Origin of the sequence: Clostridium sp. N3C (genome assembly GCF_900095445.1) — a bacterium.
Lineage (GTDB): Bacteria > Bacillota > Clostridia > Clostridiales > Clostridiaceae > Clostridium_AU.
In genome coordinates, this window is sequence record NZ_FMJL01000016.1 from 1 (window position 1) to 57,671 (window position 57,671).

The following is a 57,671-nucleotide window of genomic DNA, read 5'->3' on the forward strand; positions in this document are numbered from 1 at the left end:
AAACAGTTTCGTAAATTATAACATAATTTATCAGGTAAAGAAATACAGAACATAATCTTTATTAATAAGGGTCCACTTTTATGGGTTTTTATTCCTGTAATACCCCATAATTTTTTGTAGAAAACTTAATCAATCAGTATAATATAGTTAAGAATAAATAAAAAGGTGTGAAATAATGAAGGATGAAATAAAGGAGGAGGATTTATACCCTCCAGTGAAAGAATATTTCCAAGCTTTAGGCTACAAGGTTAATGGAGAGGTAAGAGGCTGTGATATTACAGCGCTAAAGGAAGAAGAACTTATTATTATAGAGTTAAAGAAAAACCTCACAGTAAATCTATTAACTCAGGCAGTTATTAGACAGCGTACTGCGGATCTTGTTTATATAGCTATACCAAAGCCTAAAAGATTTAAGATTAATGCTAAGTGGAAGGATACATTACATTTATTAAGGCGATTGGAACTAGGTTTAATTTTAGTGCATATAAAAGATGGATTAAGTACTGTAGAAGTGGTCCAGGAGCCTGTACCTTTTGATAGAAATAAGAGCATACAGCTAAATAAGAAGAAAAGAAAACTCTTAATAAAGGAGATAGAAGGAAGAAATATAGATTTAAATAAAGGAGGAAGCAGGGGTAAAAAATTGGTGACTGCTTATAGAGAAGCTGCTATATTAATAGCTTCCTGTTTAGACCTATATGGACCTTTATCTACAAAGGAGCTTAGGTCCCTTGGCAGTGATAATAAAAAGACAACTTCTATTTTAAATCAAAATTATTATGGTTGGTTTGAAAGGCTAGAAAAGGGGGTATATAAGCTTACTGAAGAAGGTAAGAAGGATTTGTAGCAATATCCCGAATTAGTAAAATACTATAAGGATAAAATAAAAAATAAAGTTATGGAAGCTGACAAGATAGCTAACCGTTAAATTTCATCTCAAAATAATAAATGTATAATTAACTTAAAATTTGAAACAATATAAATATAAATAACAAAGTAACCGCCTGCTATAATAATGTGAGGTGATAACAAATGAAGAAGTGGAAAACTATAATACTATTAACCCTATCTGTGCATATTATGCCCTTATTAGGATTGAATATGCTTGAAAATGGAATGGACATAAAAGATACCTTTAGAATATATGTGACAAAACCATTGAAATTATAAAAATCGAGCTTTTAATTTGCTCGATTTTCTAAAATTAAAATTCTATAATTGATACCTTTTTTTCTGTTGCATTTAATTCAATAGTAGCTCCTATTGGTAAGGTGAACATTGGATGGGTATGGCAGCAATCGAAGTCTGCGATAAAAGGTAGTTTTTTATCTCCTAATACTTCTAACAATACTTCATAGGGCTTTCTACCAGTATTTAAATCATCAAACAACTCATGTTTTCCTAGAATTATTCCAGAAACCTTATCAAAGACTCCGTTTAATTTTAAAAGCGAAAAACTTCTTTCTATAGTGGCAATATTTTTTAAAGAATCTTCAATAAAAAGTATGTCTCCCTCTTTTATTTCCGGCATATACTTGCTGCCCCATATTCCCGCCATTGTATTTAAGTTTCCTCCTATAATTCTGCCTCTAGCAACACCATCATAAACGGTTATCCAAGAATTTTCATGTTTTTCCTTACTTCTATCCTGTGTCTCCCAGTTAATATATTCATCTGTCCAATATTTAGGCATATCAAGGACATGGGGAGTTTTTGTATCATCCATAGTAATTTCCTTAAAATATTTGTATGTATAGTCCACAAAGGGCGGCAGTTCTCCAAAAGATGCAACTAATGCAGGTCCATAATAGGTACTTATTCCAGTTTGTGCATATATAGCTAATAAAATTGCAGTAACATCAGAGTAACCTATGATTATTTTAGGATCTTTTTTGAAGGACTCATAATCTATATAGGGAAGTATAGAATTTGAATTCATACCACCAATGGTAGACATAATACATCTAACCTTTGGATTTCTAATTAACTCATTTAATTCTTCTGCCCTTTCTTGAATGTTTCCAGATCTATAAAAATCATGTTTTCCTGTAAGGTTACCTTCTATAATTTTAAAACCCTTATCCTGAAGGTATTTTTTTGCTCTTTCAAACCTTTTAGGGCAGGAGCAGGTTATAGGAGATGATGGTGAAAAAATACCAATATTGTCTCCAATCTTTAATTTTGGCACATAGCTCATAGCAAAATCTCCTTTAGCTTAAGATCTTTTTCGCATAAAACTAACTTATTTTGACATTTATTCTTCTTTAGCTTAGGAGAATTATAACACAATATAAAAAAAATGTCTCTTATTCTATAAAAGTAATAAAATAAATGTAGACAAGCAATATACCCTATGTTATAATGTGGTTAAGTTAAAAGTAAATAGAAATGTAAGCTGTAGCAGAGCAGGTATTACGCGTTAAGTGTTAGAGGATGGGAGTATAGCCTCTAAACGAAAAACCTAAATTTAGGTTTGCGATGTAATATTTCATCCACTGTTACGTTAAAAGGTCTTTCTTTCTTTTTAATGTAACAAGATAAAAGGAAGGAAAGACCTTTTATCTTGTTACTAAGTAAACTTAACATAGGAAAGGTCCATAAAACATGTTTTGCCACAGCAGAGTTTCTAGTTCTTATAACTTGGTCTTTTTATCAAAAATCAAAATTGAACTAAGATATTAAGGGGGTTTTTTTATGGACAAAAACAAACAAAAAGATTACATTAGAAAGGTTGTATTTACTGGAGTTATCATAGCTATGGCTCTAGCAGTAAGAACCTTTAGCCAGATGGTATACATAGGTGGGGTACCAGCTATGAGAATTGGTATATCTGGTATATTTTCTAAAATTCCAGCTTTGCTTTTTGGACCATTGTTTGGGGGAATAACTGGTGCCATAGTTGATGTTATAGGATTTCTTATGAAGCCTACAGGTGCCTACTTACCTTGGTACACTCTCACCGCTATTATGTCTGGTGTACTAATAGCTATACTATGGAAGAACATAAAGCGGTTTAATGCGGAAAGCTTTCAAAAGATATTTATAATCATATTTATCCTCATAGGAGTTATTGGACTAGTTAATCATATATGCTTTTTATTCTACCAAGACTCCAATTGGGCTCAGTTTATTGGTTCCTTGAAAAATAAATATTTTGCTATATATGGCCTTGAAATTTTGTCAGTGGTAGGGATATTACTCTTCTTTATTGATTGGGCCATAAGAAAAAAGTTCAAAGTAGAATTTGTACATAAATATTCTCTAAAGCTACTAATTGCAGTAGGTATACCTGGTCTTATAGAGACTACTATTAATACCTTTATAATACTTGCTACTTGGGTAGGAGTTAATAAGCCAGGCTTTATAGTGTTCTGGATACCTAGATTTATTGAGCAGATAGGTCAGACCATACTACAGGCCTACACTATTCCATTTATCCTGTATGCTTATGAGAAATTTGCTGTAAAGAAAGATTAATAGTAAATGCCGGTTTGTAGCCTTTCCATGCAAACCGGCAATTTTTATATCTTTTGGACTTGGAATTTGTCTGCTGCCTTTTCCTCGCTTTTTTAGCTTTTAAAGGTAGGATAGCACTTTTTCAAATATATTGCTTTGATTTAAAAAATGTTGATAAATAAGCGAAAGAATAGGACAAGCAATAGGGAGCATTTTTTATGTAAAAAAAGACTGTTGCATAACTAGCAAACTAGTTATTGTGCAACAGCTCTCATTCTAACATGTATTTGTGGTAGATAATATTATATGGCTACGAACTGATTGCTTTCCTTATTATAAGTATATCCTACGGTCTTTAATTTATCTTCAATAACAGAAGGGTTTACATCCCAATCATCACATAGGCTATCTAAGGAAGAATAAAAATCTCTAAGCTTCATATTAACCATACTTAGAAGCATATAAGGATCCATTGCTAAAATTCTTTCTAAATCCATTCTATAAATACTCCTTTCAACTATTTTGAGGGAAGGTTAATTTTTTGGTTAGTCTATCTGAACCTATAACTGTATTACTAAAGATGCTGGAGGCATTTTCAATGTAGTCCTCTGGGTTAGATAGAGAAGGACTAAAGTGAGTGAGCCATAGTTCTTTTACATTTGCATCCCTAGCTATAGTAGCAGCTTCGCTAAAGAGCATATGCTTATTTTTTATAGCCTTATCAATTTCATTATCCTCAGCATACATACCTTCTGCAATAAGCAGGTCGCTATCCTTTACAAACTCTATCAGACCATCAAAGGGTCTTGTATCGGTAAAGTAGCTTAGCTTTAAACCTTGACGACTTTCACCTAAAACCATATCTGGATGGTAGGTTATCCCGTCCTGTTCCACAGTTTCGCCCTTTTGAAGCTTACTCCATAGGGTTACAGGAATATTGTTTGCTCTAGCCTTGTTAGGATCAAATTTTCTTGCTCTTGCTACGTATATACTGTAACCAACACAGCTTACAGTATGATCTAGAGCTAGGCTATGTATAGATAAATCATCTATACTTAAATTTATTCCGCCCTCTAAATTAGCTTCTATAAAGTTTATATCATAAGGAAGCTGAGGACACAAAACCCTAAGACCATTAAGAATCTTAAGAAAGCCCGGTGGTCCAATTATAGTTAAAGGCTCTTCTCGCTCTGAATTTGCTATGGTTAGCAGTAAACCAGGTAAACCTACCACATGATCTGCATGGGCATGAGTAAAACAAATCACATCTATGGTTTTAAAGCCCCAGCCTAGAATTTTCATAGACACCTGGGTACCTTCGCCACAATCTATTAATATTTTTCTTCCATTATAGGATAGGAGTAGGGATGTAAGTCCCCGCTGAGGAACGGGTAAACTGCCTCCACAACCTAATAAGCAAAGATCTAACATGTATATCAGTCCTTTTGTTTATTAACACTTGTAAATATTCTGAGAGTAGGAGGAATAATATTTTCATTCCGTTATATTATATCTAAAGTTAACCATAATTAAAATTAACTTTAAGCCAATATCTTATATTTTACAGTATATATTCTATCAAAATATATAAGGTTTAAGTCACTAATCCTCTACATATTCAAAAAGATCTCCAGGCTGACATTTTAAAACCTTACATATGGCATTCATTGTTTCAAATCTTATACCCTTCATTTTTCCGTTTTTTAAATTAGATAAGTTCACATTGGTCATATTAACCTTCTCTGATAACTGGTTTAAGGATATTTTTCTGTCAGCCATTATTCTGTCCAATCTGACTACTATAGCCATATTATGACCTCCTATGCAATCTGTTCAATTTCTTCTTGAAGGTAATTACCATATTTAAATACTTCCGATATAATGCCTAATAATACTGCCATCATAAATGCGAAAAAGTCCATTTGAGAGAATACTATAGTTGTATTGCCGAAAGTTACAGCTTTTATAACATCTTCAACCAATGCTGGTACGCATGATAAAAGTAGTGTTAAAAGTGACATTATTCTTAAAGTTCTTATATTATTTTTGCAGAAAGGCTTAAATATATTTTTTAATATAAGATAAGCAAAATAGAAGATTACAGCCATAAAAGGTCTTCTAATAAGAACAGCTATGCCAGCTGCTATATGGCATATTTTAACGTTAATATTTCCATTTGAATCTACATATGCCAGGTATTCATTATAATCCACAGGACCTTGATTTTCACCATCCATAAATAAGCAGTAATTTCCTTTATCTTTTCCATCATTAAGTATTTTAACCTCAAAGGCCTGAGAATTCTTGTTAGAAAGCTTTATAATATCTACTAATGAGGCCACAGAACTAGCTAACATTATTAATACTATTATTAATGTAATAATACCATCAGTTTTAACACCTTTCTTTAATTTATTAATTCTTTCTTCCATCTCAATTGTCCTTCCTCTATACTGATAATTTCAAAGTTATATTAGCATGAAGAATTTACCTATGTCAATATAAATTTAAAGTAATACTTTAAATATTTATAGTTAAGATTATAATTTTTAAAATATAGATTTAAGATTCAAAAGTCATTAGACTTTTATTAAAAACTATTGGACATGAAAGTCAGCGGGAGAAATGTAAATCGTTTTGCAATGTTCAATAATGAGGGAGTTAACATTTTTCTGATGAATGTATATAAGGAATAGATTGGAGACCTAGTAGGATATCAATTTAAGAAGATTCTTTTAGAAATTCATCAGGTGATTATTATTTAAGAAGAACATTGAATACATTGAAAGATTAATGTTAAAATCCTTCCCTGTGCTCAATGTCCTCCCAGAACTCATTACATTTATTAAAAGTTATTTAAAATCTTTTGCGAAGAATAGATTGACTTATTTCCGTTGAAAACGTAAGCTATGGATGAAACTACAAAGAAATGGGGTAGGTAATCAAATCCAAATATTTCTCCACCAATAAAAATAGGAGCAAGAATTGTATTGGTACCACTACCAAATAGAGCAACATAGCCAAGAGCTGCTACAAATTCAATTGGCAAGCCGAAAATTGGTGCTATAATAGCGCCCAGACTTGCACCTATAGAAAATAGGGGTGTTACCTCACCGCCCTGAAAACCAACGCTGAGGGTTAAAATTGTAAGTATAAATTTAAGTATCCAGTCATATCCATAGACCTTACCATTAGAAAAAGCCGCTGTTATCAAATTTGATCCTAAACCAGAATATCTACCTTTATGTAAAAGCAGAAATAAAACACTTAATATACAACCCATAATAAAAATCCTTAAAATAGGATTACTAATACTTTTACTGAAGAACTTTTTAGAAAAATTCAAAGCATAAGCAAATAGACCTCCAATAATACCAAAAAGAATACCTAAAAGGACAATTTTTAGAATTAAATATACATTTAGTTCTAATGAGCAATTTAAATTTACAACAGACTTTTCAAGACCTAAGGCCAGTGATGTATAGTTGGCTACAAAAGCTGCTATTATACAAGGAAACAAAGCAGAATATTCAACTACACCAGCAGTAAGAAGCTCCATGGCGAAGAAGATGGCAGCTAGAGGGGTATGGAACAGTCCAGCAAAGCCTGCAGCCATACCAGTTATAAGTAGGATTTTAGATTTATTATCCTTAAGACCTAATTTTCTTCCTACAGCGTGTCCAACAGTCCCTCCTATCTGAACAGCTACACCTTCACGGCCAGCACTACCCCCAAATAGATGGGTTATCCATGTACTAACCATAGCTAAAGGCACTAATCTCTTTGGTATAGTTTCTTTCTCATCAAATCCAGCTGAAAAAATTAGGGACATTCCTTTTATGCTATTTTTGCCTATTTTAGAATAAGTAAAGGCTATAAGTATACCAGCTACTGGAAGAAAGGGGGTCAATAGAAAGACATGATTACTTCTTATATTGGTTACTTCTAATAAAACTTTACCAAAAACAGTTTCAATTGTGCCAACTATAAGTCCTATAATGATAGCAATAAGGCCTAATAAAAATACATCCTTATAATTGATTAAGATCTTTTTCAAGGTTAACATTTTTGTTACTCCCTTCTTTTTCAAAAATAAAAAGCTAATAACCCTGTAAGAAAACAGAAGTCATTAGCGTTAAATGCGGTTTAGGTATAAACCAAGGGAGAACTTCATTCCCCTTGATGATTGTAGCAAATAATGAAATTCAATTCAACGATGGATATGCTTGAATACTTGTCCTATGAACTTATATTATATGATTAATGCAATCTTTTATGGACATTTCTTATTATTGATACAGATTATTTACTTCATTGTTATCAGATATTATACTTATGAAAATTAGAAATCATCTTATATTCTATTATTCTATGGTATCAAGATCATTATTAATAAACATTAAGTTTATTCGTATTAAAGTATCAAAATGTAGCATAAGTACTAAAAGAAGTGCCACGTTACTCATATTCTTTATAAATCCTCTCATTTCAACCTTTTTAAGAAAAGTGTCCATATTCAGTGCTTATGCATAAGAATTAATAGATGCTTACTACAATATTAGCCTTCTTCGCCAAAGCTTTCTTATAGAAATTAAGCAAGTTAGTATATTCCTGAATCAATTCATCACATAAGCTATCTTTTTCATTATCATCCCATATAGCAGGATAAATTTCTGACTCTCTTAATTTTGAAGTGTCAAAGTTACTTCTTAATTCAATAACATCTACCTTCTCTAATGCCTTAACAATATGGTTCAAATCTTCTGTTTCAATGTAAGTAATAAAGTCTGCATCCTCATCATTAAACAAGGTTACTCCAACAATTGCTTCGCTGAGTCTGTGCCCTTCAATAGGTTGACAAGCTGACTTGCCTGTCAGTATGAAGTGTAATCCATCCCATAGTTTGTCTATGTCGTAAACCTCATTTTCCTCACATAATTTCTCAAGGCTTTCAATTAAGTCATCATTTTCTAAGCCTATTAGACTGTCTAATGTTGATTTGTCTACCATCATATATTGACCTAACATACCAATTGTATAAGTACCTCCTATATTATTGATTTTCTTTATATGTTATAACATCTAAAACAAGCCAGAGATTAATATAAAATAATCTCTGGCCTGTGCTTGATGTCTTTGGTATTTAATTTGTTTTTCTATAAAAACATCCCTAAGCTTTTTTACAGTTTCTATATCTATCTCTTCACCCCTAGAGGTCTTTGCTTTTACATCTATTACACTAGTTTTGTCATTAATAGTAAGCATCTAAGATAGCCCAAGGAATCCATAAAAAGGGTTCCTTATCTTCAGTCTCTTCATTTTTACTCAAAATAGTACTTATATCAGGGAAGAAATCACATATGAAACTGCTAGCAGATAAAATTCCATATAGTCACCAACATTCTTTAAGATATTTCCATCCAATACCTCTGAACTATCTCGCCATCCTGACAAACCTCATTTTCTAATATTCCACCATTACTCTTAATAGTGCCAGCAGAAGCAAGATTAGTCTTATCGCAGGTAATAAGCACTTTATTTAGTCCTAGCTTTTTTGCTATGGGTAAGGCAATAGAAAGCATCTTGCCTCCATAGCCCTTGTCACTAGAAAGTTCAGCTCAATTTTTCATTAATTCTGTATACTCTAAGTTGTTTCTTCTTATAGCTCTTTTATTTTAGATACTATTTTGCTATATATCTTCTTCATGTGTGACTCATTAGACCAAGCGTTTATCTCATCCAAGGGAATCCACATGACGCCGCTATTTTCATCAGGCTTTATTGTAAGCTGATCATTTTCGTCAGCCTCAATTAAATATGCCGCTGATATGTGTAGATGGGGTGCAACGTACTTTCCTTTTTTAACATGGCCTAATACGGGGATAAGATCTAGTGAAAAAATATCCTCCAGTATTGGGCGAAGATTGATGACCCCGGTTTCTTCTCTTGCTTCTTTTAGTGCAACTTTTAGAAGATCTTCTTCGCCATCGGCGTGGCCGCCGGTCCAAGCCCAGGAGTTATAGATGTTATGATGTATCATCAAGGTCTTATGTCTATTTTTATTAATAATAAAGGCGGAGCTTGTCATATGCACCAATTCATTAGACCTTGTTAACATATCGCTGAAGATGTAGCTATATTTTAAGGTAAGCTCCTTATCTTTTGCTTCCTGTTCGTTATAAGGGGTGTATCTTTTTATTGCTTCAAGCCAGTTCATTAGCATCATTCCCTTCTGTGAAATAAGTTTAACCTATAGGACTGCAACTATTATAATATTAATTGATAGGTAACAATATCTAAAAATCTGCCGAACTTGTATCCTACCTCTTTCACACATCCACAATAGGTAAAGCCAAATTTTTCGTGAAACTTACAGCTCACTTCATTATCAGCAGTTATTACTGATATAACAGTATGAAGTTTTTTATTTTCCCTAGCAAGCTTAAGAATGGCTTTCATTAGCTCTGATCCTATTCCTCTACCTTGGTAGTCCTTGTGAATATAGATGGAAAGCTCCACGCTGCTATCATAGGCCTTCTTGGGACGGTAGGGGGACAAAGAGGCATAACCTACTACTCGTCCCTCTGTTTCGTAGACAATAATAGGATGATTTTCTCCATGGTCATTAAACCACTGAGTTCTATCCTCTAAGGTTTTAGGTTCTAAATCAAAGGTAGCGATGCCATTTAGTATTTCCTCATTATAAATTTCTAATATAAAAGGAAGATCTTCCTTTACTGCAAATCTTATCATAGGTCATTCCTCCAAAATCTTTTTTAAAATAGGTCGTTTTTATTTATAGCATATGTTGATACATTCGGTATAACTTCCTAAATACAACGTTCCTTTTTAAGTTCATTTCAGTTTTTATATAATTGCCACTATCATCAAAATTATAGAAATGACAGGGCACACGTACCAGCATATCCTCTGCATAAAGGTATAAAAATCTGAAGGCTCAGGTTTTTCCACAGTCCACATATATCTAAGTGTAAAGAAGAATAAGGGGAATTTTATATCTATAAGGATAATAGTAAGAATAATGAGGGCAATTAATAAAATATAAAAATTTCCCTTACGGCTATCCACAGTAGAGGTTGCAAAATCCGTAGTAGTGCTTATGGATACTTTATAATTTGCTATAAATGGATTTTGACCTTCTACTACAGGATTTAAATAACCTTCAAAAACAGGATTTTTATTCTCGTCTAAAAGTATTTGACTATCCTTATCATAGTAACCTCCGGTAAAAACAAGGTTGCCAGCTTCGTCCTTTATGTTTTCGATAGTAAGAAGGGAGTCATTATTGTCTATGCTATCATTTTTAAAGTTGATAGTATATTCTTTTTTTATATTGTTAGGAAGCTCATAAATTACCTCTACACTTTTAGGAGAAGATGAAAGCTCCTTTACAGTAATTTTAATATCTCCATATTTATTTGAACCAATATATTGGATTTGAGAATGAGAAGTTTCTTTTTTTAGAAAGGTATCTTCAAAGTAAGCGCCAGTAGTGAAAAAAATCTTTAAATAAAAAGCTAACAAGGCTAGTACAATCACAGATAATAGAATTTTTATGGGTATACTTTTGGAAATAACATTTTTCATAATCATTTTCCTCCGATTATAATTGGGCTGCCACATAAGTTTTGAAATTTGCATACCTTGTGACAGCTCAAAGATAATGTTCTTGTTTTTTCTATAAATTACTATAATTATATATTAAACATAAGCTTGTCACAATGGATAAAAAAGCTTGAGAATAAAAATTACCTTCCCATAATTAAATATTTGCTTGCTATGAATATAAGCTAAATTTTATGTAAAGAATTGAGGTTTACCCATAGAATTTTTATTAAATAAAACGTATCATTATAGTATAGAATTTTGTTAGTGAAGGCTAATTTGTTCAAAGGAAAGGGGGGCAGCCTAGATAGGCTGTTGATAGTTATGAGAATAATGCACACATCTGATTGGCATCTTGGGAAAAACTTAGAGGGGACAAAGAACAGTAGGCTAGATGAACAGGAGAAGTTTCTAGCTGAGTTTGTAGATATAGTAGAGAAAAGCAATATAGATATGGTAATAATAGCCGGTGATATATACGATAACAGTAATCCGCCAGCAATGGCAGAGAAGCTTTTTTATGAGACTTTAAAGAAGTTATCTAACGGTGGAAACAGGGCAGTGTTAGTTATTGCCGGTAATCATGATAATCCTGAAAGGCTTATTGCTGCTGCACCCTTAGCTTCTGAGCAAGGGGTTATGATGCTTGGAACCCCTAAGTCTGTAGTAGAACCGGGTAGATACGGAAACTTTGAGGTAGTTGCTTCTGGAGAAGGATGGCTGGAGGTTCATTTAAAAGGTGAAAAGGTAGTAATCATTGCCTTGCCCTATCCTAGTGAGAAGCGCTTAAATGAAGTATTTATTGAAAAGGATTCAGATGAAGAGAGAAAGAATAGCTATTCAGAAAGAATAGGTCAGCTTTTTGAAAGTTTAAGCTCTAATTACAGAGAAGATACAATAAACATTGCCGTTTCCCATATTTACGTTATGGGTAGCGATAGAAGTGACTCAGAAAGACAGATTGAGTTAGGAGGATCTTTAGCAGTAGAGCCTTCAGCCCTTCCTAAGAAGGCTCAATATATAGCTTTAGGCCATCTTCATAGACCTCAAAGAATTAGAGGTACTAACCTAAAGGCGTATTATGCTGGATCTCCTATTCAGTATAGTAAGAGTGAAGTAGGCTACAGTAAGTCTGTGAATGTTGTAGAGCTAAAGGCAGGCTCTGAAGCTGTAGTGGAGGAAGTATATCTTAGCAATTATAAACCAATTGAAATATGGAAGTGTAAAAGTATTGATGAGGCTCTTGAAAGATGCAAGGAAAATAGTGAGCGAGATATATGGGTTTACTTAGAGATAGAGACCGATGAATATATTTCACAGGAATATATCAAGCTTATGAATGAGTATAGAAAGGACATTGTGGAGATCGTTCCTAAAATCCGTGGATTAGATCAGGAGGAAGAAGAATTCCAGAGTATAAGTGATAAGAGCATAACAGAGCTCTTTAGAGACTTTTACATTTCTCAGCGTGGAGTGGAGCCAAGGGAAGAGCTTATGGAAGTTTTTGCTGAGCTCGCCTATGAGGGAGAAGATCTTGGTGAGGAAGAGGATGAAAGGCTGGTGGAAGAATAATGAAGCCAATAAAACTTATTATAAAGGGTTTAAATAGCTTTATAGAAGAACAGATTGTAGATTTTAAAAGGCTTACGGATAAAGGACTTTTTGGTATATTTGGACCTACCGGTAGCGGAAAGTCCACCATACTAGATGCGATGACCATAGCCCTTTATGGAAATATAGCTAGAGAAGCTAAGGAATTTATAAATACCAATTGCGACTCTCTATCTGTAAGTTATGAATTTGAAATCTTACATTCTGGACAAAGAAAGACCTATTGTGCAGAAAGAGTAATCACTAGGGATAAAATTGGAAATTATAAATCTAAGCATGTAATTTTAAAAGAATACAAAGGCGGTAAATGGTTGCCTGTAGCAGAAAAAGCTAGAGAGGTTAATGAAAGCATAGAAAATATATTAGGATTAACGGCGGAAGATTTTACCCGTTCTGTAGTACTGCCCCAAGGAAAGTTTAATGAATTTTTGAAACTGACCGGTAAGGACAGGCGAAATATGCTAGAGAGGCTCTTTGGTCTAGAGCGTTTTGGCCGACAATTGGGTAATAGAATAAAGGATAAAAGAAAGACTATTAACGACAGGCTCAATCTAGTTATTGGAAGGGCTAGAACCTATGAAGATCAAGGTATAAGTGAAGATAAGTATAAGGAGCTTAAGCAGTATTTTAACCTTTTAGCTAATAGGGCAGAAGAAATTAAAAGAGAAAAGGATAATTTAGACAGGCAGTATGAGTTAAATAAGAATTTGTGGGAATTGCAACAGGAGCTTATAGAGTACGAAAATAAATATCAGCAACTAATAAGGCTGGAACCGGAAATAGAGGCTAGAAGAATGAAGCTAAAAGCCTCTCAAAATGCTTGGAAGGTTAAACCTTTCTTAGAGGCGGTGAAGGACACAGAAGAGAAGATTAGAGCCTGTAAGCTAGAAATAGAAAATCTTAATAAAAAGTTACAGCTTAGCAGTGAACAGCTTTTGAAAAAGGAGTCAGAGTATAAGATTATATTAGAGCAAAGGGAAAAGGAGCTACCTAGGCTGATTCAAAAGGAAACTAATCTTGTGGCAGCCTTAGAAAGGGTTAATAGGTTAAAGGATATTCAGGCTGAGAGACAAGTTTTATTAAAGCAATATAAGGAAAGAAAAGCCCTTCTTGATCAAGTTATCAAAAACTCAGAAACTGTTACTAATAAGCTTGCTAAAATACAAGATGAAAAGGTAGCGGTGGAAAAGAGGCTAGAAGAGATAGTAGTGGATCCCTCCTATCGTGATGACATAAATAGATTAGCGGTTTTTAAAGAAGAAGCTATAAAATTAAAGTCTTCTATTCAAGATTTAAAAGATAGGCAGGCAAAGAGAAATGAACTTATAGTTAAGCTTGAAAAGGACCTAAAGGAAGTTAAGCTTTTAAAAGAAAAGAAGTTTGGAGAAATTGCAATAACAGAAGAAAAGTTAACTAAAATTACAAAGCTACCACCGCCAAATAATAATGTCTTATTTGAAAAAAAAGATTCTATATTTAAATTAGAAAAGCTAATTGGAGAGCTAAAGACTTTTAATGAAAATAAGGAGCAAATGATAGCGGAGTTAGAGGAAATTGATAAGAAGATTCAGGTATTAAATAATAATCAGCAGCAACTTACTGGTGAGCTTAAAGAGCTCCTTGAAAAGCTGCAGTTAGTAGAAAGGGAAATCGAGGAATCTCAAAAAAGCCATATTGCCTATAAGTTGGCAGAGGAATTAAAAGAAGGGGAAGCCTGTCCGGTATGTGGTTCCATTCATCATCCTTCTCCTGCACTTCAATACAGTGATGAGCTATCAGAGAAGATACAACTAAAGGAAGAACTAATTAAGAAGGAAAAGGATCTGGAGGATAATATAAGGAAGATTGAAGTAGACAAGGAGCTGCTGCAGAAAAACCGTGAGTATATAGCTGCTTATCTAGAACCATTAGAAGCTCAATATAAGGGTTTAGAGTTAGAGAAGGTAATTGAGGAAAAGGCCAAGTTAGAAAAAGAATTTATTAGCTTAACGGAAACTATAGAACGATGGAATAAGGAAAAAGAAGATCTGGAGAAAAATTTATCCTTAGAAAAGGAAAGTAAGGTTAATATAGAGCAAAGAGAGCTTGTGCTTATAGAAAAGCTAAAGGCAGAAAAGGCTGCTTATGATGAAACAAATATAGATATAGAAAATAATGAAAATAAGCTAAAACCAGTGATGGAGGAAGTTGAAAACTTAAAAAGACTCCATAACATTGAAGATGTGGCCCTTGCACAAAAACAGCTAAAGGAAAAGGAAAAAGAGGGTCGAGAGCTACAGCAGAGGCTTAAGTTTATAAATGAGGAAATAGATAAGCTTAACAAGCAAAAGGAGGAGCTTGTAAAAAGCAAATCCACTTTAGAAGTAGAAATAGTTAAAATTACAGAAAGTGGCAAAGAAAAAAAGGCTGTAATAGACAGGGAAACAGAATATATTAAGCAACTGTCTGAAGGCAAAGAGGTTACCAGCTATCTAGAAGAAGTACGCCTTGAAAAGACAAGGTTAATAGAGTATGAAGGTAAACTAAAGGATGCTCTTGAAAAGACCAAAGAAGAAAATAGAAGCCTTAATGATAGTGTTATTAAAGCAACCACTACAAATAATTCGCTAATGCAACAATTGGCCCAGCAGAAGGAAAGATTATCACAGCAACTTAAGCTCAATGAATTTAATAGTAGTGAGGAAGTTGAAAAAAGCATTCTTCCTGAAGAAGTTATGAAGGGTGAAGAAATGCAAATAACAGCCTTTGATAATAATAAAAACAACTTAAAGGCTAATATAGACAGAATAAGTGAAAAAATTGGTAATTCAAGAATTGAAGAGCAGCAGTGGCAGCAGCTTATTGATAAAAGGGAAGAGGTAAATAAGGCCTTTGAAAATAATATTAAGGAAAGAGCAGAAATAGCTCATAGAATAAAGGAAATGGAAGTTAATCTAGCAGAATACAATGAACTGTTAAAGCAGAAAAGGGAATTAGATCATATTAGCAGCAATGTGGAAGATATAGCTAAGCTAATAGAAGGCAATAAGTTTGTAGAATTTGTTGCACTTAACCAGCTGAAATATATATGTATTGAAGCTTCAAAAAGATTGAAAGATATTACTTCCGGTAGATATGCACTAGAAATAGACAGCGCAGGAAACTTTGTAATGAGAGATGACTTTAATGGAGGAAGTCGAAGAGCTACTGGAACTCTTTCAGGGGGAGAAACCTTCTTAACTTCTCTATGTCTAGCCTTAGCCTTATCCTCACAAATACAGCTAAAGGGAAGTGCCCCCTTAGAATTCTTCTTCCTAGATGAAGGCTTTGGAACCTTGGACAATGATCTTTTAGATACAGTTATGGACTCCCTTGAAAGATTGTATTCTGATAGACTATCTGTAGGAATAATAAGCCATGTAGAGGAGATAAAAAACAGGGTGCCAATAAGGCTTATGGTAGAACCAGCACAACATGGTATAAAGGGTAGCGAGGTAAAAATTGAATTAAACTAAAATAAAAATATTACAAAAAATAGCAATATTTGGAAGGAATTCTTCAACATATGTAGAATATATAGAGCTGTTGGTAAAAATAGGATATAATATCTATATATTATGGTGAGGTATTCCAATGGAAATAATGAAGAACTACAAGAATATTTTTAATTTAGTTAGTGACAGTGTATATATAAGAAAGAAGGATACAATTATCTTTTCTAATAGTGCTGCTTCGAAAATACTTTCAGGCAGTAGCAATAATAATTTACAGGGAGTAAATATCAACAAACTCATAAGGCCTATGGGAGAATATGTACAGACCTATGAGAAATTTCTAGAAAAAATTGAAGAGGGGGAAGAGGTAAAGTCTGTTTACCTAAAAGTTATTAGATCTTATGATGGAAAAGTGCTAGATATAGAGCTTTCCGGAAAGAAGATAATCTATTACGATGAAGAGGCCTATCTTCAAATAATTAAAAATGTATCAGAAAAGCTTCAGGCTCAGAGATACATGGAAGAATATAAAAGGAGCCAAAAGCTTCTTAAAGAAGTAAAGAATACGGAAAGAGCTCAAAGGGACTTTTTCACAAACCTATCCCATGAGCTCAGAACTCCCTTAAATGTAATTATGGGGATAGTGCAATTACAGGAACAAGCCTGTAAAGCAGAGGATCTTAGTATCCTAAAAGATAGCTATAAAAAATATAATGAAGTAATAAGACAAAACTGCTACAGGCTCCTTAAGATGATTAATAATGTATTAGATATAACAAAAATAGAAGCAGGTTATTTAAAATTAAATCTAGAGAATAGGGACATTGTAAGCACTGTGGAAAACATTACCATGTCTGTAGTTGACTATGCAAAGCTTAGAGGAATTAATATAATCTTTGACACGGACACAGAGGAAAAAATCATGGCCTTTGATGCAGACTACATGGAGCGAATAATCCTCAATCTGTTGTCCAATGCTATAAAATTTACCCCTGCAGGTAAGAATATATATGTAACTATTAAGGATTTAATAGATACCATAATAATATCTGTGAGGGATGAAGGAGAAGGCATTCCACAAGACAAACAGGAAGTTATATTCAATAGATTTATTCAAGCCAGCAGCGATGATAAAAAAAGAAGAAATGGCACTGGTATAGGCCTATCCTTAGTTAAGTCCTTAGTAGAACTACATCAAGGTGCGGTAAAACTAAGTAGTAAAGAAGGAAAGGGCAGTGAATTTATAATATACCTGCCCTATACTCTAGTAGAAGAAAAAATGGAAGAGGTCAGTGCTGAAAATCTACAAGACAATAAAGAGCAGATATCCATAGAATTTTCCGACATATACGATTTAGATAGCTAACGCAAGAACAATTGAGAAGCAGCAACTATGGAAAAGAATATGCCATAATTATGTCTCATTTACCATTCGAAATTATTTGCAATTTTAAAAATCTTGTGCTATATTATTAGTGTCATTTATGCGGTGGTAGCTCAGTTGGATAGAGTAGCTGGCTACGAACCAGTTGGTCGGGGGTTCGAATCCTCTCCGCCGCACCAAGAAAACCTTGCAAATGTTGAGTTTGCAAGGTTTTTATTTTTTTGATTTTCATATTTTGCACCATAGATGTGTATAAATCATTCAAATGCTAAACTCCAAAATAAAAGTGAGAATATGAGTATAAAATTAAGTTACATATTAGATATATAGGATATTTAGGAAAGGTGGCATCTATATGAATATGAGAGAGTATTTATTTAATATGCCAGCAGAATCTATTATTTCTGTTGTGGCTAAAAAAGAAAATAGTAATGATCATGAAACCATTTTTGTTATTAAGGAAGGAAAGTATAATCTTAAAAGAATAGGTAAAGCTCCAAAGGTAAACATTAGGGGAGGAATTGTACAAGGAGAGGATGCCGCAGCTCTTGTTGTAATGTTTAACTTTAATGATCTAGAGTTTAAGTACGATTCCTGGTTTAATTATTATACAATGTACGGAAGGAAAGCAGTAACTAAATTGGCTGAACAAGAAAGTATTTTATTTGAGTGTATAGATATATCCGGAAAAACCGTTAATCAGTTTAGAATTTCAAATACAATATCTTCATTAGCTCAGAACTACATAGATATATGTAATAATTATAATCCTTGGGAAGCTCATTCATTTTATGCTCTTAAAATGATAATGTTTGATGAATGTAACTACTCAGAAGATGCTCTGTGGGATGAATTATCGGAGCAAAAATCTATATAATATTGATGATCAGAAAGCATTTTATATTATTGGTAATGAGATAATCTACAAAGTATTTGAAATTTAGAAATAAAATGTTATATAATGTACAAAATAATAATGGCCGGGTAAATATATAATGATGAGAGCCAACTAGCTATTGTTATGCCTAATAGACATAATCTGTACAAGCTTCCTAAAAAGGCATTTTTCCCTTTTCTTTCAGATGAAGTAAAGGGAAGAAGAAAACAATTGTATGATAAAAGGTAGGTGAAATAATGAAATTTAAATTATATAGTGATGTGCATGAGTTCTACAAAGATACCTATGATGTACTAATGCATCACGAGGAGCAGAATGTGATTCTACTTGGCAATATTATAATGGCACAGCAAGGAAAAGATAAGTCGGAATGGAAAGATCCTGCCAATTGGCTTATGGCAACAGTTTCTGATGATAAGGACATAAGGCTTACTGCGTTAATGACACCTGCTTATAATATTACCCTTTATGCAACAGATAATATAATTGATTCGAGAGCTATAAATTGTCTCATAGATGGCCTAAAAGATTATAATATCCCTGGTGTGACCACAGAAAAAAATTTGGCAGAGTATTTTGCCAAGGAATATTCTGCTGGAAAAGGATTAACCATAAAAACGGTCATGGAACAGCGGATATATGAGCTTAAGGCAGTAAATCCAGAGGTTAAAGAATTTGGCAAACTTCGTTTATTAGAGGAAAGAGATATGAGCTTTTTCCCTTATTGGTTTGAGGGCTTTCATGCAGAAGTCAATTATGGAAATACAGAAATAACTGTTCCACAAGATCAAGAAGCATACCGCCAAAGACTTGCAACAAAACGATACTATGTTTTAGAAGTGGATGGAATACCTGTATCTATGGCAGGTTATTCAAAGATAACGGGAAAAGCTATTGTTGTATCTTATGTATATACTCCTCCATATTTTAGAGCAAAGGGTTACGCCAGCTCCTGTGTGGCACAGATAAGCCAGAGAGCATTGAATAATGGATTTAAGAAGTGTGTATTATATACGGATTTGAAAAATCCCACATCTAATAGTATTTATCAGAAAATAGGATATAGGGGGATTTGTGATTCTGTTGAGTTGAGGTTTGAATAGTAGATTATAATTATTATATGGTTGTCTTAGCAGGAATATAATGAATTAAAGGCTTATCCTCCATTTGAGGCTTACTTTGATAAGTATTTTTCAAAGGAAAAGTTATTACAGTATGATGTAAGTAAATTAGATGAACTTACAAAAGCGATTCCAAAGGTTATCCCTTTAATTGAGAATATATCAAATGCCATAACTTATGGGAATGGACCAGAATTAACAGAGCAAGATATTCCTGATTTCTCTTCTGTAGATTCAATGGATAATTTAGCAGCTAAATTGAAAATAGATCAACCCGATCCTAATATGACCAATATTACAAAGTATAACTTTATGGATATTTTTTCTGATAAGACTATTAAGGATCCTAGAGATGTAATGAAATCAATATCAATGGATGAGATTGAAAATCCTGTGGAGTTTATAAGTAGAAATCTTTCCCAAACTAATTATTGTATTAGAGCCAAAGATATGAATGATATTTGTAATAAATATGTTCAACAAGTATCAGAGCTTAAAAGCAATATAGAAAGTATTAAAAAGGAAAAATGGAAGTTAAGATATAAAAAATGGTTATATATTGGTTTGACTCTTATTTTATTGATAGTAATAAGTAAATATGAATTATTATCATATGATGTTTCCATGCTTTTATTTGGTTTATCCTTTATCTTATTAGTGCTGTACTTCTTTATTGGTTAGGGGGATTTAGAAAAGTGCCAGGAAAAGTTCTTGAAGCTTATATAGCAGAATTAGAAAATCAATTTAATAAAGAGAATGAAAAAATAGAAAAGAGAAAAAAGAAATTCAAAAAAAGGTTTAAGATTTTTTCCATCATCTTTATTTTACTTTTTGCTGTGATATTTCTTGTGGATTTAATAAAAAAAGATAATTTATATAATGAATTAAAAAATGCAGAAATTACGGATGCAGAGGCTATGGCTAAAATTGCAAACTCCCCTGAAGCTATCATGCATCTAGACTTATATGATAAGTTTGAAGCAGCATATTTAGGCAATAAGTCTATGAACTCAATGAATTATGGTTTGATAGCAGAAAATCAGTATGGTTATACTAGCATAAATGAGAACAATGAGGTTATATTACATAAGAATGGTAAGGATACCGTTATTTCTAAAGAGCCAATTTCGCAAATAAATCTTGCCAAAGATCTTGTAATTTTCAGAGGTGCGGATAAGAAGCTATATGCTTGTAAAGATGATGGATCTGATAAAAAGGTTATAATTGATGACAAAGTGGGTACTGTTCTTTTAGTTGGTGATGATCTTTATTATGTAAATTACTCAAAGTCCAACAATCTTTATAAACACAATCTTAAATCAGCCAAGTCAGAAGTAATTATAGAAGAAGGGGTTAAGAACTTTACAATAGCAGCAAACACGGTTTTATACATAAATTATGATAATAAGCTCAGCGCACGAACCATTGGTAGTACCACCTATTCTTGGAGTGATAATAATGTAGAGAAATTCTATTTTAACGGTGAAGTTTACGTTCAAAATAATGATAAGATTGTAAAGTTCAACCTTAACAATCATTTTCCTGAAACCATTGCAATAGGTATAAGTGAACTTCTTGGTGTAGATAAAGAAAATGTTTATTATAGGATAAAAAACAATGTATATTCCCACAATTTAACTACCGCTGAAAGGAAGGAATTATCTTTCAATTATAACTATTACAAAGGTGTATATAGTGTGAATAATGATATTATTGCACTGGGTGGTGAAAGCAGTGAAAATTAGCAAATGGCATCAGGAACTAGATCAGTTTATAGATATAAAAAGCACCTTTATAATGGAAGGTAATATCTATGACATGCAGGTATATCCTAGTAGATTAGAAAACAATGAAATACGTTGGGATTTGATGTTTCTTGATAATTATATTTTTCGCTATCTAAAAGATGCAGGTTATAAAAACATAGTTTTTTATAATCATATCGACGGCTTTTACAATGAATTTGATAGGGAACATTTAAATAGATTTTGTCAATTTACTAACTTGGGCAAGCTAGGCAATAATGAAAAATCATTAAAAGTTGATATGTGTAGGGCAGCAGATCTTATAAGGGAAGCAAATCAAAACAGGGAAAACTTGAATGCTATTGTCCTTGTAATGGCTTCACGATATGTTCTTTCAGCTGATAATATTAGTGAGAATGAAAGGGATTTCTATACTAAGATTATGATGGCTGGCTTGAAGAAAACTCAAATATCTACAGAAGATGGCTTTAAAAATAACCTAATATTTATTATATGTGAAAAATCAAATGACATTCCTGTTTGGCTCTATTTAGATAATCCTATGGCTAAGACTATGAGAATTAATGAACCCAACAAAGAAATCCGTGAATTGTTTATTAATACACAAATTAAGTTTTTTACAGGGGATAAGGAATATTCTGAAGAAGATTTAAAAAAGTATAAGGAGGATTTTGTAGAACTTACAGATGGCTTTAAAAATCTTGAATTAAATGCACTAAAATTCCTTTGTAAAAAGCAGAATATTCCTATTGAAAACATTAAAGATGCTATTCATTTATATAAGTATGGTATAAAGGACAATCCTTGGGTAGAACTTCCTCTTGAAATGCTTGACAACGCAGAACAAGTAATAAGAAAAAGGGTTAAGGGTCAGGATAGGGCTGTATCACAAGTATTGGATATTATCAAGCGTGCAGTAACCAATATGGCTGGGCTACAACATTCTAGTGCAAGCAGGCCAAAGGGTGTATTGTTCTTTGCTGGACCAACAGGAACAGGTAAAACTGAATTAGCAAAAACCTTTGCGGAAATGATATTTGGTGATGAGAATAATTGCATAAGGTTTGATATGTCAGAATATCAGCAGCCTCATTCAGATCAAAAGCTATTAGGGGCCCCTCCTGGATATGTAGGATATGAAGCTGGCGGTCAGCTTACCAATGCAATAAAGGAAAAACCTTTTTCAATTCTATTATTTGATGAAATTGAAAAAGCCCATCCTTCTATTTTTGATAAGTTCCTGCAGATACTTGATGATGGTAGAATGACTGATGGCAAAGGTGAAACAGTTTATTTTTCTGAATGTATTATTATCTTTACAAGTAACTTAGGAATTTATGATCTTGATGAATATGGCAATAGGATTTTAAATGTGGACCCTTCCATGGATTATAGCACAATATCAAATAAAATTATTAGATCTATTGAAAACTACTTTAAGTTACAGTTAGGAAGACCTGAGATTCTAAATAGAATCGGTGAAAACATCGTTGTATTTGATTTTATAAGAGAAGAAGTGGCAACACAAATTCTAGATTCTCAGCTTAATAAAATTATAAACAACGTAAAGAAGCAAAAGGATGTAACAATTACTGTTTCTAATGAAGCTAAGGATTATCTTGTAAAGGTTGCTTTTGGTAACCTTGAAAATGGCGGGAGAGGCATAGGAAACATTGTTGAAAAGAACTTTATTAATCCTTTAGCAAGGTACATATTTGACAATAAAATTCAAAATGGTTCTAGGGTAAATGTAAAAAAGATTGTAGAAGAGAACTCCATAATAAAATTGGAGTGTGATACATAATGGAGTTTGAAATATGCATAGCTACAGACCTTGGGGGTTTAAGAAAAAATAATGAAGACGGTTTCTATGTAAATGATATAGGTATTTATAACACTACAGAGTATTTTCTCTATAAGAAGATTAAGGTACCGATTTTTGCTTTTGTTGCTGATGGTGTTGGTGGCACTAGAGCTGGAGAAGAGGCCACTGGTGTATGTGTTAAAACGGCCTTATCTTCTACTATACCTTATGATGATTGTGAAATAATAGGATTTATTGATAAGGTAAATCAAAGGGTATGTGAGTTAAGGATGACAATAGATACTGCTTGCACTTTAGCTGGTATCCTTATAGGAGAAGATAGTATATATTCCTTTAACGTAGGAGATAGCAAAGTTTTTTCCCTTTCCAGAGGTTTTTTAAATCAGTTAAGTATAGATGATACATTATCAGGTCTATTAGGAGAGATAACAAATGATAAAGAACCCTTAATACAATACATAGGAAAAGAAGGGCTATTACCTCATATCAAAAAAGTTGATAAATTATCTACTTTCTTAATATGCACTGATGGCCTTACGGATATGCTCTCTTTAGATGATATTGAATTGTTTTTTGAGAAAGAAAGTGATCTTAAAGAACTTACTGCTAAGTTGGTTGAGCAAGCTAAGGAAAAGGGAGGACAAGATAACATTACTCTAATAATTATAAGACCTGTAAAGGAGGGAATGGGTAATGACTGAAGCAAAAAAAACAGAACTTATGGAAGAAGAAACTAGAGCTACTTCATTAATGCCTGAAGCTAATGGTTCTAGTATTACTTCTGTAATGGACAATAATGTTTCTTCTGCGCGTCTTACTGAAATCATGGATAAGGATTCTAATAATAGAGTTACTTCAATAATGCAACCTCATACTGCTATTGATTTTAGTCGTAGAACTAGCATTGATGGTTTTAAAATTAAAAAAGTTATTGCAGAAAATACCGGTGAAGCTACCTTGATTTTGACTGAGGATGAAGAAGGAGTTAATCAGGTCATAAAGTTATACCACAGTGGAGCAAGAATTGACGGAAAAATTGAAAAGGTATTGGAAAATATTAATTCACCTTATGTTATGCCACACAGAAAAGGCGGCATATATGATGGAAGAATGTATGAAATTCTTCCTTATTATGAAAAGGGTGATTTAACAAAAAATATTCCTATGAGCATTGACTTCATAGAAAAGATAGTGGTAAAAAGTCTTAATGAAGGTTTAAAAGTACTTCATGATAATGGTATTATACATAGGGATATTAAGCCAAGTAACTTATTTTTAAGCGATGATGAGTCAAGGGTTATTTTAGGAGACTTTGGTATAAGTTCCTTGTTGGATAACAATATTTCTGTAAGAGCAACTTCAATATCAAGAACTTTGGGTTATTCTGCACCAGAGGCTTCCAATGGTTTTGTATCAAGGCAATCAGACTATTATTCTTTCGGTATTACATTACTTCATCTTGTAATTGGACAGGATCCCTTTTTGGGGATGACTGACATGCAGATACTTTACCAGACCATCAATAAGCCTTTGGAGATCCCTGCTACTGTACCTCCAAGAATGCAGCAATTAATAAGAGGACTTACAGTAAAAGATAGAAATAATCGATGGGGGTATGATGAGGTTGTTCGCTGGTTGAATGAGGAAGATGTCGAAATTAAGGAAAGAAAGACTCATAAGGGAATAAAGCCATATACTTTCAATTATAACAAGTACTATGGACTGGATGAAATCAGTATGGCCTTTGCTAATGATTGGGAAAATGCTACTAAACATTTGTATAGAGGTTTGGTCGAAAAGAATATCATTCAATATGGTGAGGAATACGTAAACAAAATTGCTGATGTTAAAGAGTTTGAAGACAAAGATGTAGCTGTATTTTCTATGATATATATACTTAATCCTCATGCTCCCTTATGCTTTAAAGGTAAGGTATATCCTGATTTACAAGCTTTGGGCGCGGCAATGAAAGAAAAAATCCCTGAAATAGATCCTGATATTTGGAAGTTAATTTCAAAAGGTTGCTTGTTACAATTTATTGAAAGTAACAATTTTAATGATGATTTAAAAGCTGAAATTAAGTTTATAACTGAACAGATACAGAAAAATAAAAGTGAGTACTATTTTGCTCTCATGTACATCTTATATCCAGAGATAGGCTTTGACTATAATAAGAAGAAGTATGTAAACTTAGAAGACTTCATTGATGATTTAGAAATGAATGACTTTAATTACATAGCAAGAATATGTCAAGATTTAATTTCTAATCCAATGTTTATTATGTGGATTTATTCATTAGGATATGCTAAACAGGTTGAAAGTTGGATGAAAATATATGAAAAGGCGGTTTGGGAATAATGAGTGGTCCTAAATATTCAGAGTTTCAACTTCAAAGACAAAGATTGCTTATAATACAAAAACAATTAGAAGCAGAACTAGAGCATCAAAGATGTGTTTAAATAACTTCCTCCATCAAAGATTGCATTAAAAAAAGTGATGATGTTATTTCAAAAATAGATTTCAGTAAATTAGAGAGTTATATCTCAATGGCGCACAGTGCGGTAAAAACTAAAACTTTGATAAATCAATTGAATGAATTAATTTCAGATCTAAGATCAACAATAGACAAGAGCTATGAAATCAAAGGTGATAGTGAAATCTTAGCAGACATTTTGAATGCTTATGAAAATAGATTTATTAGAATCAAAAACTTATCTACACAAATCAATCATCTAATGAGAGAGCTGAATGTTCAATACAATCAGCAATTGCAGGATAGCCGTGAAATAGAGTTTATAAACACAGAATGGGAAGGTCCTGTAAGCATTAGTAATATTTCTGATAGTGTTATGGAAACTTATACTTCCATTATTGAGCAGCTTATGGACTGTGATGAATTTGAACAGGAAAAAGCTAAGTATGATGCTATTATGAATAACCACTCCTTAGATGATAATTATAAGATTCGTCAGATGAAAATAAACTTTGAATCTTACTTAGTTGAAAAGCAATCTAGATATAACAATGAGGAAATGCTAAGATTGCGCAATGAATATATTGTATTGAGCAATGAAATATATGGCCAATGTGAAGAAGTGCCAGAGAACATAGAAATATTAAAGAAAAAAATAAGAGAAATGTTAGAAGTAGTTCAAAGCAAAAAAGTAGGAGAATATGTTGCAGAATGCATTGATAAAGTAATGCAAGAATTAGGTTATGCTGTAATTGAGAATGAAGTTCTTAATAAGCGAAAAATTATAAAGCAGCACTTTGATTACTCTAATAACTCGGCTATAACTGTTGCATCCTCTGAAAGTGGAGCTATGATGCTTGAAGTGGTAGGTAAGAAAAATGAGAATGGTTCAAATGGATCTACTGCTGCTGTAAAAACTGATATGGAGAGATTTTGCCCAGATTATAATAAAGTTAAGGAAGGCTTGCAACAGTACGGCATCATAATAAGGGATAAGAAGCTCTTGCCACCTGAGGAGAAGTATGTTAGATTTGCAGACTTTAAAAAGTCTTCGGATAGAAGAATAGAAGTAAGAAATAGAAAGAAGAGAATGTTTGATGAGTGAAGTTAGGGTTTGTGAAAATTGCAATCATATTAATAATATAAATAACTTAGAGTGCGAAAAATGCGGTTTTGATCTTTCCTTTGTCATACCTGTTGAGGAAAGCGAACTACAAAAGGAAAAAGTAGAGGGAAGTAACATAGAGCTTACAACAGCACATGTTACCTCTCAATCTAATCTTTTAAATCTGGTATCTGCAGATAAGCAACTTGTGATTCCTATTGGAACCTTTATTAATGGAAAACGGATGCCTAAATTAACAAAGACACCTATACATTGTTCTGATAAAATAACCTTTGCTGATTTAACCTTTGAGGTGGAATATGCAGATTGATAGAATTTTATATCCAGTAAAAACATTAGGTCCTGGAGAGCGCATAGGCCTTTGGCTAATTGGTTGTCCACATCACTGTAAAAAATGCTCTAATCCTGAACTGTGGGAAAGGGATGAAAGCAAAGATATAAGCATTGCGGATCTTGTACTTTACATAGGAGAAAATAATATTAAAGCAGATGGTATAACTATAACCGGTGGAGAACCTTTTTATCAAGTAGAAGAATTATATATTTTATTGCAGGAACTGCGCAAATTAAGGTTTGAAGATATTTTAGTTTATACTGGCTACGACTTTAATACTATTGAAAAGAATTATTCCAAAGCTCTACCTTATATTGATGTTTTGATAGATGGTGTTTATATTGATGAATTAAATGATAATCTTGGTATTAGAGGATCTTCAAATCAGAAAATACATATTTTAAACGAAAAATTATATGATAAATATAAGTCACTTGAAAGTGCAAAAAGGTGTCGTCAAAACTTTGTTTATGGCAATAAAATCATAAGTGTAGGTATACCTAATAGATTTTTTTAATAATTTTTATTGTTTGAATTAAATTAATTATTTGCTTTCCCTGCTTATAGTGCTTACCCCTGTACTGCTTCCCTTTTCAACCTTTAATTTACTCTTAAGCATGGTAGAAATTAAAATATTCCTATCACTATCCAAGTCGCTAATCAGATCTTTTACATCTTCAACTGAATTATAGCTCCAGGTATTTATGGTTAATAGTATTATTTAAGTAAAAGAGTTTTTATTTTGAAATTTGTTGAATTTTATGATAATATAGCAACATTAAAATGGAAATAACAGGGAAGAGTTCTTTGAATTTGGATGTATGAAAAACTTAAGGATAGAAAATGAAATAAGCTTTTTTCATGATAAGTGCTCTGGTATAGAAGTATCTGAAATCTAAGAAAACTGAATGATAATGGAAAAGGGCTTATAAGGTTAGGGGGATTATATGATAGAGATAAGAAATCTACTAAAAATCTATAAAGATGTTCCAGTATTAGATGTAAAAGAATTAAAAATAGAGGATAAAACTATAAACTGCTTTGTAGGAAGTAATGGGGCAGGGAAGTCTACCCTTATACATATTATATGTGGGTTTATCTATCAAACGAAAGGGGAAGTATTCATTGATGGATTTTCTAATAAAAGTTCCTATATGCGGAAAAACAGCCATATTGTATTAGAAAGCGGAAAGGGCTTTTATGAATACTTAACTGCCTTGGAAAACATACATTAAATGCTGGGGATCAACAAAATAAAATATAAAACTAAGGAAGAGGAACTGAAACGTTATATTGATGAATTTAAGTTTTCTGAACACATAAATAAAAAGGTAAGTGAGTTATCACAGGGAAATAGGAAGAAACTTTCCATAATACTTGCTATGATATTGAGACCTAAGTATCTTGCTTTGGACGAGCCTACCAATGGACTGGATGATTATTCAAAGCAGGTGCTTATTAATAAGCTTTGTGAGTTGAGAGAAGAGGGTAGTACCATTCTAATAACCACCCATGATTCAGATTTGATAAATCATGAGCTTTCTCATGTTTACCAAATGGATAAGGTGCAAATTCTTAGCATAAGGAAAGGGAATGAAAATGCTTCATAATTATTACATAGAATTACGAAGAAGTATCTCTGAATTTAAAAACTATAAAGTTAATATCCTTTTTGCTAATTTGGGATATGTTTTATTATTCATGGGACTGATTGATTTCTTTGATAATGAGAATAAAAGCTTGTTTTTCTTACTTTTCACATGGTATTGGTCTCTTCATGGTTTAGATAATACTGCCTATATAATTGGAGGATGAGATTGCAGATAGGACCTTATGCAACATTTTGTCAAGTAGGGTTAGTATCTTTTCAATACTTGCTATGACAAACCTTATTCAGATCCTTATGGATTTTATGAAGGGTGCCATCATATTTATAGTAATTGCCTTAGTATCTAATATGGCACCTCAGGTTTCTTTCATTCAATTTCTAAAGATATTCATTTTTATCTTTATTACAACTATTATTATGTATATTATTGGAGGAGTAATTGGAAGCTTTGCTTTAGTTTATAAGAGGATTAGTTCCCTTTCTAATGTTTTATACTATGTGGTATTATTTTTTTCTGGTATTTTTTATGGAGTAAAGGCGATTTCTGTTTTATTTCCTTTTTCAACGCTGAATAAGATAATTATATCCATATTAAGCGGCAACCATATTCCAATGGATTCTGTTGCCATATTGGGTTTGCAATTTGTTATATACTTAAACCTGATGTTTGTTACATTTAAAATAAACCTTAGAAGATTATATCAGGAGGGAAAAATTTTTCATGTGTGATGGCCTTCTATCTTTAGTGAAAGTTGATTTAATAAAAAAGGTACAAGAGAATAAAAAGTATGCCTTGGATTATTTCCTAAGCTATGCCACAGACGTATTTTTTCTCTTGGGATTAATTTTTGCACAGTATAGTACAAATCATAATAAATTTACTTCCGATAAGTATCTAATCTTTAGAATATTTATGTGGTTCATTCTAACGGGAGTTATCGGACAAATTATTAGTGAAATAGAGCGGGAAATTCGTATGGACTATTTGATAAATATCATACATCAGAAATGTCACTTTACTGCTATTTTTCTTTCAAGGGTGATTTCGACTACTATAGAAATATTTATTGTCGTACTGATACCAGTATTATTAATACTCCTTCTTGCAGGGATAAATATTAGCTTATTTTCATTTCAAGCCCTATTGTATTTTATTTTAATTTTCTTTATAACAGTTTTTTTGTCTTACTTATTTCTCCTAGTAGTTCTTAGAGTGGAAAGGATTATGGCTGCTCATGGCCTCTTTTCAAACTATTTATTGTTTTTTAGCGGATTGGTTTTCATGGATGCTAGTAATAAGTTTGCATTTGGCCAAAGACTAAACTACTTTTTATTCAATGATATTAATTTGCAATATGTAAGCATTTTGGGCATATTTATTATACTTCTTAGCTTGGGAACAGTTTTTCTGCAAAAAAGAGTTTCAGTAAGGGTTCATATGCTATAAAAAATTAATTATCTATATTGTCTAATTCTTACCCTAATAAGATAGCATGATTTCAGTAGTTAGGAGTTGAATAAAAAGGATGAGTAATGAAATTGAGAGAATAAATTCATATGACGATGATAGATTTGATAAAGATATCCTAAGGCAACATGGTGCCTTTATTGTGGATGGAAAGTATAAGTGCAGTTTTAGAATAATAAATAAAGATTCGGCTATTGTATACGCTGATAAAGAGGTTGATTTAGATGAACTAATAGACGAGTTTAGGTTTTATTCTGAACATATTGTAAATTTTTACAATCAAAATATGGGATTGATAAAATCCTTTCCACCTAAAGAGACTTTCTATATAAATATTAAGGATATTCAACCTTCACAGTTTTTTGTTGATGCGGAAAAGGTTAAAGCAATTGAAAGCTTCATAAACAGTGAAGAGGATATCTGTATCCCTTTGGCTAAAATTAATGATCGTTTTGTATCTGAAGATGGCCATACTAGACTTTATTGTGCAGTTGCAAATGGATATTCTAGGGTAAGAGGTTTCTTAACAGAAGCATCAGACTATGCAGAGGAGTTTGCTGAAGAGGCTAGGAAAAGGAAGGTTTATTCACCTTATGATCTTCAATTATTATCTCATGAAGAATATAAGGAAAAATGGCATAAGTTCTGTGAAGATTTCTTTAGAGATAAAGAATGATATATAAATGAAAAGGCACCGTAAAAGGTGTCTTTTTTACATGAAGATTTTATAGTTAAAGTTCTTATTTTTAGATAAAAGTTCACCTCCTTTGTGTATTTAATATTGAAGGAGGTTTAGATAATATGGATAAAGCAGTATTTATTAATTCTATTAAAGAAGGAGCCCTACAGGGTTATAAGAACTATAATGTTCTTCCAAGTCTTACTATTGCACAGGCCATCCTGGAAAGCGGTTGGGGAACTAGTCAGCTTGCTATTAAAGCCAAAAATCTCTTTGGAATAAAGGCTTTTTCTGATTGGAAGGGCAAAAGGATTACTATTCAGACTACTGAATGGTACAAGGGCAAAAAGCAGGTAGTTAGTGCGGATTTTAGGGCGTATGATAGCTATTATGACAGCATAATGGATCATAATAAGCTACTAGCCACTAGCCGTTATGAGCCTGTGAGAAAGTGTAAGGAATATAAGGAGGCTTGTGAATCGGTATATAAATGTGGTTATGCCACAGACCCTGAGTATGCTCAGAAGCTCATAAGCATCATTGAACAGAATAAACTTTATCAGTATGACAATGTAAGTCTCAATGAGGCTGCAGCTGATAATGACAGCGAAAAGATAAGGAAGTTCCAAGGTTTATGCAATTCTCTAGGTATTAGAGACTATGAAGGTAAAGAGCTAGTGGAGGATAATATATTGGGACCAAGAACTAAGATTTGTATAAAGAAGATGCCCCTCCTAAAGAGAGGAAGTAAGGGAGCTGCCGTTAGCTTTGTTCAACAGTTAGTAGGGGCGGTGCCAGTGGATGGAGACTTTGGACCTATTACTGAAGGCTGTGTTAAGGATTATCAAAGAAGAAAAGGGTTAAAGGTAGATGGTATTGTTGGTGTTAAGACTTGGACTAGTTTAGTGACCACATAATGTTGTAACAATTCGGTAGCTTTATCAATATAGTAATATTGAATTTTTAATCTTTGAAAGGAGTCTACTTAATGTTCTACAACGCCTACAACAATGGATACAATAACTTAATATGGGATAATTATTGGAGAAGCTACCGAATTAATAGCGAGACTGCGGTTCAAATTGCTTTGCAGAGAGTTCCCGGTCAAGTTATTAAAATTGAGTTGGATTTTGAAAATGGTATATTAGTTTATGAAATTGATATACGTACCCAATCAGGTGTGTATGAAGTTCATGTGGATGCTGTTTCAGGGCAGGTATTAAAAGTTGAGAGAGAAAATAATTTTGATTAATTGGCGTATAAATTCATATCGTTAAAATCTAATATGAAGTAAAAGATGCCCACTGCAGAGCTTTATTTTTGCAGTGGGCATTAAACTTTGGTATTTTCTCATATGCTATAAAATCACATTATTTAAAAAGGATGTTATTTCAGTATATCAGCTATTTTAGAAACAATATAAATTCCACATCCAATATTAACTAGTGTCAATGTGAACCAAAATATCATTATATTTTTCATAGTATGCTGTTTACTAGTCATTACCTTATGAAAAAGACAAACTTTATTATATTTTTTATAACATATATTATAATTCACCACTGTTTAATAATACTTATGGATAGAGTATATCCTTTCTCTGAATGCTTAGAGCTTTATAAGTATTTACCTTGTACATTTCCAATTATTATGCAATTGATATTGACTTATATTGTATATAGAGAACATAAGGAAAATAAAATCATTAAGTGGATTTTAATAACAGGTCTAATTTATACATTAATTAGTGGAACATTAGCCCTATATGATAGTTACTATAAATCTAGCAAAACTATGTTTAATGACTTATCCCTTTTATTTGTATCTCAAATGGCTTATCAACTTTTACTTGCCCTAATATTGTTTATTTGCCTGATAACTAATAAAGTAAATTCAAAAGTTGCAATAGAAGCTATATTAATGCCTTTGATTTCAATAGCATTGCTTCTATTATGTTCATTCTTAATAAAATTTAATTTTGTTCTTTGTTTTTTAATACCTTTAATTATTTTATATACAAATGGATTAAATCCTATTTTAATATATATACTTAGTTATACTGCAAAGGGAGAGTTGTTTATAAAAAAAGAAGAGGCTAAGATAAGATGAAAATATCATTAAGTAAAAAATTTATAAGCTTCCATTACTTCTTGGCTTACGGAAGTCTAATAAAAGTATTTAAACACTTTTTTACTGTACTTTTATTTCTATCATGCTTTTGAGTTACTCAGTTTTAATTAATCATTAAAATCCATATTTAAAGCATAGAAATCATATAATAAAAATAAAGAATTCGTAAGGTGGGAAGACAGTGTCACAGGATGAGTTTTATACTTTTAGCGAATATATGAAAAGGGATAAGGACTTACTCTCTCCTTCAGCGGAAGATTATGTAGAAATGATTTATAGGCTTTCTAATAAAACTGGCTTTACTAGAGTTAATGATCTTGCTAATGCATTGCATGTTCAGCCACCATCGGTAAGCAAGATGATACATAAGCTAGCAGAATTAAAACTAATAAAGTATGAACGATATGGGGTAATAATGCTTGAAGAGGAAGGAATCAAAATAGGTAAGGCCTTGCTTGAGAGGCATAACCTTGTGGAGGAGTTTTTAACCTTACTAAATGTTAAAGAAGGTTTGTTAGAAGAAACAGAAAAAATTGAGCATACTATAAATGAAGAAATTCTGATGGGCTTAAGGGATTTAGTTGGCTTTTTTAAAGAGAATCCCGATTTGCTAAGGCGTTTTAATAAATATAGGAAAAATAGGCAAGGTAAATAAAAAATACGGGACATCCAGACAGGTTGTCCCATATTTTATATATAGATTCTATTTAGGTTGAATTTAAATTATATAAATAACAACAAGCTTATAGCCATAACCACCATACCAGACACTAAGCCGTATATTGATAAGTGATGCTCTCCATATTCCCTGGCAGAAGGAAGAAGTTCGTCTAGTGATATAAACACCATGATTCCTGCAACAGCGGCAAAGATAATACCAAACATAAGATCATTGATAAAAGGCATTAATATTAAATAACCTATTAGTGCTCCTGCAGGTTCAGAAAGGCCTGATAGAAAAGAGTAAAGAAAGGCTTTCTTTCTATCCCCTGTAGCATAGTAAACAGGCACAGACACCGCGATTCCTTCCGGTATGTTATGGATAGCTATAGCTACAGCTATTGGTATAGCGATTGATGTTTCATGCAAGGCGGAAATAAAGGTTGCTAGGCCTTCAGGAAAGTTATGAATACCAACGGCTAAGGCGGTGAAGAGGCCCATTCTTAAAAGTTTAACATCTGAAGATGCATTTTTACTATTTATATCTTCAACCTTATATAACTCATGAGGATTTTCAGCAGTTGGTACAAACTTATCGATAAGAGCTATAAGTAGCATTCCGCCAAAAAAGGCTATTACAGCAACCCAAGAGCCAGTTTTTTCACCTAATTCAGTGGTAAGACACTCCTTTGCTTTAAAGAATATTTCAACCATTGATACATAGATCATTACCCCTGCTGAGAATCCAAGGCTTATGGAAAGAAATTTAGTATTGGTCTTTTTTGCAAAGAAAGCAATGGCGCTTCCTATACCGGTACAGAGTCCGGCTAAAAGTGTTACACTAAAAGCAAATAAGATATTATTCATTTTACTCCTCCAAAAATATTACTAAATAATTTATATATGTTGCATTGAAAATAGCTGGTGATTGCTATGTAAAAGCAGTTGTAAAGGACAGATAATTTTGAAGGAGTTATAAGCTTAAGATATTTAATCCATAAAGGCCCTTGCAAAAACTGTTAAAGGCACACATAATATAATGCCTATACTTCCGGCAAGAGAACGTAAAATTTCCATAGATATATCTTCTAAATTAATGATATAGCTTAAATTTACATTATAGCCAACGAAAATCATTAAGCTAACTAAGGCACTTCCAACATAGGCTAAAACTAAAGTGTTAGACATTGTACCAATTACATCCCTGCCAATATTCATTCCAGCTCTAATTAAATCATTTCTTGATATTGAAGGAGTGCTTTCTTTAAGCTCGTTCATTGCTGTAGCAATGGACATGCTCATATCTATGTTTGCCCCCAAGGCGCCAATAACAATACTTGAAAACAACAGAGCTTGAAAATTAAAATTATAACCTTGAGTAACTTGCATTAATCCAATGGCATCTTCTGAGTTTATAGATACCTGTAAGGATTTGCTCATTATTAGCGTAACTATTCCTGCTATGGATACTCCACCTAAGGTTCCTATAAGAGAAGAAAAGGTCTTTTTACTAAAGCCTTGCTGAATAATAAGAGAAAAGAAGGCAATTATTAAACTACAAATGATTGTTACAGTTATAGGATTATCTCCTCTTATTAATCTAGGAATAAGCAAGATGGATATTACTGCTATAGTAAAGGCTACGGAAAGGACAGCGTGTACACCTTTAAATCCACCTACAATTAAAACTAATAATATAAAGAATAAGACTAAGTGTAATATCTTTTTTTCTCTTACATATTGATAAGTTGTAATATCTAAGCTTCCATCTTCATATTCATTAATTAGTAATACAATCTTATCATTTTTCTTTAAAGTAAGTAGATTGTCCGATAGCATTAAAGTATTATTAATATTAAATTCTTTTCCGTTAAATTTGCCCTCTTCCACAAGAACCTTGATTTTTTGAGTATCAGTGGAATCTGATTCTAGTGTTTCTAATACTACAGCTCTATATAGATCTTTATTATTGTAATCATCATTTTTGATACCAAATGGTGATAAAGTAAGGATTAGAAATAGAGACAGTATTGAGAATATTATTCGTAAGATAGAAAGTTTATTCATTTAATCACACCCTAAAAGTTTAAAAAGTTATATATTCCATTTTATACCAATAAATTAAGCTGTCAATATTTTTAAAGGAAAAAGCGAGTTCCGAAGAATTCGCTTTTTATAAGATAAAGTTTTAACAGTGATGCTTATTGGCATCTATGCACAAAGAACATTTTTCCTTATGGTCTGCCTTGCTATGAAAGCAGCTGCTACATGGTGAGCTTTCTAATTGAATGGTTGAATGGCTTATATTAAATTTTTCTTTTAAAAGATGCTGTATTTGATGTATAAGGTCTTCTCTTTGGAATGGATCTTTTAATGTTGTGGATATATGAGCAGTCATGACAATTACCTCTTGAGATAGGCTCCAAAGATGAAGATCCTTAACATCAATAACATTTTCAAGCCCTTTAAGGGTAGATTTTAAATCTTCTAGGGATATATCTTTAGGGCTTGCTTCCAAGAAAATTTTGATGCAGTCTATAGTCATTTTTACAGCACTTCTTAGTATTATTAGTGATAAAATAAGGCTAAGTATGGTATCTATGATTGATATTTTGGAGAAATAAATCACCACTGCACCTACTAATACAGATATATCTGCCACAGCATCTCCAGCAAAATGAAGAAGGGCGCTTTTTACATTTATATTATTTGCATTGCTTTTTAAGTTAAGAAGAATTAATGTGTTAACAATAATTCCTAGCAGTGAAAAGATAATCATTAGTGAGGATTCTACAGCCACAGGGTTAAGGAATCTTAAATAGGCTTTATATAATATGAAAATAGATATACATATTAGAAGAATATTGTTAATTAAGGCTGTTAATATACTGTGCCTGTAATGTCCATAGGTGTATTTAGCATTTGCTGGTTTAGAGGACAATTTTAGTCCAATCCAACTGATTATAAGTGCAAAAAAGTCGGTGATTAGATGTAAAGAATCACTTAATAAAGCAAGACTATTGGCAAAGATACCTCCAAATAGCTTAAAAATGAATAGAATAGCTACTAAACCAATTGAATACAGTATCTTTTTCTTGCTTTCCTTTAAATAAATATGAGGGGAAGTATTTGAATCCATCAATTACACTCCTAACAAAATTGTTTAATAATTTTTATTCTAAAAGGTTAACTAAAAAAGAATGTTAGCCTTAGCTAATAATATCCTATGGGGAAGGCCATAAATGGTTCCATTGAAATAATATTTTTTAACTAAGGCTAACTCTAATATAATTTATTAAAATTCTGTTGGAGTGTTGCAAGATAAGCTCTCTAGATAACTTCTTCAGCCTTAATGTGCTGCATAATTATATTATAAATTTCAGTCCAATCAGAGACACGTTCTATATTTTCTAATGCTTCAAGTCCTTCGTTATATTTATAAGCCATACACAAAACTCTAGTACTACTTGATATTGATTTGCAGTTATCAGGCTCATCTTCTACCATAATATCTATATGATTTTCTAAGCAGACAGTAGCTTTTTCACTAGACATAATGAGCTTATCAAAGGGGATTTGGTGGCTTTTTAACCAGTTTACGGTGATTTCTCTATACTTTTCTTTCCTTGCGGTAATTAAATAGATTTTCACGCCTTTACTTTTAAGCTCAGAAATAGTTTCTCTAGCACCGGGTAGAGGCACTGTCTCTTCTAAGGCCAGCTTATAATACCTTGTCCAAAATTCATGAGACATATATTGGGACCATCCGTAGAATCGTTCAAGGTAGTAGTCACTCATATCAAATTCTTTATAAATGCCCTTATCTTCACTAAAAACACTGGCATATTTGTATATTAAACTACTAAAGTCGTTAATACATCCATCGATATCCAATCCTAATCTAAACACTCAAATCACCAAACTTTCTACATAAAATAATTAATAAAATTATATAACCATGAGGAGCTCATCGTTAACAAGCTAAGAAAAGCAAAAACGAGAGAAAAACCAATTAAGTATTATAAGGTTTTTCTCTCATTATAACATAGATAATAATTACTTATAACTTCATGGCATTAGTAAAAATATCATCTAAGGAAACTAAGGTGCCTAGGGAGCTAAAGGCTTCCATATTATCATTAACATTGTTTATAAAAACCGGTATATCATTGTATTTACACTGGCTATGGATATTTTTTAAATCCTGACTTACTTCCTCGATTGTGGTATTATTTAAGTCATAATAGCGAGTGGCAAGAGCAGCTTTGTAAGCAATGTAATGCATGACTAAAGTCCTTGTAGTTTTAGAAATAGATATATATTTTTTATTCTCTAGGCTTAAGAGAAAGCATTGAAAAGTAAATTGTATTTTACTGATGCCGTTATCTGTAAAAAAGCCCGTTAATATTTTTTTCTCTACCGCAAGATCTATGCAGTCATCTGGTAAGATAATAGTTATATTTTTCATCTTTAATTTTTTTATTTGACTTGTTATGTCCATAAGATAGGAGCATTTATCTTCATCAAATAAATGGTGATAGGGTGGAACATATGGGGCGAAGGTTTCAAGATAGATTTCTGTATTTATATTAGAACCTTCCTTTCTTACAATAAAACTAGAATTGCCTACCACTATATAAAATTGAGCAGGTTTAAACATATATATGTAGCCACCTTCCATAAGAAAATATATCAATATATTTATTCTAGACATCTAACAAGGTTAATATTCTAGTAGCTTCTAGATTCAAAATTGAGGATCAGCAGATTAGGTTGTTTGACATAATGTAATAAATGAAGTTTGCATAAAAGGAGCTGTTACAAAACTAGACAATTTAGTTTAGTAACAGCTATTTCTTTACATAAATCTATTTTTCGCAAATTATTTCTTTCATAACATAAGGTATCTCTTCAATTATATCCCTTGCATTAACACAATATCTATCCTTGGAAAGTCTATCACCAGCATATCCATGAATATAGGCTCCGCAGGCTGCTGCCTCTAAAGGTGAAAGTCCTTGGGCTACAAAAGAAGCGATAATACCTGTGAGACAATCTCCCATGCCTCCTGATGCCATGGCGCTATTGCCAGTTGGATTTATATAAAGCTTATGGCCATCAGTAATAACTGTTTCATAGCCTTTTAAAAGCACAATTATATTATGTTCTTGGGCAAATTTCTTCGCTATATCCAGTCTAGAAGAATTAATTTCTGCTACAGTTAGCCCAGTAAGCCTTGACATTTCACCGGGATGGGGAGTTATTATAATAGGGTTTTTAGACTTCTTTAAAAGATTTAGATTTTTGGAAAGGACATTAAGTCCATCGGCATCAATAATTATTGGACACTTCGATTCTTCAATAACAAGCTTTAACAGTTCTAGGGTTCCTTCATTGTTTCCAAGGCCTGGACCTATAGCTATGGCGTCGCTGTTATTTATAAGCTCTAAAAGCCTTTCTGTATTTTCATAGTTACAGGTCATAGCCTCTGAAAGTTTGGAGCTTAGAATTTCTTGAATATCTCTGCTGCAGCATAAGGTAACAAGTCCGCTTCCGCTTTTTACTGTTGCTTCCGTTGCTATATATGCAGCTCCTGAAAAACCTTCCGAGCCAGCTATAATGACAACTCTTCCATAATCGCCTTTATGCCCATACTTAGATCTTGGTTTAAGGTTTTTATTAATATGTGACTTTTCTAGAATAAATTCATTATTGTGAAACTCATTGAGGGTACTTTGAGGAATACCTATAGACTCTACCATTATATCTCCAGTGAATTCACTGCTTTTGTAATTTAAAAATCCTCTCTTATAGAATTCAAAACAAATGGTTTTATCAGCTTTAACACAGCATCCTAAGATTTTTCCGCTATCTCCGTTCATTCCGGAAGGGATATCAATAGAAACAGTATAGTTGCTATATTCATTTATGGCTTCAATGGCCTTTTTAAATATTCCTTCAACATCTCTATTTAGACCTGTTCCAAAAATTCCGTCTACAGTTACCTCTGCTTCTAACAAAGAAGTCTTTAATTTATCTAGATTCTCATCTTTGCTTACCTCATTAATTTCTACACCCATATTCTTTAATATATTGTAATTAGCTTTGCAACATTCACTCATATTGCCGCTACCATTTAGCACTATAAAAACTTCTACCTTTTTTCCTAAAACATAAAGATGTCTAGCTGCAGCTAGGCCATCTCCTCCATTATTACCAGCACCGCATATAATTACATAGCTTGAATATTCATCAATATTAAGATGTTTAACCACCTTCAGGGCGGCATTTTCCATAAGCACCATTAAAGGTATACCTAGCCTTTCCACACAGGCTCTATCAACATCACTAGAGTTTTTTGAAGTGCCGATTCTCATAATAACCCTCCACTTACTTATAAAGTCTTACTTATATAAATTATAGCACAATGATAATATTTAAATATGTGAATGAAATATAGAGTTAATAAAATTCATGTAAAAAGAAAGAGTAAAACTACTGGATCAGTGGCTTTACTCTTTCTTTATATTGCTATATACTTAAACACTCTCTGGAATTTGAATTTTGATTAAATCTGAAAACTCTACATGAACCTTATCAACTTCAGGAATAGTAAAGGGAATATTTATTGTATCCTTAGCCGGTGATTCTTCTAAATTAGCTGGCAAAGTAACAGTAAAGGTGCTACCTTTACCATATTCGCTTTCCGCGGTAATTGTACCTTTATGTATTTCTACAAGTGATTTTACAAGATAAAGCCCCATTCCGCTACCTTCATGACAACGGCTAAGAGATTTATCCGCCTGTGTAAATTTATCAAAGATAGTTTTAAGAGTTTCTTTATTCATTCCAATTCCGGTGTCTTTTACAATAATAGACACAGAATCTCCATTATCTATTAGTTGTACGGAAATGGTTGATAATGGATTTGAAAATTTAACAGCATTGGAAAGTAAATTTAATAATATTCTTTCAACCTTGTCCTTATCAAAGCACATATATTTTTCCTCAGTATTGGTGTCAAAATAAAAATCAATGTCGTTATTTTTCATATAATCTACCGTAGATAGTGCGGTATCTTCTATCACTGATACTATGTCTTGTCTTTTAAAAATTGGATTCATATGTCCGGAGTCAAATTTTGATATATCTATGACATTGTTTATTAATCGAAGTAATCTATAGCAATTTTGCTTCATTGCTTGTAAATATTTTGGAAACTCTATATCCTTAGAGTATATTTGATTATTATCGGTATAAAGTTTTAATAATTGTAAAGAACTTAGAATTATATTAAGAGGGGTTCTAAGCTCATGAGAAATATTAACAAATAAGTCGTTTTTCATCTTATCATAATTTGACATTTGCTGTAATAGTTTTTTCTTCTCTTCTAATATTTCTTCCTTTAATTGCACTTTTTCTTTGTATATTTTTAATTGATTTTCGGTTTCTATAAAATAGAAAATTAGAGCAAATGATAGGATAGACATAACTAATAATGCTGCCCACTGTATAGTAAATTTAAAAATATTAGTATTAGTTATGTACCATCTACCTAGTTCTATAATAGCAGCTACAAGAAGGATAATAAGACCAATATCAAAGATTTTTTCTAATTTATTGCCTTTAAGTATGGAATATAAAGTTAAGTATATAACTATAATAATATTAATAAATAAAATGAAATGAAAGTACCTTAAAGTGCTACATATTTGAAATAAGTGTAGGAAACTTCCCAAAATACTTACTGCAGCAAATAAAAATAAAGTAAAGGATATTATATTTAAAAGATATTTAAATTTTTTATTAAGTATGTTTTTTAAAAAGAAGCATAAGAAAATAGGTATAGTGTACAAGGTAATATGAGATTCAAAGCTCCAAAATACCGGTGCGTTTAAAAAATACTGCATTATTAAAGTTTGGGAAATTAACCAAAAACCCATATCTATAGAGCATAGCCCTAGATATAAAAAGGATTTTGTTTTTTCTTTTACTTTTACTTTCTTTAAGATGCATGCGAATATATAAATTAATATAGAACAGGTTCCTAAAAACACAAAAATTCCACATATTATTGCAGTGATAATATCTCTCTTGAAAAGTTTTTCCGGGAAACTATCTTTAGGTCCAATTTCAAAGTTTGCAATAACTCCATTATTAAAGTTATTATAGCCATACATTCTTAAGTAAATAGTTTTTCCTGAATAATCTTCAGGAAGGTCAATAATTTTCCAAAGGGCGCCATTAGCATAGTTATGCTCTAGTGAGCTAAATTCTTCGGATTCATATAGTAGTTTTCCATCTAAATAAATTTGAAAAGCTACGTTATATGTCATAATAAAGATAGCGTCATCCTTTGAAGTTGTATTAGGTAGTGTAGTTCTTAGCCAAAGATAATCTTCCTTTATCTTTCCTAGTTGATTTTTCATTAGGCTGCAAGGTAACCATTCATTTTGAGTGTTTTCTCCTTTTACCATAATCGGATTTCCAAGGTTATCTGTTGGTGAGTCACCAATACTCATTTCCCAGTTGAAATCATTCATTGAATAAACGGAATTTGAAGCTTTATTGGCATATACATTGAAGCCATCTAATAAAATAATTAGCATTAGAAAGATAAGTAAGAATTTTTTCACATTAAAAGCCTCCTTGGAAAATGTTATATGCACACAGTAATTATATCAAAAAATGACCTCAGTTGGCAAATATTAAAAGAAATTAAAAAATATGTTGAAAGAAAGCTTTTTATGCTAAGCAACAGAGCAAAAAATAAACAAAAAAGGCACCAAAAGGTGCCTTTAATTAAAATCTAAAGTCTCTTCTACCTTCCATTATTTCTGAAAGATATTTTTGAGCTCTTTCCCTAACCTTCTCGTTAGGGATTTTTTTCATTTCTTCAGCTATTAGAGCTTCACCCTTTATCTTAGTTTCTGGTGAGGCATAATCCTCTAAGTATTCCTTAAGAGTCATCAAGGCGTTAGGTTGACAGCAGTTTGCAATTTGTCCTGATTTAACAAGTTTCATAAAACGGTCTCCTGTTCTGCCTTCGCGGTAACAAGCGGTGCAGAAACTTGGGATATGATTCATCTCAATTAACCATCTTACTACTTCGTCTAGGGTACGGTTATCACTAATTTCAAATTGAGCGGAATTTTCATCTTCCTCTTCAGGTTCTACATATCCACCTACGCTGGTTCTAGAACCTCCGCTAATCTGAGACACCCCTAATTGAAGAACACGTTCTCTAGTTTTCTTGGATTCACGAGTTGATACTATCATGCCTGTATAGGGTACGGCTATTCTAATAATTGCTACAATCTTAGCAAAAATATCATCGGATATAGCATTTGAAAATTCATCAGGGTTTATATCATCTGCAGGTCGGATACGGGGAACGCTTATAGTATGAGGTCCAACTCCCATGGTAGCTTCTAAATGCTCTGCGTGCATTAATAGACCTACAAGATCATACTTGTACAAATTAAGTCCAAATAAAACTCCAAGACCTACATCATCGATACCAGCTTCCATGGCTCTGTCCATAGCTTCAGTATGGTAGGCATAGTCATGCTTTGGCCCTGTAGGATGTAGTTCTTCATAAGCTTTTTTGTTATAGGTTTCCTGGAACAGTATGTAGGTTCCAATACCAGCATCCTTTAGTTTCTTATAGTTTTCTACTGTAGTAGCGGCTATATTTACATTTACACGACGGATTGCTCCATTTTTATGTTTTACGCTATATATTGTATCAATGCTTTCAAGAATATATTCTATAGGGTTATTGACAGGATCTTCTCCAGCTTCTATAGCTAAACGCTTATGTCCCATATCCTGTAGGGCAATAACTTCCTTTCTAATCTCTTCTTGAGTTAGTTTTTTTCTTGCTATATGTTTGTTCTTATAATGGTATGGGCAATAAACACAGCCGTTAACACAGTAATTTGATAAATATAGAGGAGCAAACATAACAATACGATTACCATAGAATTTTTCTTTAATCTCTTTTGCGAGTTTAAACATTTTTTCATTTTCATCTTCTAGGTCACATTCCAATAGTACTGCTGCTTCTCTATGGTTTAACCCCTTACATTCTTTGGCTTTTTCTATAATACTGTCTATTAGTTTACGATTTCTTTTGTTTTGCTCTGCATAAGCAAGAGTGTCTAGTATCTCCTCATCATCTATGAATTCTGTTGCGATTTTCGATTTGACATTATACATAAAATATACTCCCCCTTTATGATTAACGGCACTAATACTATTATAATTCTTTGATTTTATTATAGTCCTCTTTTTAATATCCTTCAAGTAAAGCTAAACCAATATAGCCTTTATACTTCAAAGCTTCAATTAGATGTAAAGGTGAAATTAAAGGCTTTTTCGCAAATACATTGCGAAAAAGCCTTTATTAAGCAAGCTACTTCATTATCTGACAAATCTTATTTGTAAAGTCTACTGGGTCGTTAATAGGCAAACCTTCAATTAATAATGCCTGATTGTATAGCAGTTCTGTGTAAAGGTTAAGCTTATCTTTGTCATTTTCATAAGCATTTTTTAGGGCATTGAATACCTCATGATTAACGTTTATTTCAAGCACTTTTTCTGCCTTTATGTCTGGATTGCCAGGCATGGAGCTTAAGACCTTCTCCATTTCTATAGTGAATTCACCTTCATTAGATAGACATACAGGATGAGTCTTTAATCTCTTTGAAGCTCTAACAGCTTTTACCTTGTCACCTAGGGCATTTTTCATGTAATCAAAGAGATCCTTGTTTTCCTCCTGCTTCTTATCATCTTCTTTAGTTTCCTCGTTTTCTATGCCAAGGTCACCACTGGATACGGACTTAAATTCCTTGTCCTTGTAGCTCATCAACATTCTTATAGCAAATTCATCTATGTCTTCTGTAAAGTATAAGATTTCATAACCCTTATCTGCCACTAATTCAGTTTGAGGCATTTTTTCAATTCTTTCTATGGAATCGCCAGAAGCATAATAAATGTATTTTTGATCTTCAGGCATTCTAGAAACATATTCCTCTAAAGTGACTAATTTCTTTTCCTTTGAAGAGTAGAACATTAATAAATCCTGAAGCACATCTTTATCTGCACCAAAGTTATTGTATACTCCAAACTTTAACTGTCTGCCAAAGGATTCATAGAATTTCACATAGTTGTCCCTATTATTTTTTAGCATACTTTCTAGTTCGCTTTTAATTTTAGATTTTATGTTCTTAGCTATAAGCTTAAGTTGTCTGTCATGTTGCAAGATTTCTCTAGATATGTTAAGGGATAAGTCGTCTGAATCTACTATTCCTTTTACAAAGCTAAAGTAATCCGGTAATAGTTCTGGGCACTTGTTCATAATAAGTACGCCACTGGAGTAAAGTTCTAAACCCTTTTCATAATCCTTTGTATAGAAATCATAAGGAGTTTTTTCTGGGATAAACAATATTGCATTATAGCTTACCATACCGTCAACGCTAATATGGACGTAGCTTAAAGGTTTATCAAAGCCGTAGTGCTTTTCTGCATAGAAGTTTTCGTAATCTTCCTTAGTAAGCTCATTTTTATTCTTTTTCCATATTGGCACCATGCTATTAATGGTTTTTTCTACGGTATACTCTTCATATTCTTTATCGCTACCTTCCTTAAGTCTGCTTTCTGTTACATCCATTTTAATTGGATATCTAATAAAGTCGGAGTACTTCTTTATTATTGATCTTAATCTATATTCCTGAAGGTATTCATCATAGTTTTCTTCTTCTGTATTATCCTTGATTTCAAGTATAATATCTGTACCTACTGTGTCTTTCTCGCAAGGTTTTATGGTATAACCGTCTACTCCATCAGATTCCCATTTGTAAGCTTCGTCGCTGCCAAAGGCTTTACTTATAACAGTAACCTTCTTAGCAACCATAAAGGCTGAATAGAAACCTACACCAAACTGTCCGATTATGTCATGACCGTCCTTTATTTCATTTTCTTTCTTAAAGGCAAAAGAACCACTTTTAGCTATAACTCCAAGGTTTTCATCTAATTCTTCCTTTGTCATACCAATACCGGTATCGGAAATTTTAAGAATTCTCTTTTCCTTGTCAGCGCTTACCTTTATGTAGTAATTCTCTTTATTAAAGGTTATGGAGTCATCTGTTAATGCCTTGTAGTAAAGCTTATCGATAGCATCACTGGCATTAGAAATAAGTTCTCTTAAGAAAATTTCCTTATGGGTATAGATTGAGTTAATCATAAGATCTAGCAATCTTTTGGATTCTGCTTTAAATTGTTTTTTTGGCATATATAATTCTCCTTTCATTTTGAAATTAAAATGTAAAGTGTAATGAAAGAAAAAGCGGAAAATATTTATGTAAAATATATTAGAACTTTCCCTTATACCTACATAGAATTTTATTAGCACTCTTAATTGATGAGTGCTAATCCAAATATAAAATAACGCTCTTTTCATTATTTGTCAATGGCTTTTGTAAAATAACGCAAAAAACTCGGGATATAAATCTCGAGCTATTATAAGGCTTATCTTCCGTCTACTGCTAAGGCAGTAAGAGTTGCGTTAGGAATAGTAAGCCCTGGAACCACATCTATTACAGAATTTGTTGAAATCTCAACAGTGTAGGTGTAGCAGCCTGCGCATGGGTTGCAGTCGCAGAATTGGAAGCTGAAGGCTTCAGATTCTAAAACAGCTGCTAGAGTTGAGAAAGTGTAAGTTCCTCCAACCTGTTGAGCTTCTTCGCCATCACGAGATCTCTTTATAATGAAGTTTAAAGTAACAGATACACCTACAGGAAGAGAAACTATACCAGTGAAGGTTAATAATACTGTAGGCTTATACATTCTTGTAGTGTCAATGTTAACACTAACTACAGGGATTGGATCAGAGAAAGTTGTATTAATTACAGGGAAAGGACCTGCTCCACCAGTAGCGCACTTTAATATAGCTTCTCCTGGTACTGGATGATAGCAATATCTTTCAATGTTTTCAGAATTCATACGTGTTCCTCCTTTTTTAAAATTTATTGTATTTCTTTATCATCTTTAGTGCTCTTGGTTATTATCTTTAAGTAATCCTAATATAGAATATGACGCTTGGACATAATTGTTACTTATAGAGTAATAAGTTTAAGTTTTTCATCTGGATAAAATTTAGCTGTAGGTTTTTCCTCAAAGTCTTCCAAGACATAATTCCTTCTACTGGAATTAAAAGCGCTATAAGGAAGAGGATAATAACCGTAATTTGGAACCAGGAGTGGTACATTGATTTCCGATTTAACTATTAGATGAAAGTCTAAGGTTATATCTAAAATTTCATCTCCTCTATTATCTATAGAGAGTTTACCATCTAAGGCTTGAGCTAAGAGTTCAAGTTTTATAGAATTTTTATTTTCAACATAACCAAATCTTCTTTGGGCAGGGCTATCCGGTATATAGAACTTAGGAATAGTTTCAGTTCGATTAATTTCATAGAACTCACTACGTTTATTTCCCTTAACATCTAGATAATCAGCATAAAAGGATATGACGAAATTAATAATCACCCTGTAATATCCTGCTTTTAGCTTTAGAGGTGTTTTTTCAAGGGAAGTGAGCTTTACATCAAAGTCCCTGCAATATAAATAGCGTTTAGGGCGAATAAGGGGAGTGCTGCGAAGTTCCCAGTCAGTGCTATCAGTATCAAAGCCTTCTGCGTATACTAAGGTTCTTTTTATCAAATATTGATCAAAAATTCTAGGAACATCAATACAGTAGATTTTTTCTGTCTGTGAATTAGTTTTCTTCATAGTTATAAGATTTGTCCTAGGTACATTTTTATTTAATTTAAGGGCCATGGTGAACCTCCTTTTAATTGCTTAAGTTATTATCCACCTATAAAAGGAGATAATGAAATGATAATTTTTGTTAGATATCAATATAATATGCTGGTATTTCAAAGTTGTGGTAACATAATACAGAAAAAATTCATATTTATGTATATTAGTAAAAGCTTTATTGAAGCCGGAATTAGGTCAAGCTTTTAAAAGTCTAAATGTACAGGAGGTACGTGATGAATAGTAAAAATTCCTGGATATATGTAGATTCTTTTGATAAAAAGTGGCGATTTTTTATAACAGACAGTAGTGACTTGGCCTATTCAATTGATGATAAAGATGGCATCTCCTCGGATAATAAAATAATAGATAAAGATGTGCTTAGTTTTACAATACATGTAAATGGTAACCAGCTGCATATAATCTATTTTAATAAAGATAGGGAACTTAAGTATTGCAAGTATAAAGAGGGGGCTTTCTATGGTACAACCATATATCAGTTTGAAGGTAAGCAGCTGTTAATACAAGAACTTAAGGCTTTAGTATGTGAAGATCTACTGCATATTTTATATATTAAAAGCTCTGAGGATTGCAATGATAGGGGGGTACTGAGTCATTGCATATGGGACGGTGACAAGGTTGACATACAGGAGCTAAAGCCCATTAATCTTGTAAGCAATATAGAGGATCACTATGCCGTAGAGCGATTAAAGGGAAAGGAGCTCTATTTATACTTTCTTACTGTTGAGAATGAGTTGGTAAAGGTCATTACTGGTAGATATAATGGTTATCGATGGGGACGGTTCGTTAGACTTTATACAATTACGGGAGATGTTCTTTTCTTTGATGCAAAGAGTCTTTATGGTGTAATTAATATATTAAATGTAACTAAGGAAGATGGAAAATATTCTGTTGATGTGGTGGAAGTTAGTAATAGAGCAGAACTATTAAGCAGCACTAAGCTTTTTGAAAGCAAGAGTTTTAAAGATAGTACTGTATTTATGAAGGCTGAAAATAAACTATATGCCTGTTGGAAAGGAAAGAAAGGTATATATGTGTCAGAAAGGGATGAAATCTTTTGGTACAATCCAACAGAGTATAAAATTAAAGAGAAGAGTGAAATCCATACCTACAATTTTGCTATTAGTAGTGAAAATCCTAATTATTTAGAGGGAAACAAAATTTTAGTTTTAGAAGGATCTGAAAGTTTTAAGCTTTTTTATCCGCCTATGATTCAAGTTACAGAAGATCAGCAATTTTCTACAGAAGACAATTTAGTAGAACTACTTTCCCAACTGGAGAAGTCAAAGGAATCCATTGAGAAGTTAGAAAAGAAGATGGAATTAACGGAGTTTCAGCTACAGCAATTAAAAGAAGAATCAAAAAAGCATATAAATGAAGGGGATAAAGAGCTTATTGAACAGGAAAGTATAGATGACACAAAAGAATTAGTAGTACCTAAATATAAAAATGTGCCCTTAATAACTAAAAGAGTAATCTCCAGCCATCAAGGAGAGGGATATATTCCTGAAGTTCGCATCGATGTGCCAAGACATATACGAATAGGGGCAAAGGTAGAAAAAGTTCTTCTAAAAAGACCACGAATTAGAAGAAGTACTATAAAAATTATGGAAGTACCAGATAAGAAAGAATATTATAAGGTTAGCTTTAGGTATAAATTACCTTATATATTTGAATTAGAAAGTAAAAAAGGCAATCTGTATAGATTTATGGGAGAGATTGAGGACAGACATGAGGCAACGGTATATATTCCAATAGAAGCAGAGAAGCAGGGCTATAGATTTGAGCTTGATATATCCTTAATAGAAGCTATAAATCCAGTATTAATCAGTAAAGGCTTTAAGTTTTATGTAAACTTACTAATTACAACAAAGGTTATTGTAGAAGAAGAAATCATAGTACCCCATTACTCAAAAGATTATCCTAAAAATCTGGTGAATCCTGATAAATCTTAGGTTTAAAGTGGCTTATAGCCACTTTTTTATTCAGGTAACAAAAATATTACAAATAATTAATTTTTGAATGTTCTATTTTGCTGTATAATATATTAGGTATAATTAATGAAGATTTACATATAGATAGCTCTATTATATATTGAAGTGTTTATGTACTTGAGGGAGTGTAAAGGTGAATATTCAAATATTTGGTACAAAAAAGTGTTTTGATACGAAAAAAGCTGAAAGATACTTTAAAGAAAGAAATATAAAATATCAATTTATAGATTTATCCATGAAAGGCCTTAGCAAGGGAGAACTTCAAAGCGTGTCAGCGGCAGTAGGCTTAAATAATTTAATTAATACTAAGTCAAAGGAGTATAAGACTTTAAATATTGAAAATATAAGAAACATCAGTGTTAAGGAAGAAATACTGTTAAAAAATCCAAAGCTCTATAGAACTCCTATAGTTAGAAATGGCAAGCAGGCTACCGTAGGCTATGAGCCAGATATATGGAAGGAATGGCAATAGTATAAAAATTATTATCAAGTAAGCACAGTAATGCCAAACTAAAATAGTATATATTAAAGGGAACTTTATTGTATCATCTTACTACTAAGATGGAAATTAGAAAACCCTTAGAGATTTTAGAATCCTCTATACGGAGGTGGAATACTTATGCTGAGTTATGCATTGTTAATAGCATTACTGTACTCTGGTGATAATAAAAATTTAAAAACCTTACTTGCTATTGCTACAGCCCTAGCAATGCTTAAAAGTGATTCTCCAAAAAAAGTTAGAAGGCCAAGAAATAAAAGGGCAAGAAGAATATTAGCAGAAAGAGCTCTTGCTAAAAAGGAAAGAAAAGAAGAGCTTCTTGATAAGGTTCAGATTTTATTACCTATTATTATAAAAGCATTAGAAAAGCTATATGCAAATTCAAGCAATAAAACTAATGCACAAAGTTATGGTAAAAACACTAGAAAGATTGTAAATAATACTATCTCCAAAAGTGAAGAGAAAGATGCCAGGGATGAAAGAAAAAATAAAGAGTATAAGGAAGCTTATGCTACTAAGGAAGTTAGTAGCTTGAATGATAATCATATAGGAAATATTAATATAATTGAAGAGGAAGAAGAGCAATTTAAAGAGCCAGAAATAGTATATAATACAGAAGATATATGGAAGAAGGATAGAAAAAGGAATATTGCAGAAGAGATAAAGGAAGCTTTTCATGGTACTGATGTAAATTTAACACTGAAAAATGGAGAAAGGCTAAAAGGAGAAGTAGTGGGAGAATATAATGGCTTTTTGATATTAGAAAGTTGTGGTATATTAAAATACGTGGATGGAAAAGATATTGAAAGTTTTTCTTAAAGTTATAATTCTTATATAATTGCTTAAGATAAATCTCCTAACTTATTGTTAGGAGACTAATACCAATTTGGGGGGAATTAAAAAATGAAAAGAAAGAAGGTAATGTTGTCTATAGTTTTAGTTATAGGCATACCTTTAGGTGGTTTACTTTGCGGAAAAAGTGTACAAGCAGCTCAATTAAAAACTTCTATAAATAATGCTTTTAGCACAGGTGATTATGAAAAAGCTTTGGTTATTTATAATAATGCTGCTGGAGACTTATTAATAAGCGACGTTTTTAAATTAAAAGGAAAAACTCATTCTATGATAAGTAATGAAGTAGATAAGATTAAAAAAGATTATTTAGACTATAAGATAAGTTACGAGGAAGCAAAAGAAAAGTTAGATTTTCTAATGGGATTTAATATTTTAGAAGCTAAATTTATAGATTCTGCACTTAAGAATCTAGAGGTTATTGAAAATAATAGACAAGCTTTAGGCAATGCTGAGAATTTATTAAATAAGAAAGAATTTAATCAGGCTTTGAAAAGTTTAAAAAATATCACTGAAGAGGATGAAAATACCCATGAAAAAGTAGAGTCATTAAAAGAAAAGATTTTAAAAGCCTATAGAAATGAAATATATCTAAAAGTAGATGAAGCTATACAAGCAAATAAGCTATCTGAGGCGGAAGCTTTATTAGATGAACATAAGAATATACTGAAAGATATTTCTTCAAAGGATGAAGAGATGGTTAAGGATTATTCAAGTGATACTAAATTTCTTTTGTTAGTAGATATAGAAACTCAAAGAACAAAAATTTTCCTAGGAGAGAAGGGAAATTGGAGGTTAGTAAAAGACTACATATGTTCTAGTGGAGCTCAAGGAAAAGACACTCCAAAAGGTACATATACTATAGCTAGCAGAGGTGAATGGTTCTTTAGTCAAAAGTATCAACAAGGTGCCAAGTATTGGGTGCAATTCCAAGGAGACTACTTATTTCACTCCCTGCCCATGGATCAGGAAAAAAATATAGTGGATTACACATTAGGTAAACCAGCTTCTCACGGCTGTGTCAGATTAAAAGTAGAGGAAGCAAAGTGGTTGTATGATAACATTCCTTCTGGTACGAAGTTAATAGTACAATAAACAAGCCAAGCCGCCCATGGGCGGCTTGTTTTTCTAAATAAACTTAACACCTATTTTTTCACCAAAGTTTACCTTAGTTTCATAGCCCAGTTTTGATTGTTCTAGAATATCATTGTCTATTTTTACCTTATCCTTTTCTAGAAAGATTATAACAGTGGAACCACCAAATTTAAAGTAGCCCTTTTCTTCTCCTTTAAGAATTCTCCGTCCAGGTGTATAGGATTGAATGATGGAACCTACACAGGTAGCACCTACCTCTACGTATAATACTTGGCCAAAGTTATCAGATTTAAAGAGGCTCCATTCTCTTTTGTTTTGGCAGAAGAGCTTTTCCTTTTTATTTAAGGCCATAGGATTAACGGAATAATAGCTTCCTTTAATCTTATTAGTTTCTCCACATACACCACTATCTATAAAGTGAAATCTGTGATAGTCCGTAGGGCATAGTCTTAAGATCATGCAAATACCTTTATCAAAGGTTTCATATAAATGGGAAGAACCTAGTAACTCCTTGAAGCTATATGTAAGCCCCTTAACCTGCACTAGCTTATCTAAATCTATGTTTTCAAATACCATAAGCCTTCCGTCACCAGCAGATATGAGAGAATTTTGGTTCATATCTACAGGTCTTCCTTCTGCAGTAACCTTTCTTACAAAGAAATCATTAAAGCTATTAAAATTAGGGCTCTGTTTTTCACAAACAGACATATCTATTTCAAATTCCTTAATGAATTTTGGAACCTTCCTAGCACTTAGTTTGCTATCGCAGTATTTGCCATAGAGCTTGGAGAAGAACTTCTTTTTCACAACCATTTCTAAAATAGTCATACCTACCGGTGAGGAATAAAGCCAATTTAGATATCTGTCTCCAGCTACCTTTTCAGTTTCATATTTTCCTGTTTTTCTATTGTAGTATTGGATCATATCATTTCTCCTTAATCATTAATAAAGATTAGTGTAAATATTATAATATATTGATGGAAATTGTTCCAAGACTATTAAATTCTTTTAGAATATAATAAAAAATGTTCTTTTTTTATTACATTTGATCATTGAGATGATAGGTAATACATGATAAAATTACCATATAATAGGATTAGGTCTCTAATTATTATAGAAGATAGTATAATAATATAATTGCATCCAGCCCTTTGCAATATTGTAGAAGGCTATATTTCAGGAGGATTCATAGATATTTTACTAGCAATGGTTTAAATTCTAATACAATTGAAAAACTGGATAATAACCCAGATCTATTAGTGGCTACTGGGAATAAAGTGAAATCTATTTATAGTTTATATGATAGTCAAAATAAAGTAATAGCCATAAATGCTCCAGTGCTTATGGAGCTAACTCCCACATATTTATAAATTCAAAACTTAAAACCAGAGGATATATTAAATGACATTGACCATAACTATGCAGTGCTAAATAGTCATTATATTAATGATTACTTAAATCTGGAGGACATACATGGCGATAAGATTAAGCTTGCCGGGAAAAATAGTAAGCCTCAACTTCTAGTTCCTGAAGCATATAAGAGTAAGGAGAAGCAAATAAAAGAAGTTTATATTGAGATTGGAGCAGGGTAAGCTAGTACAATAGGACAAGAGCAATTATGAATAAAATGGCACATATTCTTGCACAGCTTACAGCCTTCATTTATAATTATAGGTGTTTGGTCGGATATTTATGGTGTAATTTGAATGATACCAGGAAACAAACTTTCAAGAATTTTATATAAGAAAGAGGGGCTAGGAATGGAAAAGATTAAAATGAATGTGCCATTGGTAGAAATGGACGGAGACGAAATGACCAGAATTATGTGGAAGATGATTAAGGATGTGCTCTTGGAACCATATGTTGAGTTAAAGACAGAATATTACGATTTGGGGCTAGAAAAAAGAGATGAAACTAACGATCAAATTACTATTGATGCAGCAAATGCTATTAAGAAGTACGGTGTAGGTGTAAAATGTGCTACTATAACACCTAATGCTGCTAGAGTTAAGGAATATAATCTTAAGCAAATGTGGAAAAGCCCTAATGGTACCATTAGAGCTATCTTAGACGGTACTGTATTTAGAACTCCTATAATAGTTAAAAATATAAAACCTTTTGTAAAGACTTGGACAAAACCTATAACAGTAGCAAGACATGCATACGGTGATGTATATAAAAATACAGAATTTAAGGTTGAAGGACCAGGAACAGTGGAATTAGTATACACTGCTGCAGATGGTACTGTTACAAAGCAGCTTGTACATGAATTTAAGGGTCCTGGAGTAGTTATGGGAATGCATAACTTAGATAAGTCCATAGAAAGCTTTGCAAGAGCTTGCTTTAACTACGCTTTAGATATGAAGCAGGATTTATGGTTTGCTTCAAAGGACACAATTTCAAAGATTTATGACCATAGATTCAAGGATATTTTCCAGGAAATATACGATAATGAGTATAAGGAAAAGTTTGAAGCAGCAGGTATAGAATACTTCTACACTCTTATAGATGATGCAGTAGCTAGAGTGGTTAAATCTGAAGGTGGCTTTATTTGGGCTTGCAAAAACTACGATGGTGACGTTATGTCTGACATGGTAGCAACAGCCTTTGGAAGCCTTGCAATGATGACTTCTGTACTTGTATCACCAGAGGGCTACTATGAGTATGAAGCAGCTCATGGAACTGTACAAAGACATTATTATAAACATCTTAAGGGAGAAAAGACTTCTACAAATTCTATGGCAACTATATTTGCTTGGACAGGTGCTCTAAGAAAGAGAGGAGAACTTGATGGCATAAAAGAATTAATAGACTTTGCAGACAAGTTAGAAGCAGCTTCTATAAAGACTATAGAAGAAGGGGTTATGACAGGAGATTTGGCACCTCTTTCTGAGGCTCCAAATAAGACAGTTGTTAATACAGAAGAATTCCTATATGAGATTAAAAAGAGATTAGAAGCAAGTTTATAAATGTAAAAATAAAGAGGCTCAGAGCTAAAGATGTTCTGAGCCTTCATTAATCCTTTTACATTTTTCCTGAACGGAAGATACTTATTAAAATCCATAAGGATATACAACCGGACACTATAAAACCAATGAGGCCAATAGTTGATACGCCGTAAATTTTTCCACCTACATTGGAATCTATAATTAGGGCAGAAGCAATTATCATAGAAGAAGCCACTAAAGTAGCTGCTAAACGGTTAATCATCCTATTTAAAGAGCTAAAAGGCTTTTCCAGATTTCTGTGTTCAAATTGAATTTTAGCTCTTCCTCGGATTATGCTGTCAGAAAGCTCGATAAGCTTAGAGGGTAATTTTGATGAATCTTTAGAAAAGCGAAAGGCCTTTAAAGCAAAATCCTCTAGGCTAAAATCTTTAAACCAGTTTTTCTTGGTACTAGCTTTCACATAGGGTATAGCTACATCTAAAATATTTATATCTGGAGCTATTTTTGCAACTACACCTTCCACAATAACTAAGGTTTTTACTAATAAGGTCAGCTCCTTTGGCATTCTTATATTGTTTCTAGAGGATACATCCATCACATCCTCTAGTATTAGAGAAACCTTTATACTGCTTAATGATGTAGAAAGATAATTTGCCATTAAGTATTCTATATCGTCATAGAGCTGATTCCTGTCCACATAGCCTGTTCGAATTCCAATAGACATTAATACGGATATAAGTTTGTTTATGTCTTCAAAAACTATAGAAATCACCATTTCGTTAAGAGCATTTCTCAAGCTGTTTGGTAGCTCTCCCATAATGCCAAAATCGATAAAGCAGATTTTATTATCCTTAATTAGTATGTTTCCAGGATGGGGATCTCCATGGAAAAAGCCATCCTCAAAAATTTGTTTGAAGAAGGATAAGGCAAGTTTTTTTCCTAATTGCTCTAGAGCAATTTTTTTAGTATGTAAGGTCTTTGTATCGGAAATTTTTATGCCATCTATTCTTTCCATGGTTATTACGTGTTTTGAACAAAATTCCTTTACAACATAAGGTACATACATAAAGTCTACATCTTTATTTAATTTGTAGAACTTTTCTATGTTATTAGCTTCGTTTTCAAAATTTAATTCCTTTTCTGTAGAGGTAAAAAGTTCATCTAAAGCCTCCTGTGGATCTAGTAAAAATTCTTTAAAGTGGTTCTTAGTAAGGTTAAGAAGTCTACTTAATATAGAAAGATCCAATTTCATCTTTTCGTATATATGGGGCCTTTGAACTTTTACAATCACTTCTCTACCGTCTTTTAACACAGCCTTATGAACCTGTGATATAGAAGCTGAGGCTAAAGGTTCTTCATCAAAATGTAGGAAGCAGTCCTTTATATCTTTTGAAAAGTCCTCAAGAAACACTTGATTTATTGCTTCAAAGCTTTCACAAGGTACCCTGTCTTGCAATTTAGAGAATTCTTCTATGTACTCTGCAGGTAGTATATCGGGACGGGTACTTAAAATCTGCCCAATTTTAATAAAAGTTGGTCCAAGATCCTCAAAGGCCTTTCGTAGGTTGGAAGGGTTACTTTTTGTCTTCTTTCTAATTTTTGAATCTACCAAGTAGTCAAAGCCATAAGAAGCCATTATTTTAACTATCTCTTGAAATCTTTGGACAGAATTTTTATATACCATTAAAATCACCTACAAATTATACTATAATACCACCGGAATCCCTTCTTAATTCTTCACTAGAAGGATTTGCTTTTTTGTTTCTTATAAAGGTTTCAGCAATTTGAGGGAATAATATGTAAGACAATACATCCTCACTGCTATTAGTAAGGTCCTTTAGTTCCTCTTTTGTTTTATAAAATATTGGTTCTAAGGTATCTGCAAATCTAGTAGTTATTGGCTTTTCCCCTTCTAGGGCCTTAGACATTAATTCTGCATTTATTTCACCGGGAGCCTTACCATACTCGCCCCTGCAGTAAGCCTTAACTTCTTTTAGAATCATTTTGTATCTTTCACCAGTTAACACATTTACCGTTGCCTGTGTACCAACCATCTGACTCATAGGAGTTACAAGAGGAGGAAAACCTAAATCTTCTCTAACCCTTGGCACCTCTTCTAAAACCGACTCTAATTTATCAATAGAGTTTTGAGCCTTAAGCTGAGAAATCATATTAGAAAGCATACCGCCAGGAATCTGATATACAAGCCCTTCTGGTTGAGGGGTAAGTACTTTAGGGTCTAGCTCTCCACTTTGTAAAAAGTGTTCCTTAACAGGCTTGAAGAAGTCGTTGATTTCCTTTAATAGACTACTATTTAAACCGCTGCTAAAACCAGAAGCTTCTAAGGCGTAATGCATAGATTCCGTAGCTGGTTGAGCTGTACCGCTAGAGAAAACGGATATAGAACAATCTATTCCATCTACTCCTGCTTCCGCTGCTTTCAAATAGGCCATTTCTGCCAAGCCGTTGGTAGAATGAGAATGAAGGTATACAGGAAGCTTTACTTCAGACTTTATAGCTTTTACAAGGTTATAGGCAGTTTGTGGCATAATTAAGCCTGCCATGTCCTTTATGCATATAGAATCTGCTCCCATGTTTTCTAGCTCTTTTGCAAGGCTTAAGTAATTTTCTAGATTGTGAATTGGGCTTACGGTATAAACTATGGTTCCTTGAGCATGAGCTCCTTGTTTTTTGGTTTCATTCATAGCTACTTCTATATTTCTATAATCATTTAAGGCATCGAAGATTCTTATTATATCAATGCCGTTATATACAGACAGTTTTATAAATTCTCTTACGACAT

56 protein-coding genes, 1 tRNA gene, 1 pseudogene and 2 riboswitches (1 of these 60 running past the window's edge) are annotated in these 57,671 nt (G+C 32.5%); of the genes and pseudogenes, 31 read left to right on the forward strand and 27 right to left on the reverse strand.

From position 1 onward, the window contains the following. Positions 1-175: 175 nt before the first annotated feature. Both N3C_RS06545 and N3C_RS15000 read left to right on the forward strand, forming a co-directional pair. The gene (locus N3C_RS06545) at positions 176-847 is read left to right on the forward strand and encodes a DUF2161 family putative PD-(D/E)XK-type phosphodiesterase (RefSeq protein WP_074365260.1); all 672 of its coding nucleotides are present in this window, start codon (positions 176-178) and stop codon (positions 845-847) included. Positions 848-1,032: 185 nt separating this feature from the next. Beyond that, positions 1,033-1,170 (forward strand): hypothetical protein, encoded by a 138-nt coding sequence (locus tag N3C_RS15000; protein WP_178377782.1) that lies wholly within the window; start codon positions 1,033-1,035, stop codon positions 1,168-1,170. A 34-nt stretch (positions 1,171-1,204) separates the two neighbouring features. Here N3C_RS15000 and N3C_RS06550 read toward each other — a convergent pair whose 3' ends face one another. Then, positions 1,205-2,197: a S66 family peptidase gene (locus N3C_RS06550; protein WP_074365261.1), complete on the reverse strand. Its 993-nt coding sequence runs from the start codon at positions 2,195-2,197 to the stop codon at positions 1,205-1,207. 202 nt (positions 2,198-2,399) lie between these two features. Then, positions 2,400-2,500: riboswitch (THF riboswitch) on the forward strand. 194 nt (positions 2,501-2,694) lie between these two features. On the opposite strand from N3C_RS06550, the gene N3C_RS06555 reads away from it, so the two are divergent. Beyond that, positions 2,695-3,477: an ECF transporter S component gene (locus N3C_RS06555; protein WP_074365262.1), complete on the forward strand. Its 783-nt coding sequence runs from the start codon at positions 2,695-2,697 to the stop codon at positions 3,475-3,477. A gap of 281 nt (positions 3,478-3,758) precedes the next feature. Here the strand turns inward: N3C_RS06555 and N3C_RS06560 are convergent, their stop codons facing one another. The 12 genes from N3C_RS06560 to N3C_RS06610 form a co-directional block, all read right to left on the reverse strand. Further along, positions 3,759-3,953 (reverse strand): DUF4250 domain-containing protein, encoded by a 195-nt coding sequence (locus N3C_RS06560; protein WP_074365263.1) that lies wholly within the window; start codon positions 3,951-3,953, stop codon positions 3,759-3,761. Between the two features lie 16 nt (positions 3,954-3,969). Continuing rightward, positions 3,970-4,887, reverse strand: coding sequence for a ribonuclease Z (locus N3C_RS06565; RefSeq protein WP_074365264.1), 918 nt, complete (start codon positions 4,885-4,887; stop codon positions 3,970-3,972). Positions 4,888-5,058: 171 nt separating this feature from the next. Beyond that, positions 5,059-5,265: a helix-turn-helix domain-containing protein gene (locus N3C_RS06570; protein WP_074365265.1), complete on the reverse strand. Its 207-nt coding sequence runs from the start codon at positions 5,263-5,265 to the stop codon at positions 5,059-5,061. An 11-nt stretch (positions 5,266-5,276) separates the two neighbouring features. Continuing rightward, positions 5,277-5,888 carry a DUF2975 domain-containing protein gene (locus N3C_RS06575; RefSeq protein ID WP_074365266.1) on the reverse strand — a complete coding sequence of 204 codons (612 nt, stop codon included), beginning with the start codon at positions 5,886-5,888 and terminating at the stop codon, positions 5,277-5,279. 413 nt (positions 5,889-6,301) lie between these two features. Then, the gene (locus N3C_RS06580) at positions 6,302-7,522 is read right to left on the reverse strand and encodes a chloride channel protein (protein WP_074365267.1); all 1,221 of its coding nucleotides are present in this window, start codon (positions 7,520-7,522) and stop codon (positions 6,302-6,304) included. A gap of 47 nt (positions 7,523-7,569) precedes the next feature. Continuing rightward, positions 7,570-7,643: riboswitch (Fluoride riboswitch) on the reverse strand. 177 nt (positions 7,644-7,820) lie between these two features. Then, complete coding sequence (locus tag N3C_RS15005) at positions 7,821-7,970, reverse strand: hypothetical protein (RefSeq protein ID WP_178377783.1); 150 nt, start codon at positions 7,968-7,970, stop codon at positions 7,821-7,823. A gap of 22 nt (positions 7,971-7,992) precedes the next feature. Further along, the gene (locus tag N3C_RS06585) at positions 7,993-8,484 is read right to left on the reverse strand and encodes a YfbM family protein (protein WP_083604453.1); all 492 of its coding nucleotides are present in this window, start codon (positions 8,482-8,484) and stop codon (positions 7,993-7,995) included. A gap of 54 nt (positions 8,485-8,538) precedes the next feature. Beyond that, the gene (locus tag N3C_RS06590) at positions 8,539-8,721 is read right to left on the reverse strand and encodes a hypothetical protein (RefSeq protein ID WP_074365269.1); all 183 of its coding nucleotides are present in this window, start codon (positions 8,719-8,721) and stop codon (positions 8,539-8,541) included. A gap of 140 nt (positions 8,722-8,861) precedes the next feature. Next, a complete protein-coding gene (locus N3C_RS06595; protein ID WP_178377784.1) occupies positions 8,862-9,038 on the reverse strand; it encodes a GNAT family N-acetyltransferase in 177 nt (58 codons plus the stop codon). A gap of 77 nt (positions 9,039-9,115) precedes the next feature. Beyond that, positions 9,116-9,673: an NUDIX hydrolase gene (locus N3C_RS06600; protein ID WP_074365321.1), complete on the reverse strand. Its 558-nt coding sequence runs from the start codon at positions 9,671-9,673 to the stop codon at positions 9,116-9,118. 50 nt (positions 9,674-9,723) lie between these two features. Further along, on the reverse strand, positions 9,724-10,209 hold the full coding sequence (locus N3C_RS06605; protein WP_074365270.1) for a GNAT family N-acetyltransferase: 486 nt from the start codon (positions 10,207-10,209) through the stop codon (positions 9,724-9,726). 114 nt (positions 10,210-10,323) lie between these two features. Then, complete coding sequence (locus tag N3C_RS06610) at positions 10,324-11,064, reverse strand: DUF6199 family natural product biosynthesis protein (protein ID WP_074365271.1); 741 nt, start codon at positions 11,062-11,064, stop codon at positions 10,324-10,326. A 342-nt stretch (positions 11,065-11,406) separates the two neighbouring features. On the opposite strand from N3C_RS06610, the gene N3C_RS06615 reads away from it, so the two are divergent. The 22 genes and pseudogenes from N3C_RS06615 to N3C_RS06730 all read left to right on the forward strand — a co-directional run bounded on the left by N3C_RS06615 (position 11,407) and on the right by N3C_RS06730 (position 33,634). Beyond that, positions 11,407-12,654 carry an exonuclease SbcCD subunit D gene (locus N3C_RS06615; protein ID WP_074365272.1) on the forward strand — a complete coding sequence of 416 codons (1,248 nt, stop codon included), beginning with the start codon at positions 11,407-11,409 and terminating at the stop codon, positions 12,652-12,654. After that, complete coding sequence (locus N3C_RS06620; protein WP_074365273.1) at positions 12,654-16,187, forward strand: AAA family ATPase; 3,534 nt, start codon at positions 12,654-12,656, stop codon at positions 16,185-16,187. Before N3C_RS06615 ends, N3C_RS06620 begins: the two co-directional genes overlap by 1 nt. Positions 16,188-16,305: 118 nt before the next feature. Next, complete coding sequence (locus N3C_RS06625) at positions 16,306-17,532, forward strand: PAS domain-containing sensor histidine kinase (protein WP_074365274.1); 1,227 nt, start codon at positions 16,306-16,308, stop codon at positions 17,530-17,532. Positions 17,533-17,652: 120 nt separating this feature from the next. Next, a tRNA-Arg gene (locus N3C_RS06630) sits at positions 17,653-17,729 on the forward strand. A gap of 176 nt (positions 17,730-17,905) precedes the next feature. Beyond that, positions 17,906-18,427 (forward strand): hypothetical protein, encoded by a 522-nt coding sequence (locus N3C_RS06635; RefSeq protein WP_074365275.1) that lies wholly within the window; start codon positions 17,906-17,908, stop codon positions 18,425-18,427. A 257-nt stretch (positions 18,428-18,684) separates the two neighbouring features. Then, the gene (locus N3C_RS06640; RefSeq protein ID WP_074365276.1) at positions 18,685-19,551 is read left to right on the forward strand and encodes a GNAT family N-acetyltransferase; all 867 of its coding nucleotides are present in this window, start codon (positions 18,685-18,687) and stop codon (positions 19,549-19,551) included. A gap of 255 nt (positions 19,552-19,806) precedes the next feature. Next, positions 19,807-20,250 (forward strand): hypothetical protein, encoded by a 444-nt coding sequence (locus tag N3C_RS06645; protein WP_074365277.1) that lies wholly within the window; start codon positions 19,807-19,809, stop codon positions 20,248-20,250. 14 nt (positions 20,251-20,264) lie between these two features. Then, a complete protein-coding gene (locus N3C_RS06650; RefSeq protein ID WP_074365278.1) occupies positions 20,265-21,314 on the forward strand; it encodes a DUF5050 domain-containing protein in 1,050 nt (349 codons plus the stop codon). Continuing rightward, a complete protein-coding gene (locus N3C_RS06655; protein WP_207648609.1) occupies positions 21,304-23,139 on the forward strand; it encodes an AAA family ATPase in 1,836 nt (611 codons plus the stop codon). Before N3C_RS06650 ends, N3C_RS06655 begins: the two co-directional genes overlap by 11 nt. Further along, complete coding sequence (locus tag N3C_RS06660; protein ID WP_074365280.1) at positions 23,139-23,861, forward strand: PP2C family protein-serine/threonine phosphatase; 723 nt, start codon at positions 23,139-23,141, stop codon at positions 23,859-23,861. The genes N3C_RS06655 and N3C_RS06660 overlap by 1 nt, the downstream gene beginning before the upstream one ends. Further along, a complete protein-coding gene (locus N3C_RS06665) occupies positions 23,854-25,518 on the forward strand; it encodes a serine/threonine-protein kinase (RefSeq protein ID WP_074365281.1) in 1,665 nt (554 codons plus the stop codon). Before N3C_RS06660 ends, N3C_RS06665 begins: the two co-directional genes overlap by 8 nt. 188 nt (positions 25,519-25,706) lie before the next feature. Next, positions 25,707-26,738, forward strand: a complete 1,032-nt coding sequence (locus N3C_RS06670; RefSeq protein ID WP_074365282.1) for a hypothetical protein — start codon at positions 25,707-25,709, stop codon at positions 26,736-26,738. Beyond that, the gene (locus N3C_RS06675; RefSeq protein WP_074365283.1) at positions 26,731-27,069 is read left to right on the forward strand and encodes an FHA domain-containing protein; all 339 of its coding nucleotides are present in this window, start codon (positions 26,731-26,733) and stop codon (positions 27,067-27,069) included. The genes N3C_RS06670 and N3C_RS06675 overlap by 8 nt, the downstream gene beginning before the upstream one ends. After that, positions 27,059-27,610 (forward strand): 4Fe-4S single cluster domain-containing protein, encoded by a 552-nt coding sequence (locus N3C_RS06680; protein ID WP_074365284.1) that lies wholly within the window; start codon positions 27,059-27,061, stop codon positions 27,608-27,610. The genes N3C_RS06675 and N3C_RS06680 overlap by 11 nt, the downstream gene beginning before the upstream one ends. A 430-nt stretch (positions 27,611-28,040) precedes the next feature. Then, positions 28,041-28,703: pseudogene (locus N3C_RS15280) on the forward strand (ATP-binding cassette domain-containing protein). 233 nt (positions 28,704-28,936) lie between these two features. Next, positions 28,937-29,431: a hypothetical protein gene (locus tag N3C_RS06700; RefSeq protein WP_074365288.1), complete on the forward strand. Its 495-nt coding sequence runs from the start codon at positions 28,937-28,939 to the stop codon at positions 29,429-29,431. Continuing rightward, positions 29,424-30,149, forward strand: coding sequence for a hypothetical protein (locus N3C_RS06705; RefSeq protein ID WP_074365289.1), 726 nt, complete (start codon positions 29,424-29,426; stop codon positions 30,147-30,149). Before N3C_RS06700 ends, N3C_RS06705 begins: the two co-directional genes overlap by 8 nt. A 79-nt stretch (positions 30,150-30,228) precedes the next feature. Beyond that, positions 30,229-30,846 carry a hypothetical protein gene (locus N3C_RS06710; protein WP_074365290.1) on the forward strand — a complete coding sequence of 206 codons (618 nt, stop codon included), beginning with the start codon at positions 30,229-30,231 and terminating at the stop codon, positions 30,844-30,846. 125 nt (positions 30,847-30,971) lie between these two features. After that, positions 30,972-31,766, forward strand: coding sequence for a glucosaminidase domain-containing protein (locus N3C_RS06715; RefSeq protein WP_074365291.1), 795 nt, complete (start codon positions 30,972-30,974; stop codon positions 31,764-31,766). A 71-nt stretch (positions 31,767-31,837) separates the two neighbouring features. Beyond that, entirely contained in the window at positions 31,838-32,101 is a 264-nt protein-coding gene (locus N3C_RS06720; protein ID WP_074365292.1) for a PepSY domain-containing protein, read from the forward strand. A gap of 398 nt (positions 32,102-32,499) precedes the next feature. Then, positions 32,500-32,958 (forward strand): hypothetical protein, encoded by a 459-nt coding sequence (locus N3C_RS06725; RefSeq protein ID WP_207648610.1) that lies wholly within the window; start codon positions 32,500-32,502, stop codon positions 32,956-32,958. 202 nt (positions 32,959-33,160) lie between these two features. After that, positions 33,161-33,634, forward strand: coding sequence for a metal-dependent transcriptional regulator (locus tag N3C_RS06730; RefSeq protein WP_074365294.1), 474 nt, complete (start codon positions 33,161-33,163; stop codon positions 33,632-33,634). A 68-nt stretch (positions 33,635-33,702) separates the two neighbouring features. On the opposite strand, the gene zupT is transcribed toward N3C_RS06730, so the two are convergent. From zupT to N3C_RS06790, 11 genes are all read right to left on the reverse strand, one after another. Beyond that, positions 33,703-34,506 carry a zinc transporter ZupT gene (gene zupT / locus N3C_RS06735; RefSeq protein WP_074365295.1) on the reverse strand — a complete coding sequence of 268 codons (804 nt, stop codon included), beginning with the start codon at positions 34,504-34,506 and terminating at the stop codon, positions 33,703-33,705. 123 nt (positions 34,507-34,629) lie between these two features. Beyond that, positions 34,630-35,706 (reverse strand): YibE/F family protein, encoded by a 1,077-nt coding sequence (locus N3C_RS06740; RefSeq protein WP_074365296.1) that lies wholly within the window; start codon positions 35,704-35,706, stop codon positions 34,630-34,632. A 121-nt stretch (positions 35,707-35,827) separates the two neighbouring features. Beyond that, a complete protein-coding gene (locus N3C_RS06745) occupies positions 35,828-36,778 on the reverse strand; it encodes a cation diffusion facilitator family transporter (protein WP_074365297.1) in 951 nt (316 codons plus the stop codon). A gap of 191 nt (positions 36,779-36,969) precedes the next feature. Then, positions 36,970-37,548: a 5' nucleotidase, NT5C type gene (locus N3C_RS06750; RefSeq protein ID WP_074365298.1), complete on the reverse strand. Its 579-nt coding sequence runs from the start codon at positions 37,546-37,548 to the stop codon at positions 36,970-36,972. Between the two features lie 151 nt (positions 37,549-37,699). After that, entirely contained in the window at positions 37,700-38,353 is a 654-nt protein-coding gene (locus N3C_RS06755) for a hypothetical protein (protein WP_178377785.1), read from the reverse strand. A gap of 154 nt (positions 38,354-38,507) precedes the next feature. Next, entirely contained in the window at positions 38,508-40,016 is a 1,509-nt protein-coding gene (locus N3C_RS06760) for a bifunctional ADP-dependent NAD(P)H-hydrate dehydratase/NAD(P)H-hydrate epimerase (RefSeq protein WP_074365300.1), read from the reverse strand. A 162-nt stretch (positions 40,017-40,178) separates the two neighbouring features. After that, positions 40,179-42,275 (reverse strand): sensor histidine kinase, encoded by a 2,097-nt coding sequence (locus N3C_RS14690; protein ID WP_083604454.1) that lies wholly within the window; start codon positions 42,273-42,275, stop codon positions 40,179-40,181. A 166-nt stretch (positions 42,276-42,441) separates the two neighbouring features. Beyond that, the gene (gene hydG / locus N3C_RS06775; RefSeq protein ID WP_074365301.1) at positions 42,442-43,860 is read right to left on the reverse strand and encodes a [FeFe] hydrogenase H-cluster radical SAM maturase HydG; all 1,419 of its coding nucleotides are present in this window, start codon (positions 43,858-43,860) and stop codon (positions 42,442-42,444) included. Positions 43,861-44,056: 196 nt separating this feature from the next. After that, the gene (htpG, locus tag N3C_RS06780) at positions 44,057-45,934 is read right to left on the reverse strand and encodes a molecular chaperone HtpG (protein WP_074365302.1); all 1,878 of its coding nucleotides are present in this window, start codon (positions 45,932-45,934) and stop codon (positions 44,057-44,059) included. A gap of 236 nt (positions 45,935-46,170) precedes the next feature. Next, entirely contained in the window at positions 46,171-46,644 is a 474-nt protein-coding gene (locus N3C_RS06785; protein ID WP_074365303.1) for a DUF4489 domain-containing protein, read from the reverse strand. Between the two features lie 113 nt (positions 46,645-46,757). Then, positions 46,758-47,480: a hypothetical protein gene (locus N3C_RS06790; protein ID WP_074365304.1), complete on the reverse strand. Its 723-nt coding sequence runs from the start codon at positions 47,478-47,480 to the stop codon at positions 46,758-46,760. A gap of 215 nt (positions 47,481-47,695) precedes the next feature. Here N3C_RS06790 and N3C_RS06795 point away from each other — a divergent pair, with 215 nt between their 5' ends. The 4 genes from N3C_RS06795 to N3C_RS15285 all read left to right on the forward strand — a co-directional run bounded on the left by N3C_RS06795 (position 47,696) and on the right by N3C_RS15285 (position 51,920). Further along, positions 47,696-49,435, forward strand: coding sequence for a hypothetical protein (locus N3C_RS06795; RefSeq protein WP_074365305.1), 1,740 nt, complete (start codon positions 47,696-47,698; stop codon positions 49,433-49,435). A gap of 172 nt (positions 49,436-49,607) precedes the next feature. Then, positions 49,608-49,946 (forward strand): arsenate reductase family protein, encoded by a 339-nt coding sequence (locus tag N3C_RS06800; protein WP_074365306.1) that lies wholly within the window; start codon positions 49,608-49,610, stop codon positions 49,944-49,946. Positions 49,947-50,093: 147 nt separating this feature from the next. After that, on the forward strand, positions 50,094-50,792 hold the full coding sequence (locus N3C_RS06805; protein WP_074365307.1) for a hypothetical protein: 699 nt from the start codon (positions 50,094-50,096) through the stop codon (positions 50,790-50,792). Between the two features lie 84 nt (positions 50,793-50,876). Then, the gene (locus tag N3C_RS15285) at positions 50,877-51,920 is read left to right on the forward strand and encodes a L,D-transpeptidase (RefSeq protein WP_074365308.1); all 1,044 of its coding nucleotides are present in this window, start codon (positions 50,877-50,879) and stop codon (positions 51,918-51,920) included. 33 nt (positions 51,921-51,953) lie between these two features. Here the strand turns inward: N3C_RS15285 and N3C_RS06815 are convergent, their stop codons facing one another. Beyond that, on the reverse strand, positions 51,954-52,844 hold the full coding sequence (locus tag N3C_RS06815; protein WP_074365309.1) for a phosphatidylserine decarboxylase: 891 nt from the start codon (positions 52,842-52,844) through the stop codon (positions 51,954-51,956). A gap of 500 nt (positions 52,845-53,344) precedes the next feature. Between N3C_RS06815 and N3C_RS15010 the strand changes: the two genes are divergently transcribed. Beyond that, positions 53,345-53,512, forward strand: coding sequence for a hypothetical protein (locus tag N3C_RS15010; protein ID WP_178377786.1), 168 nt, complete (start codon positions 53,345-53,347; stop codon positions 53,510-53,512). Positions 53,513-53,680: 168 nt separating this feature from the next. Continuing rightward, positions 53,681-54,889, forward strand: coding sequence for an NADP-dependent isocitrate dehydrogenase (locus N3C_RS06820; protein ID WP_074365323.1), 1,209 nt, complete (start codon positions 53,681-53,683; stop codon positions 54,887-54,889). A gap of 55 nt (positions 54,890-54,944) precedes the next feature. On the opposite strand, the gene N3C_RS06825 is transcribed toward N3C_RS06820, so the two are convergent. Together N3C_RS06825 and N3C_RS06830 are read right to left on the reverse strand one after the other, a co-directional pair. Further along, positions 54,945-56,552, reverse strand: a complete 1,608-nt coding sequence (locus N3C_RS06825; RefSeq protein WP_074365310.1) for an ABC1 kinase family protein — start codon at positions 56,550-56,552, stop codon at positions 54,945-54,947. 16 nt (positions 56,553-56,568) lie between these two features. Continuing rightward, positions 56,569-57,671 carry the 3' portion of a pyruvate carboxylase subunit B gene (locus N3C_RS06830; protein ID WP_074365311.1) on the reverse strand. The gene runs 286 nt beyond the window's last position, so only the last 1,103 of its 1,389 coding nucleotides appear in the window; its start codon lies off the right edge, out of view; it ends in the stop codon at positions 56,569-56,571.

Coding starts and splice junctions, on each gene's coding strand:
- N3C_RS06580 (WP_074365267.1), bottom strand. CDS start 7,522: ATGTTAACCTTGAAAAAGATCTTAATCAATTATAAGGATGTATTTTTA.
- N3C_RS06790 (WP_074365304.1), bottom strand. CDS start 47,480: ATGGCCCTTAAATTAAATAAAAATGTACCTAGGACAAATCTTATAACT.
- N3C_RS06610 (WP_074365271.1), bottom strand. CDS start 11,064: ATGAAAAATGTTATTTCCAAAAGTATACCCATAAAAATTCTATTATCT.
- N3C_RS06795 (WP_074365305.1), top strand. CDS start 47,696: ATGAATAGTAAAAATTCCTGGATATATGTAGATTCTTTTGATAAAAAG.
- N3C_RS06740 (WP_074365296.1), bottom strand. CDS start 35,706: ATGAATAAACTTTCTATCTTACGAATAATATTCTCAATACTGTCTCTA.
- N3C_RS06595 (WP_178377784.1), bottom strand. CDS start 9,038: ATGCTTTCTATTGCCTTACCCATAGCAAAAAAGCTAGGACTAAATAAA.
- N3C_RS15285 (WP_074365308.1), top strand. CDS start 50,877: ATGAAAAGAAAGAAGGTAATGTTGTCTATAGTTTTAGTTATAGGCATA.
- N3C_RS06760 (WP_074365300.1), bottom strand. CDS start 40,016: ATGAGAATCGGCACTTCAAAAAACTCTAGTGATGTTGATAGAGCCTGT.
- N3C_RS06555 (WP_074365262.1), top strand. CDS start 2,695: ATGGACAAAAACAAACAAAAAGATTACATTAGAAAGGTTGTATTTACT.
- N3C_RS06625 (WP_074365274.1), top strand. CDS start 16,306: ATGGAAATAATGAAGAACTACAAGAATATTTTTAATTTAGTTAGTGAC.
- N3C_RS06570 (WP_074365265.1), bottom strand. CDS start 5,265: ATGGCTATAGTAGTCAGATTGGACAGAATAATGGCTGACAGAAAAATA.
- N3C_RS06675 (WP_074365283.1), top strand. CDS start 26,731: ATGAGTGAAGTTAGGGTTTGTGAAAATTGCAATCATATTAATAATATA.
- zupT (WP_074365295.1), bottom strand. CDS start 34,506: ATGAATAATATCTTATTTGCTTTTAGTGTAACACTTTTAGCCGGACTC.
- N3C_RS06820 (WP_074365323.1), top strand. CDS start 53,681: ATGGAAAAGATTAAAATGAATGTGCCATTGGTAGAAATGGACGGAGAC.
- N3C_RS15005 (WP_178377783.1), bottom strand. CDS start 7,970: ATGGACACTTTTCTTAAAAAGGTTGAAATGAGAGGATTTATAAAGAAT.
- N3C_RS06635 (WP_074365275.1), top strand. CDS start 17,906: ATGAATATGAGAGAGTATTTATTTAATATGCCAGCAGAATCTATTATT.
- N3C_RS06620 (WP_074365273.1), top strand. CDS start 12,654: ATGAAGCCAATAAAACTTATTATAAAGGGTTTAAATAGCTTTATAGAA.
- N3C_RS06720 (WP_074365292.1), top strand. CDS start 31,838: ATGTTCTACAACGCCTACAACAATGGATACAATAACTTAATATGGGAT.
- N3C_RS06665 (WP_074365281.1), top strand. CDS start 23,854: ATGACTGAAGCAAAAAAAACAGAACTTATGGAAGAAGAAACTAGAGCT.
- N3C_RS06715 (WP_074365291.1), top strand. CDS start 30,972: ATGGATAAAGCAGTATTTATTAATTCTATTAAAGAAGGAGCCCTACAG.
- N3C_RS06680 (WP_074365284.1), top strand. CDS start 27,059: ATGCAGATTGATAGAATTTTATATCCAGTAAAAACATTAGGTCCTGGA.
- N3C_RS06565 (WP_074365264.1), bottom strand. CDS start 4,887: ATGTTAGATCTTTGCTTATTAGGTTGTGGAGGCAGTTTACCCGTTCCT.
- N3C_RS06600 (WP_074365321.1), bottom strand. CDS start 9,673: ATGAACTGGCTTGAAGCAATAAAAAGATACACCCCTTATAACGAACAG.
- N3C_RS06590 (WP_074365269.1), bottom strand. CDS start 8,721: ATGCTTACTATTAATGACAAAACTAGTGTAATAGATGTAAAAGCAAAG.
- N3C_RS06645 (WP_074365277.1), top strand. CDS start 19,807: ATGGATAATTTAGCAGCTAAATTGAAAATAGATCAACCCGATCCTAAT.
- N3C_RS06550 (WP_074365261.1), bottom strand. CDS start 2,197: ATGAGCTATGTGCCAAAATTAAAGATTGGAGACAATATTGGTATTTTT.
- N3C_RS06710 (WP_074365290.1), top strand. CDS start 30,229: ATGAGTAATGAAATTGAGAGAATAAATTCATATGACGATGATAGATTT.
- N3C_RS06605 (WP_074365270.1), bottom strand. CDS start 10,209: ATGATAAGATTTGCAGTAAAGGAAGATCTTCCTTTTATATTAGAAATT.
- N3C_RS06745 (WP_074365297.1), bottom strand. CDS start 36,778: ATGGATTCAAATACTTCCCCTCATATTTATTTAAAGGAAAGCAAGAAA.
- N3C_RS06725 (WP_207648610.1), top strand. CDS start 32,500: ATGCAATTGATATTGACTTATATTGTATATAGAGAACATAAGGAAAAT.
- N3C_RS06640 (WP_074365276.1), top strand. CDS start 18,685: ATGAAATTTAAATTATATAGTGATGTGCATGAGTTCTACAAAGATACC.
- N3C_RS06670 (WP_074365282.1), top strand. CDS start 25,707: ATGGCGCACAGTGCGGTAAAAACTAAAACTTTGATAAATCAATTGAAT.
- N3C_RS06575 (WP_074365266.1), bottom strand. CDS start 5,888: ATGGAAGAAAGAATTAATAAATTAAAGAAAGGTGTTAAAACTGATGGT.
- N3C_RS06660 (WP_074365280.1), top strand. CDS start 23,139: ATGGAGTTTGAAATATGCATAGCTACAGACCTTGGGGGTTTAAGAAAA.
- N3C_RS06755 (WP_178377785.1), bottom strand. CDS start 38,353: ATGTCTAGAATAAATATATTGATATATTTTCTTATGGAAGGTGGCTAC.
- N3C_RS06825 (WP_074365310.1), bottom strand. CDS start 56,552: ATGGTATATAAAAATTCTGTCCAAAGATTTCAAGAGATAGTTAAAATA.
- N3C_RS06815 (WP_074365309.1), bottom strand. CDS start 52,844: ATGATCCAATACTACAATAGAAAAACAGGAAAATATGAAACTGAAAAG.
- N3C_RS06615 (WP_074365272.1), top strand. CDS start 11,407: ATGAGAATAATGCACACATCTGATTGGCATCTTGGGAAAAACTTAGAG.
- N3C_RS06785 (WP_074365303.1), bottom strand. CDS start 46,644: ATGAATTCTGAAAACATTGAAAGATATTGCTATCATCCAGTACCAGGA.
- N3C_RS06705 (WP_074365289.1), top strand. CDS start 29,424: ATGTGTGATGGCCTTCTATCTTTAGTGAAAGTTGATTTAATAAAAAAG.
- N3C_RS06585 (WP_083604453.1), bottom strand. CDS start 8,484: ATGTTAGGTCAATATATGATGGTAGACAAATCAACATTAGACAGTCTA.
- N3C_RS06560 (WP_074365263.1), bottom strand. CDS start 3,953: ATGGATTTAGAAAGAATTTTAGCAATGGATCCTTATATGCTTCTAAGT.
- hydG (WP_074365301.1), bottom strand. CDS start 43,860: ATGTATAATGTCAAATCGAAAATCGCAACAGAATTCATAGATGATGAG.
- N3C_RS06805 (WP_074365307.1), top strand. CDS start 50,094: ATGCTGAGTTATGCATTGTTAATAGCATTACTGTACTCTGGTGATAAT.
- N3C_RS06545 (WP_074365260.1), top strand. CDS start 176: ATGAAGGATGAAATAAAGGAGGAGGATTTATACCCTCCAGTGAAAGAA.
- N3C_RS15000 (WP_178377782.1), top strand. CDS start 1,033: ATGAAGAAGTGGAAAACTATAATACTATTAACCCTATCTGTGCATATT.
- htpG (WP_074365302.1), bottom strand. CDS start 45,934: ATGCCAAAAAAACAATTTAAAGCAGAATCCAAAAGATTGCTAGATCTT.